Genomic DNA, 57,671 nt, shown 5'->3' with positions numbered 1-57,671 from the left:
GTAAAGCGGAAATCGTCATAAGGCGATATAGGGGGGGAGTCTGTGGATCGCCGCATATGGGCTAATGCGGCAAATTGCCTGTTTATCTTTCTATAATGATGTTTTATATATCACTTCTGCCATAATAACTGTAATATGGGTGTGAAATGATAACATCGGCGCAGATGCGGGCCGCGCGGGCTTTGTTGGGTATTGACCAAAAAGAACTGGCGGTGCGGGCCGGGCTTTCCGTGCCCACCATCCAACGGATGGAGGCCAGCGAAGGCTTGGTGCGCGGCGTTGTGGATTCTCTGAGCAAAGTTGTGGAAGCCCTTGAAGCATCGGGCATCGAACTGATCGCCGAAGGCATGGTCAGTGCATCGGGAGGGCGGGGCGTTCGCCTGAATTCAAGAGAAGGAGACGCCTGATGACCACAGAATCGACCGCTCAAAAATCGGGGCAGCCCAGCTTCATTCCGCAATTCACACCCAAGCTGGTTACGGTTTTGAAAGATGGCTATAGCCTGTCCCATTTGCGGGCCGATGCCATTGCAGGGTTGACGGTGGCCGTTGTCGCCTTGCCTTTGTCCATGGCCATCGCCATTGCTTCCGGCGCAACGCCGGCCCAAGGCTTGTATACCGCCATTGTGGGGGGCTTTCTGGTGTCGCTTTTGGGGGGAAGCCGCTTTCAAATCGGCGGTCCTGCCGGGGCGTTCATCGTATTGGTGGCGGCCACGGCCCATACTCACGGGATGGAGGGCTTGTTGCTGGCCACCATGATGTCTGGTGCCATGCTGATGCTGGCCGGGTTCTTTCGCCTTGGAACCTATGTCAAATTTGTGCCCTATCCGGTTACTGTCGGCTTTACGGCGGGCATTGCGGTGATCATTTTCGCAAGCCAGATCAAGGATATTTTCGGGCTGAGCCTATCAATGCCCGAGCCGGGGCCTTTATTGGAGAAACTGCCGGTTCTGGTTGAGGCTTTGCCCAGCGCCAGCCCGGCATCGATGGTTCTGGCGGGGGCGACCATCCTTGCGATCCAGGGGTTGAAACGCCTGAACCCGCATCTGCCGGGCATGTTGATCGCTGTGGCCAGCGCCGCCATCATCGCTGCAGTGGCCGGATTGCCGGTGGAAACCATTGGCTCGAAATTTGGCGGGATTCCGACCAGCTTTCCCATGCCGCATCTGCCCGGTTTCAGCATGGAGAAAGTCCAGGCTGTTTTTCCCAGCGCTGTGGCTTTTACCCTTTTGGGAGCGATTGAATCGCTGCTGTCTGCCGTTGTGGCCGATGGCATGACAGGGCGGCGGCATCGTTCTAATTGTGAACTGGTGGCGCAGGGCGTTGCGAATATGGGGTCGGCTTTGTTCGGCGGTATTTGCGTAACGGGCACCATTGCACGCACCGCAACCAATGTGCGGGCAGGGGCGCATGGTCCGGTTGCCGGCATGCTGCATGCGGTGTTTTTGCTTGGCTTTATTTTGGTTGCCGCGCCCTTGGCTGCGTTTATTCCATTGGCCAGCCTTGCGGGCGTGTTGGCCGTTGTCGCGTGGAATATGGTGGAAAAACCAGCCTTTGCGACATTGCTTCGGGCTTCGCGCGGGGATGCATTGGTGCTTTTGGCCACATTTGGGCTGACCATTTTCCGCGACCTGACCGAGGCGATCATAGTGGGCTTTGCTTTGGGGTCTGTGCTGTTCATCCACCGCATGTCGCAAATCACCAAGGTGGAAACCGCCGTTCCCTTCGTTGCCGAAGACAGGGCAGATGATGATGAAGGTGCGCGACAGCCCTATGATGAAAAACGGATGAATGTCCCCGATATTGTGATTTACCGCATATCCGGCGCGTTTTTCTTTGGGGCTGCGGCCTCGGTTGGTTCGGTTCTCGACCGTATCAATGACCAGCATAAAGCCTTGATCATTGATTTTTCCGCCGTTCCCTTTGCCGATGCAACAGCGGCCAATGTTATCGAGCTATTGGCGCATAAAGCGCAAAAGCGCAATATCGCGGTGTTTCTTGCGGGCGCGGCACCAGAGGTGCGGCGAGAGCTTTCCCATCATGGCTTGAGGCCCCCGCATGTGCGCTATGAGGCATCCATTGAAAGTGCCGTGGCACACGCAAAACAGAACTGATAACGGCAGTCGAGGGACAAAAGGATATGTTAGCAATCCGCTTGGCCACCATGGTCGATTTGGAGCCTCTGACAGATCTGATGGACCGGGCCATTAACGAACTGCAAAAGGGCTTTCTCGACGCACAGCAGATCGCCGCCAGCCGCGCCATTATGGGGATCGATACCCAGCTTATCCGGGATGAAACCTATTTTGTCGTGCTGTGGAACGGAGCTTTGGCGGGCTGTGGCGGCTGGAGCTTTCGTAAAACCCTTTATGGTGGCGACCACAGCACAGACTTGCGCGATCGTGGCAGGCTTGATCCATCCTGTGACGCGGCAAAAATCCGCGCCATGTACACCCATCCCGATTTCACGCGGCGCGGGGTGGGACGGGCGATTTTGAAGGTGTCGGAAGATGCCGCACGGGCGGCAGGGTTCAAAAGGGCGGAAATGATGGCCACCCTTGCGGGGGTGCCGCTATACGAACGCTGCGGCTATCAGGTGATCGAGAAAGTCCAGTGCACCCCCGCGGGCGGTGTTGATGGCATATCAGTACCGCTTTTGCGTATGGGTAAAGCCTTATAAGGGGCCAATCCCAAGCAGAGCGGCCTCAAAAGCCGATGGTGATGCCGGCTGTCAATTCAAACTGATGCATTTCCAGCCGGATCTGTTGCGCGGGGTTCAACGGATTGGCCCCGCTGACAGATGATTCCGGCGCATACATCCCCCCCAGATGCCCGGTGACAGAGCCGAACAATGTGCGTGATAGCCCTGCGGTTATATGATGGCGGACAACACCGGGGGCGAGGATATTGAACAGCACTTCCGAAGGCTGAACAGGCTGGTCATTATAGGCATAGCCTGCACGCAAGGCCCATTGGTCGTTTATGGCCCATTCCGCGCCAAAGCGGGCCACGTCCACATCGCGCCAGCCAAATCCCGGTCCGTCTTGTGCGCCAAGGGGCCGGGTGCTGGCAAACGGATTGCCGATGGACCGGATATTGGAATACCAGATGCGCTGATAATCCCCATAGAGCGTTAGATGGTCGCTCGCTTTAAAGGCAAGACCTGCCGTCAAGGCCGGAGGGATATCAAATCCTCCTTGATCCGCAAACAAGCCGCTGAATTTTTCGAATTTGTCCATATAAATGCGGCTGACATAGGAAATGCCAAACTCCAGCCTGTCGGTCAGCGCCATTTGCGCCCCAAGTCGAAAGCCCGCGCCAAAGGCATAATCGGCGCTTTGATTGGACAACCGGTCCGGTGCGCTGGAAAGGGCGGCAAATGATCCGATGCCCTCTGCTTCAAAGCGCTGGACGGAAAAAATCGGGCTGATGCCAATGGAAATCCGGTCGGTCACTTGATGGGCATAGCCGGGGGCAAAGAAAAGCTGGATCAGATCCACGCCGGCGGCTCCGGCGCAAAACAATCCCGAGCCCGGCCCGACAGCGCCGGAGGCGGGGTCCGGGCATTGTCGATCAAAGGCAGGAAATTCCGTGTTCATGCCGCCATTGCCGTAGATGGCAAAGCCCACGCTGTTTTTATCATCCAACCGGTAAGAGACGCCAAAATGCGGGATGACGAACAGTTCATTGCCGCTTTCTACCCGTCCGTCCGGGGGAAAGCCGAAATCGCCGCCGCCTGAGGCTGTCACCGCGCGTTGGGGGCTGAACATGGAAAATCCAAGATCCAAACCATTGTCGAGCTTTGTCAGCTGCGGGATTGAGGGCCAAGGTGAGGGCATCTTGCCCCGCGGCCACACCGGCTCCGCCCAGCGCTTTGGTTTTGGCTCCATATCCATTTTGGAAATATCCATTGGTGGCCAAGGCGGGGCTTATGGAAAGAAACCCGCAGCCAAGGGCAAAAAGACATGTCAATTGTTTGGTACGCATAAAACCGCCTGCTTGTAAAACCTCGTGTATCGCGGACTGGACATATCAGCGAGAGGCGAAACATAAGCAGTGGCGTATGGGCGGCAAACGACCTCTTCTGATGTGGCGCGTTAGCAGGGCTTGTTCATCGCCGGATTTTGATATGCGAAGGATGCTTTTGAATGTTGATCGTTGTAAACTTCTGACCGATTTATAAAAGATCAGGAACGATTTGCCCTTTAACAAACAAGCGGGAGGACGCGGTGGTTCACTTCACGGTCAATGGACAATCTGTCACGGTGGATGCGCCGGGCGACACGCCGCTTTTGTGGGTTTTGCGTGACAAGCTTGGCCTTATGGGCACCAAATTCGGCTGCGGCATCGCCCAATGCGGCGCTTGCACCGTTCATCAAGATGGCATTGCCATTCGATCTTGCGTGACACAGTTGTCCGATCTTGAAGGGGCCGAGATCACCACCATCGAGGGCTTGTCGGAAACGGGCGAGCACCCCTTGCAGCAGGCCTGGGTGGAAGAACAGGTGCCGCAGTGCGGTTATTGTCAATCTGGGCAGATCATGCAGGCCGCTCAATTGCTTGATGAGGTGAAAAACCCCACCGACGATGACATCGACAATTATATGAGCGGAAATCTATGTCGCTGTATGGCCTATATCCGGATCAGAAAAGCCATCAAACGCGCTGCCCAAATCCAGACCGGGGGCCAAAACCATGACTAAAACAAAAAGCACCTCCGATGCTGTGATGGCCGCCACCCGACGGCAATTTCTGGTGGGCTCCGTTGCCGGTGGTTTGATGATGGCTTTTGCCGCCAACCACACTGCTTTGGGGGCTGCGCGGACATTGGGGGCAGGGGCTTATGAGCCGAGCATCTGGTTCCAGATTGGCCCTGATGGTCGTATTCTTGTGAATATCGCCAAGGCGGAAATGGGGCAGCATGTGGGAACCGCTTTGGCCCGTGTGGTGGCCGAGGAACTGGAAGCGGATTGGGTCGATATCGAGATCGTTCATGTGGATAGCGATCCCAAATGGGGCTATATGGTTACCGGCGGGTCATGGTCCGTTCATACCAGTTTCGATCAATTGTCGCGTGCAGGGGCCGCCGGTCGCATCGCCCTTTTGGAAGCCGGTGCACATATGCTTGGTGTGGCACCGGATCAGTGCCGTGCCCGTAATAGCATGGTGATGTGTGGCGATGCTTCTGTCAGCTATGGCGAGATTGTCGCTGCAGGGAAAATAGACCGGACATTCACTGACAAGGAGCTGTCGGCCCTCAGCCTGAAGCCGACCTCTGAGCGGCGGGTATTGGGCGGCGCTGTGAAGGCGCTGGACATCCCCACAAAAACCACGGGCGCGGCGCGCTATGGGTTGGATGCGCAGGTAGAAGGCATGCTGTATGCCCGTCCTGTCTTGCCGCCGACCCGCTATGGTTCAAAGGTTCTTTCGGTAGATGAACGCGCCGCCAAAGCGGTGAAGGGATACCGCCAGACCGTAGCTTTGGAGGACCCGTCCGGTGTTTGCCAAGGCTGGCTTGCCGTGGTGGCCGACAGCACGCATGCCGCCATTAAAGCCGCCGATGCCTTGAAGGTGGATTGGCAGGCCGGGCCGCGGGCCGCTATGGATGAGGCCGGGATTTTGGCAGAAGGCGAACGCCTTGTGAATGATGTCCGGGCCGGGGCCTTGTGGGTGCAGGAAGGCGATGTGGATGCCGCCTTTCAATCTGCCGATAAAATTGTTGAAACCACCTACCGGACCCATTCGGTTTTGCATTTTCAATTGGAACCGGTGAATGCGCTGGCTTTTGAAAAAGACGGCCATTGGCACATTCATTCGGGCAATCAGTGGCAATCCCTGATCCTGCCGGTTCTGGCACAGGCATTGGAGGTGGAGGAAAGCCGCATCACCCTTCACCAATATTATCTGGGCGGCGGGTTTGGCCGGCGGCTTTATGGGGATTATATGATTCCCGCCGCCCTTACGGCGAAAGCCATCGGGAAACCGGTGAAAATGATCTTCACCCGATCCGATGATACGGGCTTTGATTGTGTGCGCTCGCCTTCGGTGCAGAAAGTCAGAAGTGCGCTGGATGCCAATGGTACGCCGGTTGCTTATGATCATGCGGCGGCGGCGGGATGGCCGACAGCCTCTATGGCTCCGGGATTTTTGGCGGAAAAAGTGGACGGCGGCGGAAAGGCGGACAGCTTTTCCATCAGTGGGTCCGACCATTGGTATTCCATCCCCAATCAACGGGTGCGCGCCATCAAAAATACGGTGGCGCAGGAAACCTTTTTGCCCGGTTGGCTGCGCTCTGTGGGGCCGGGATGGATCGGTTGGGCCGTTGAGCAGCATATGGATGAACTGGCCCATGCGGCCGGGAAAGATCCGGTGGCCTTCCGGCTTGCCTTGCTTGATGGCAAGGGCCGCAATGCGGGCGAAGCACCAGCCAGTACAGGCGGGGCTTTGCGGTTGAAGGCTGTGTTGGCGCGGGCGGCGGAAAAAGCCGGATGGGCGAAGCGCGATGCGCTGCCCAAAGGCGAGGGCATGGGCGTTGCCACCTGTTTCGGGCAGGAGCGGGGCATGCCCACATGGGTTGCCTGTATCGCCCATGTGGCGGTGGATCAAGACAAAGGGGATGTGCGTGTGAAACGGCTCACATCTGTTGTGGATGTGGGGACCGTGGTGCATCCCGACGGGGCTTTGGCGCAGATGGAAGGCTCGACCCTTTGGGGCCTGTCTATGGCGCTTTATGAAAGCACGGCCATTGAAAATGGCATGGTTTCAGATCGCAATCTGGATACATATTCTCCGCTGCGTATGGATCAGGTGCCCGAATTGGATATCGAGTTCATACAGAATGATCACATGCCTTCGGGCTTGGGGGAGCCGGGTGTAATCGTGGTTGCTCCGGCCATTGCGAATGCCGTTTTCCATGCAACGGGTCTTCGCGTGCGGGATTTGCCGATCAAACTCAAGGCTTAGGATATGAGGGGTGTTTTGGGCATGGCGCCTGCCTTGCTATCCAGACTGTGATCGGTTTTTTCTTGCTGTAAAAGGCAAGGATCATGATCCAGCATAAACCGGCCGCGGTGCGATTCTTCCAATGTGAAATCGATGAAGGATCGCACCCGTAAAGGCAGGTTTTTCCGCCCCGGATAACAAAGATAAAGCGTGTGGATGGTTGCCCGGTAATCGACCAGAACGGGGACAAGAGACCCATCTTGCAATTGTTGCTGCACGAAATGGATGGGCGCTTGAAAAAGCCCCAATCCCGCAAGACCCGCAGCAATCACCGCATCCGCTTCGTTGGCGATGAAATGGGCATGGGGGGTGATGCGGCGAACGGTATCGTTTATCCGAAAGGCCCAGGCATAAAGCGCGCGGCTGTCCATTAGCCGGTAATTGATACATTGATGATGCTCTAGATCATTGGGCGTTTGTGGCACACCATGGGCTTCAAAATAGCTGGGCGCCGCCAGAGTGACCAAAGTCATATCCAGAAGCGGACGAGCCACCATGGATGTATCGCTCAGCTCTGTTGCCAGCCGGAAGGCACATCCACCTGATCGTCAATGAAGCTGCGGATACTGTCGGAAATATCCAGTTCGATGGTCACAAGCGGATGGCGCTTGTTGAAGTCGGCAACCAGCGGCACAAGTTTTTTGCGGCCAAATTCCGTGGGGGCTGCAATGCGCAAGGCCCCGGATGCAATGCCCCGGCTTTCCTTGATGACATGGCCCACTTGTTCCAACTCGGCCAAGGGTTGCCGCACACGGTCCAGAAGCAATTCACCTTCCAGGGTGAGGGCCATTTTTCTCGTGGTGCGTGTGAATAATTTGACCCCGTAATCGTCTTCCAATCTCCGGATGGCTTGTCCAACGGCGGCAGGGGAAACACCGATGGCCCGTGCGGCTGCAGCAAAGCTTCCCAAACGGGCCGTATAAACAAAAGCATGGAGTGCCGTGGACAGATGCGGTAACATTATAAATCCATTCTTCATTCTTTGCTGGGCATTGTCGTTGGAAAAGCCCGGCCATACCCCATTATAAGGGGGAATGGGATGGCTGTGAATGTGTACGAATTCTGCGATTGTATTTCACTTTTCTGTGAATTGGCGTCTGTAATCGCGTGGCTGTGAATGTCCTTGGCCCTTTTTTCCTTGGGAATGGGGTATGCGGCCCATTCGAAAATTTATGTTTTGAATGTAACAAGCTGCCGCGGTCTAATGCTGCGGCGCAAAAGACGCCAGATAGTGGGCTCTCAAAAAAGAGGGCCATGCGCTTTGCCATGCTCCGAATTCCAATATTGCCCGCCATCAAGGTCGTCGGGCGGTCTTGGTCTGTATATTAAAGAGGAAAGAATGTCTTTTAATCCGACTGAGCCTTTGTCGCGCCTTCGTTCGCATAAGCGTCGTCGTTTTCCGATGATTGCTGTTTCTGCCATTGCCTTTTTGGCGCTGGGCGGCGTGTTTTATAAGGGCTGGCATTCTGAAAGCGCCGTGGCACAGGCCCAGAACGGGGCGGCCCAACCTGCGCTTACCGTAACGGTCAGTCATCCGGCGGTGCGTGATCTGGTGGAGTGGGATGAATATACAGGCCGGTTTGAAGCTATCGACTCCGTGGAAATCCGGGCGCGTGTCTCGGGCTATCTGACAGAGATTGCGTTTGAAGACGGGGCGCGGGTGGAAAAAGGCGATCTGTTGTTTCGCGTTGATCCCCGGCCTTTTGACGCGGCGCTTGATCGGGCGAAGGCAGATCTGGCCTCGGCCAAGGCGACCCTTGCCAATGCCACTCGCGATGTAGAACGCGGTGAGGAATTGGTGAAAACAGCCGCCCTGAGCCGTGAGGTTCTGGATCGCCGAAAGCGCGATGAAGATGTGGCCCGTGCACAAGTGGCGGCGGCGCAAGCCTCTTTGTTATCGGCCCAGATCAATCTGGATTACACATCCATCCGGGCTCCCATTACCGGTCGTGTGAGCGATGAACGGGTGTCTTTGGGCAATTTGGTGACGGGGGATCAAACGATCCTCACCACGCTGGTCTCGGAAGATCCCATCTATTTCGAGTTCACCATCTCTGAAGCGGATTATCTGGATTATGCGCGGATGATGGCTGAGCGCGGTCCTGATCAGGTGATCCCGGTTCAGGTGCGCTTGATGGATGAAGATGAATTTGCCCATGAAGGCCGCTTGAGCTTTGTGGACAACCAGCTGGACCGGTCCACCGGCACCATGCGCGTGCGCGCCACTTTGGACAATCCCCAAGGGCTTCTTTTGCCGCAAATGTTCGGGCGGGTGCGCCTTGCTGCTTCTGAAAGCCGTGAAACCCTTTTGATTACCGATAGCGCCATTCAAAGCGATCAGGGGTCGAAATATGTCTGGGCGGTGGATGCCAATGATGTGATTGTGCAAAAGCGCGTGGTTCTGGGCCCCTTGATGGGGGATTGGCGTGTTGTGCGTGCCGGTGTGACTTCGCAAGACCGTATCGTGACCCAAGGCGTACAGTTCGTTAATTCGGGCATGAAAGTGCGCCCTGATCTTCATCAGGTCGATCCACAGATCGTGCAGGCCTTTGAAGCGCCGATGCCTGTTGATGAAAGGGGCTGATCGGTGAGATTTGCACATTTCTTTATTAACCGCCCAATTTTTGCCAGCGCAATTTGGGTGCTCACCATATTGGTGGGGCTGATCGCCTATCTGAATTTGCCGGTTGCGCAATATCCCGATGTGGCGCCGCCCACCATTCAGGTTACGGCAAGCTTCCCCGGTGCATCGGCTCAAACGGTATCGGAAACGGTGGCATCCGTCATTGAAGAAGAAATCAATGGCGTCGAGAATATGCTGTATATCAGCTCGCAATCCACCAATGCGGGCACGGCAACCATTCAGGTGGTGTTCAATCAGGGGACTGATCTCGATATTGCGCAGGTTTTGGTGCAAAACCGTGTTGCTTTGGCTGAACCGCGCTTGCCGGCAGAGGTGCGCCAGCTTGGCGTGAGCACTGTCAAATCCAATCCCGATGCGCTGATGGTGGTGCATCTTTATTCCCCCGATCAAAGCCGCAATCAGCTTTATATCTCCAACTATTACCGCTTACAGATGCGCGATGAATTGCAGCGTCTCAATGGGGTGGGGCAGGTGCAGGCTTTCGGTCTGCGCGAATATGCCATGCGTGTGTGGATCGACCCTGATCGGGCTGCGCGTTTTGACCTGAATGCGGGGGATATTGTTGCCGCACTTCGGGGCCAAAATCTTGAGGTTGCCAGTGGCACCCTGGGCCAGCAACCCATGGATAATCCCGGTGCGTTTGAAATCTCGGTACAAACGCAGGGGCGGTTGCGCACAGCAGATGAATTTGGCGATGTGGTGCTGAAATCCAGCCCCACTGGCGCTCTTGTGCGGCTCAAGGATGTGGCGCGTTTGGAGCTGGGCGCACAGGATTATGCCACCAATGCTTCTTTGGATGGCAAGCCGGCCCTGGCTTTGCTGTTCAATCAAGAACCCGGTGCCAATGCTTTGGAAACAGCGGAAACCATTCTGGAAACGGTGGCGGCCATGTCCAAGCGTTTTCCCGAAGGCTTATCCTATGATGTGGTGTTCAACCCCACACAATATGTGGCGAAATCCGTTGAAAAAGTTCAGGAAACCATTTTTGAAGCGGTGATTTTGGTCGCACTTGTGGTGTTTGTGTTCTTGCAAAGCGTGCGCGCCGCCATCATTCCCATCGTGGCCATTCCGATCTCGCTGATCGGGACCTTTGCAATGATGCAGGCCTTTGGCTTTTCGCTTAACAATTTGTCCTTGTTCGGATTGGTTTTATCCATCGGGATCGTGGTGGATGATGCCATTGTTGTGGTGGAAAATGTCGAACGCAATATGAAGGAAGGGATGTCGGCACGGGACGCCGCGCACAGAACCATGGATGAAGTGGGCGGGGCATTGATTGCCATCGCGCTTGTGCTGTCGGCCGTGTTTATCCCGACGGCATTCCTGACGGGTATTTCCGGTGAATTCTATCGCCAGTTCGCCATCACCATTGCCAGCGCGACGATCATTTCTGCGGGTGTGTCGCTTACCTTGTCGCCTGCTTTATCGGCAATCTTGCTAAAACCGCACAGCACGAAAGATCATAGCGTGCGGTGGTGGCAGCGCCCGATAAATGGGTTCTTTTCCCGGTTCGAGCGGCTTTTCGATCGGGTATCCCACGGCTATTCCGCCCTGACCGGAAAGCTGATCCGCATGAGTGTTCTTGTATTGGCGGTTTATGTGGGCCTTATGGCTTTGACGGGGGTGCAGTTCGGGCGGGCCCCTACGGGCTTTATTCCTGCCTCGGACCAATCCTATCTGATTACCGTTGTGCAAATGCCTGCGGGTACGTCTTTGAAGCGCACGGAAGATATGCTGCAACGGGTTGTAACAACGGCGCTGGATCATCCCGATGTGGCCCATGCCGCAGCCTTTGCCGGGCTTGACGGGGCAACCTTTACCACCGCATCCAATTCGGGGACCGTGTTTTTGCCCTTGAAGAATATCGGGGACAGAATGGATCGCGGGCGCACGCTTGATATGACCCTTTCCGATCTGCGGCAAACCTTCGGGCAATGGCGCGAGGCACGCATTCTGGTCATTCCGCCGCCACCGGTACGCGGCATTGGCAATTCCGGCGGTTTCAAGATGTATGTGCAAGACCGGTCTGGCGCTGGATATCCGGCACTGGAAGGGGCCACTTGGTCTGTTGCCGGCCCGGCCAATCAACTGGCACCTACGGAATCCGTTTTCACGGTATTCAATACGGCTTCGCCGGAGATTTATGCGGATATCGACCGCATCAAGGCCGAACAATTGGGCATTCCTGTGGAAGATGTGCTGGATACTTTGGCCGTTTATATGGGATCGAGCTATGTGAACGACTTTACCCTGTTTGGCCGTTCTTATCGGGTGACGGCGCAAGCCGATGCTCCTTTTCGGAAAACGCCGGATGATATTGCACGGCTGCGGGTGCGCAATGCAGATGGCAATATGACCCCCATCGGGTCGGTTGCCACCTTTGAAGATCGCATCGGGCCATACCGTGTGGCGCGCTATAATCTTTATCCGGCAGCGGCGGTGCAGGGGGATGTGACCGCAGGTTATTCGACCGGTGAAGCGCTTGATGCCATGGAGCGTCTGGCTTCGGAAAAGCTGGGGGAAGATTTCAGCTTTGAATGGACGGAACTGGCGCTTCAGCAAAAGCTGGCGGGCAATACAGCGGCCATCGCCTTCTCTTTGGCTGTTGTGTTCGTGTTTATTTTGCTGGCTGCACAATATGAAAGCGTGACCCTGCCTTTGGCGGTGATCCTGATCGTTCCCATGTCGCTTTTATCGGCTGTATCGGGTGTTTTGATGCGGGGAATGGATGTGAATATTCTGGTCCAGATCGGCTTTATCGTGCTGATTGGTCTGGCTGCCAAGAATGCCATCCTGATCGTTGAATTCGCCAAACAGGCGCAGGACAAGGGCATGTCGGCTGAGGATGCTGCCGTGGAAGCCGCGCATTTGCGCTTGCGGCCCATCATCATGACCTCTTTTGCCTTCATTCTTGGGGTTCTGCCTTTGGTGATCGCCAGCGGGGCGGGCTTTGAAATGCGCCAATCTCTTGGAACGGCGGTGTTTTTTGGAATGTTGGGGGTGACGGGCTTTGGCTTGTTGTTCACGCCGGTGTTTTATGTCACCACCCGAAAGGCTGCCGACTGGATGGCGCATCGGCTTTTAAAACGTCCCATATCCGCCCCCGCATCTGCGAAATAGGGCGGTCAAGAAACGGAACGGCGGCAGGGTTTTGAAAGACCTTGTCGCCGTTTCAATTGGTGATGCACTCCTTGAGGGGGATGTCAGGATCGGCCAGCGCTTCTTTATTTGGTCGGGTGCCTGATGCAATCAGCCTTTTTGCCTGCACAAAATCCTTCATGCGGTTGATGGCTTCCACCGCCACAAGCTGGCCATTGCGCAGATGCACAACACTGATGGCTGTGCCATCCTTGGCGATGCGGGGGATTGCTTCATCACCGGGGGCAAACAGTCCGGCGCTTTGCAGTTTCAGATCATATTGATCGGACCAAAACCACGGCACGGCATCATAGGCCTTCGGGCTGCCAAGGATTGCACTGGCCACGGCTTTTGCTTGATCGATGGCATTTTGAACCGATTCCAGCCGGATCGCTTCCGAGGCCGCGGGGTGGTGAAAGCGGGTGCAATCGCCCGCCGCATAAATGCCTTTGGCGGATGTTTCTCCATAAGCGTTCACCATGATGCCGTGATCGGTTTGAAGGCCAATGGCTTGGGCAAGGGCGGTTTCCGGTTCCACCCCGATGCCCACCAGCAATAGATCGGCCTTTATGCGGCGTCCATCGGCCAATGTTACGGCTACGAGACGCCCATTGTCCCCTTCGATGGAAACAAGCGCCGACCGGGTAAGGATTTCCACCCCTTCTTTTTCATGCCTGCGGCGAAAAAAATTCGCAATCGGGGCCGAAGCCGTGCGCGGCATCAAACGGGGCGCCTGTTCTAAAACGCAGACATCTTTGCCCATTTGCCGGGCCGCGGCCGCCACCTCCAGCCCGATATAACCGCCACCGACAATGACAAGCTGCTGCATATGCTCAAGGGCTGTGCGCAGTTGGAGGCTGTCGTCCAGACTGCGCAGGCTGTAAATGCCTTGCAGATCTGCGCCGGGGCAGGCAAGGGTTCTGACTCGCGCCCCTGTTGCCAGGACCAGATGGTCATAGGGATAACGTGCGTTGTCCGATGTTGTGACGGTTTTTCTGTCGGGATCAATATGGGTGGCGGTTATGTCTGTTTTCAGATCAATCTGCTTTTGCGCATAAAATTGTTCGGCGCGCAGCAAAAGCTGGTCTTTTGAAATGGCCCCCATCAAATATCCCTTGGATAAGGGGGGGCGTTCATAAGGCGGCGTGCGTTCCGATCCAAGAAGGGTGATCGCCCCGTCAAATCCACCATTGGCAAGGCTTGAGGCGACCTGACAGCCAGCCTGACCCGCACCGATGATCACGACATGTTGTGCCATTGATATATCCGGCTCCCCGTATGTTTGAACTGTGGCTCTATGAACCCTCTTTCAGAAGGGTTAGCATAGCAAATGCTGGGGCAACCATAACAATCATCGGATGAAATGGACCAACGCACAGAAAACACGGCGAGCATGGACGATCCGCAGGTTAAAGCGAAGAGCGCAACACACCGGGAACGGGAATTGCGGCTGGCGCTGGTGTGTTATGGCGGTGTGTCTTTGGCCGTTTATATGCACGGCATCACCAAGGAAATCCTGAAACTGGTGCGCGCGTCCCGGGCTTGTCAGGATGCCTCGATGCGGTCTGACGGCACGGCATGCAGCTATGAAGAAGCGGGCGCGAAAAAACCCGATGAAGTGGATAGCGAACGCATCTATTTCGATATGCTGTGCCATATTAAAGAACAGGTGGATTTGCGCGTGGTGGTGGATGTGCTGGCCGGTGCTTCGGCTGGCGGGATCAATGCCGTGATGCTGGCCCGCGCTTTGGCATATGATCTTTCTTTGGATGAACACCGGGATTTATGGCTCAATCTTGCGGATGTTTCGGAATTGTTGGAACCCAAAGGCCGCGCCAAGCTGTGGTCGAAACCCTATATGCGCTGGTTTTTCTGGGGCTTGACCCAATGGCACAAAAACCGGGAAGAAGCCTTGGGAGCTTTAGGCCGGAACCGCGAGGTTCTGGAAAAACTGTCTTTGTTTACCCGATCCAAATGGTTTGAGCCGCCGTTTTCCGGAACCCGCATGAGCGAAATGATGCTGGATGCGGTGACAAAGATGGGGAAAGTCGGCAACAACCCTTCTTCTTTATTGCCAAAAGGACAAGTGCTTGATCTGTTGGTGACAGCCACCGATTTTTGGGGACACCGGGAAGCCATTATGTTGCATGATCCGCCCATTATTGATGAGCGTGAACACCGGCATATCCTGCAGTTTTCTTATGTGCAAAAGGCCGATGGCAGCATCAAAAGCCAGTTGGGCGATGACGATCAGGCGTCTTTGGCTTTTGCGGCACGGGCCACAAGTTGTTTTCCCGGTGCTTTTCCTCCGGCGCGTTTGGCGGAAATGGACGAAGTGGTGGCGCGGCGCAAGGTGGATTGGCAAGGCCGGTCGGCTTTTGTGAGCGAAAATTTCGCCGCACTTATCGATGCGGGGGAAGATCCCGAAGAGGCTGCCTTCATTGACGGCAGCGTGTTAATGAACAAGCCCATTTCCTTGGCCATTGAAGCCGTACAAAGCAAAGCCGCCCATCGCGAAGTGGATCGCAGGCTTGTGTATATCGAGCCGAACCCGGAGGTGAAGCGCAGTTTCGAACGCGAGGTGCCGGGCTTTTTCAAAACCGTCAAAGGGGCGATGTCCGATATCCCGCGCAATCAACCGATCCGTGACGATCTGGAATTTCTCGCGGATTTCAATAGCCATGTGCGGACCCAAAGACAGGTTATTCATGCCGTGCGGCCCACGGTGATGCGCATGATTACCGAATTGATGGGCGATCGGCTGGATGCGGCACCCGATGTTGGCCGTTTGATCACATGGCGTGGCACGGCCAATGAATGTGCCGCCCGTGATGCCTCTTATGCTTATGATGGCTATGCGCGGATCAAGGTTTTATCGGTGCTGTCCGATGTAGCGGGACGGTTGCAGCAATGCGCGCGCTTGCGGGATCGATTGGAATCGGAAGCTGCGGTGGATGCATGGGCATGGCGTGTGGGCGTTCGCCCTGTGGGGAATGCCTCTGACCAGGCTATGCGTAGCGAAGGGGTGGCGTGGATTCATTTCCTACGCCGCTTTGATATTCGCTATCGGGTGCGGCGCTTGCGCTTTGTGATCCGCCGCATAAACGAGCTTTATGGTGAGCTGACTGCCGATAGCAAGGGAGGCATTCGCTTGTCGCGGGCATGGCTGAACAGCTTGAAATCCAGCCTGTATCAGCAGATCGACGATCTCCGCAACCGCGCCACATGGCCGCGGTGCCCTGACCGGGTAAAAGAGGAGGCCATCGAAGAGCTTTTGGAAAGCATGGCCTTGAAAATGGGTCTGGTGGATGCCGATATCGGTGTGGATCAATTGCTGGCCCATGCGGGGGAACATTGCCCCGATAAAACCTTATGGCGCGAGATTGTCATCGCTTATCTGGGCTTTGCCTATTATGACGTTTTGATCTTTCCCATGACCCAGTGGAAAACCTTGGATGAACTGGATGAAATCAAGGTGGATCGCATTTCCGTCAATGATGCCAATACCTTACGAAAAGGCAGCTCGCGAGAGATTTTGAAAGGCGTGGAACTGGGCAATTTCGGTGCGTTTTTCTCGCGGCAATTCCGTGAAAATGATTATCTGTGGGGGCGCTTGACCGGTGCGGAACGGCTGGTGGATATTCTGGCCAGCGCTGCACCGGAAGCGGTTCAATCCGGGGATTTCAATGTTTTGGAATCGAAAAAACGCCTGTTTTTGGCGATTTTGGATGCCGAAGCCCCGCATCTCACCAAATTACGCGCCCAGATCAAATCCTTGAAGGCCGAGGCCGAGCCCTTTAGCCATCGGCTTTTTATGGCACGAAATCCTTTCGGCCCAGCCCTGCCCTGCCGGCCTTCTGGATTGAGTGGCACGAGGGATGCTTGGCCTTACCAGCTTCCACGACGATTTTGCCCTTTGCCTTGCCTGTTTCGATCAACGCATGGGCGGCGCGGATATTTTCGGCATTGATGGGAGAAAATACCGTGTCGAGCGTGGTGCGGATATGTCCGGCATTGATTTCATCTGCCGCATAATTCAGCAGATTATGCTGTTCGATCATGTCTGGCGTTTGGTGCATGGCGCGGGCGAACATGAATTCCCAATGCAGGCTGGCGGCTTCATCTTCATACCATCCATGGGCATTGGCAGATCGGTATCATCGATGGAAACAATCCCGCCTTGCGGGCGGATCAGTTCCACCGCCGTCTCCCAATGGCGCATGTCGTTGAATATGGCGATATGGTCCATATGTTGAAAGCCCAAAGCGCGCACTTGTTCCACCATGGGTTTGCGGTGGTTGACCACATGATCGGCCCCCAATTCCCGAACCCAGCTTTCGGTTTCCGGTCGCGAGGCCGTGGCAATCACAACAAGACCGGCGGCTTTCGCCAGTTGGATGCCGATAGAGCCAACACCGCCGCCAGCGCCGATGATAAGGATCGACTGGCCTTTGTCTGCGCCGTCGCGGTCGATGCGCAGCTTGTCGAAAAGCGCTTCGTAGGCGGTGAGCGTGGTCAAAGGCAGGGCTGCGGCTTCGGCAAAGCCGAGGCTTTTTGGCTTTGCCCCTACAATGCGTTCGTCGATCAACTGGAATTCTGCATTGGAGCCGGACCGGGTGATGTCGCCCGCATAATAAACCGCGTCACCGGGCTTGAACAAGGACACATCCGGGCCGACGGCTTCGACAATTCCGCTGGCATCCCAGCCAAGAACGCGGGGTGTTTTTTCGATGATGTCTTTGGGGGCGCGTATTTTGGTATCCACCGGATTTACGGAGATAGCCTTCACAGAAACCAGAAGGTCATGGCCATCAGGCGTAGGGCGGGGCAGGTCCACATCAAGAAAGGCTGAGGGGTTTTCAATCGGCAAATAATGGGTAAGGGCAACAGCTTTCATTTTGAAGTCTCCGCATGTTCAGGGAAGGGGGGCAAAACAGGATGTCGGGGCAGGGGAACAGGTTTAGCATGGATAGGGGCAATGTTGGTCAGGTGGATCGGCGTTCAAGCAAATTGATTATGCCGGATGAACGAGAATTTCTTGTCCATGCGGGCCATCATCGGATGGAAGAAGGGGCGTGCTGGCTGGCAAAGGGCGCGTGGCGTGCTAAGCAGGGGCGGATTTATATGATGTCTTGCCCTTTAGATGGTGATCTATGCCGGAATTAAGCGCTGATTTGTTGAGTATGATTGCCATGTTGGCGGCGGCGGCGGCCATCGCGGGCTTATTGGCGGGGTTATTGGGCATTGGTGGCGGGATCATCATGACGCCGGTGCTGTTTCAGGTATTTGTTTGGCAAGATGCCGCCCAGGATTGGCGTATGCATATGGCGGTGGCCACATCCTTGGCGATCATTGCGCCCACCACTTTATCTTCTGCACGGGCTCATGCCCGTCTTGGCTCGGTCGATAAAAAGCTGGCACGGCTTTGGGTGCCCGCGGTGGCTATTGGTGCCGTTATGGGGGCTATTTTGGCGCGGTTTTTGTCGAGCGAGGTCTTGATGATCGTCTTTGCCGGATTTGCGCTTTTGATGGCCGTGAAAATGCTGCTTCCTCTTGATCAATACCGCATTGGCGGGGATGTGCCGCGCGGAAGTCTCGGCACCATTGCGCCGGTGCTGATCGGTGGACTGGCCAGCCTGATGGGCATTGGCGGCTCCACCTTTACGGTGCCTTATCTGACACTTTTCGGCATGCCGGTGCATCGGGCTCTGGGCACGGCGGCGCTGGTGGGATCGCTTGTCAGCATTGTGGGGGCCATAGGATTTATGCTGAGTGGCTGGTCGGTGGAAACCAATCTGCCCATGATGCTGGGATTTGTGAATGTGCCTGCGGTGTTGCTTGTGGCGCCCATTGCGGTGTTTGTGGCCCCTTTTGGCGCAAAGCTGGCCCATAAAATGAAACGGCGGACTTTATCGGTGTTGTTTGGCGGGTTTTTGATCCTGACAGCGGCCCGCCTGATTTCCAGCCTGATTTAACAAGGATAGCAAACACAAAGCCTTGTGGTGTTGTGACCTGTCTTGACCCTTGCCTTGGCCCCGGAATAGGGCCTAAATCCCTCCTGATGTTTTACTGATCCAAGGGGTCCGGAATGCCTGATAGCACGCTCAATCTAGCCGCAGGGTTTGATACCCCCAGCTATGAAGACTGGAAAACGCTGGTTGAAAGCGGTTTGAAAGGCCGGTCATTTGATCGTGCCATGATGTCTGATGCGCCGGATGGCTTTCGCATCAAGCCTCTTTATACCAGTGCGGATTTATCTCCGGTCCCCGATGCCGCCGGCTTTCCCGGTTTTTCGCCTTTTGTCCGCGGGATGACGGTGGATGGGCGGGGCTGGCAGGTGCATCAACGCCATGATCACCCCGATCCAAAGCGTGCCAATTCGCAAATTTTGAAAGATCTGGAACGGGGGGCAAGCGGGATCACGCTGGTGATTGACCCGACGGCCCAAAAGGGCGTGGCCATCCATGATCTGGAGGATCTGGATCAGGCGCTTCTGGATATGGATCTTGCCATTGCGCCCCTGCATCTGGAAGCAGGCCGTTTCGGTATTCCGGCGGCAGCGCTGTTGATGGCGCTTTGGGATAAGCGGGGCTTGGCTTTCGATGCGGTGTCCGGCCATTTCGGCGTGGACCCCTTGGGGGCTTTGGCGGCTGAAGGATCATTATTGTCGCCTTTGCCTGATGCCTTGCGCGAAGCCGGGGCTTTGGCTGCCCAATGCCATGACCGTTTTCCCAAGATGACAGCGCTTTCTGTATCCAGTGAAGCGGCCCATTCCGCGGGCGCGACCGAGGCGCAGGAACTGGCCATCGCCTTGGCCACCGGACTTGCATATTTGCGGGCATCGGAACAGGCGGGATTGGCTTTGGACGATGCGGCCAGACAGATCCGTTTTTGCTTGATGGCGGATACGGATGTAACCTTGACCATTGCCAAATTCCGCGCCATGCGGTGCCTTTGGAGCCGCGTGCTCATGGCGTGCGGGGTAGCGCAGCCGATTATGGCTTTGGACGCGCAAACGGCACCGCGCATGATGAGCCGGCGCGATCCCATGGTGAATGTGCTGCGGGCCACGATGGCCTGTTTCGGCGCGTCTATTGGTGGGGCGGATGCCTCATGATTAGTCCTCATACGGATGCCATCGGCATAGCAGATGATTTTGCCCGCAGGATCGCCCGCAATGTGCAGATCATTTTGGCTGAAGAAAGCCATTTGGGGCGGGTGATGGATCCGGCAGGGGGGTCTTTTACCATGGAAGCCCAAAGCAATCAGTTGGCGGAAAAGGCATGGGATATTTTCCAGTCCATTGAAGCGAATGGCGGGATGGAAGCCGCTTTGATGGATGGTAAAATCGCTGCCATGTTGGAAAAAAGCTGGTCGAACCTGCAAAAAGATGTGGCAACCCGGCGTGTTCCGCTGATTGGCGTGTCGGAATTTCCCAATATCCATGAAACGGCAGTGGCGGTGGAAAGCGTGGACCGGGCAGCCTTGGCAAAAGAGTCCATGAAGGGCGTGGAAATTGCCGCCAATGCCGCAACGCTTCCGCCTTTGCCGCGGTATCGGCTGGGGCAGGATTTTGAAGCGCTGCGCGATCGGGCCGATGCCCATGCGGTGCGCCCAAAGGTGTTTTTGGCAACCGTGGGACGCGTGGCCGATTTTACCGCACGGGCCACATGGACGCGGCATGTGTTTGAAACCGGTGGCTTTGATGTGGTGATTGGCGAGGGCGGCTTTGATGCCGGGTGCATTGCCGACCAGTGGCAATCCCTTGGCGCATCAGAGGTGGTGCTCTGCGGTGCGGACAAGGATTATGCCGACCATGGTATGGACATCGCCAAGGCTCTGAAAGCGGCGGGTGCACCGCATCTGATGCTGGCAGGAAAAGGGGGCGATCAGGAAAGCGCATGGCGCCATGCGGGCGTGGACGGTTTTCTCCATATGGGCATTGATATCGTTGCCCTGTTAGGCGCGGCCCATGATCGGGCAGATGCAGCACAAGGAGCAGGCCAATGAGCCATATTCCCGATTTTACAAAAATTGGCTTCAAAAGCGATAGCAAGGCCGCCAACCGTGCCGCATGGGACAAGGCCTTTGCCCAAACCACCGGCAAGCCGGTAAACAAGGCTGATTGGACAACGCCCGAAGGCATTGATGTGCCGCCGCTTTATAGCCAAAGTGATGTGGCCGGACTGGATTTTATGGATGGCAAGCCGGGTTTTGCGCCTTTTTTGCGCGGGCCTTATCCGTCCATGTATGTGGAACGCCCCTGGACCATTCGTCAATATGCGGGGTTTTCTACGGCAGAAGAGTCCAATGCCTTTTACCGGCGCAATCTGGCGGCCGGGCAAAAAGGGCTTTCGGTGGCGTTCGATCTGCCCACCCATCGCGGCTATGACAGTGATGATGAACGGGTGGCGGCGGATGTGGGCATGGCCGGTGTTGCCATCGATTCCATCTATGATATGCGGCAATTATTCGATGGAATCCCGCTTGATAAAATGAGCGTATCCATGACCATGAATGGTGCGGTGCTGCCTGTTTTGGCGCTGTATATCGTGGCGGGTGAGGAACAAGGCGTGTCGCCGGAACAGCTTTCCGGCACCATTCAAAACGATATTCTCAAAGAGTTCATGGTCCGCAACACCTATATCTATCCGCCGGCCCCTTCCATGCGGATTATCTCCGATATTTTCGCCTATACGTCCCAGCATATGCCGCGCTTCAATTCCATTTCCATCAGCGGCTATCATATGCAGGAAGCTGGTGCGACGGCGGATCTGGAACTGGCCTATACGCTGGCCGATGGCATTGATTATGCCCGCGCCGGGATCAAGGCCGGGCTGGAGATCGACCGCTTTGCGCCGCGCTTGTCGTTCTTTTGGGCCATTGGCATGAACTTCTTTATGGAAGTGGCCAAAATGCGGGCCGCCCGGTTGCTGTGGGCCAAGCTGATCCGCGACAATTTCCAACCAAAAAATCCGAAATCCCTTTCCTTGCGCACCCATTGCCAAACCTCTGGCTGGTCGCTTACGGCGCAAGATGTCTATAATAATGTGACCCGCACTTGCATCGAGGCAATGGCCGCCACCATGGGCCATACCCAGTCTTTGCATACCAACAGTTTTGATGAAGCCTTGGCCCTTCCCACGGATTTTTCCGCACGCATTGCCCGGAATACCCAGCTTGTGATCGCCCATGAATCCGGTATTACCCGCAGCATCGATCCTTGGGGCGGCAGCTATTATGTGGAACGGCTGACCCATGATCTGGCGGCCAAAGCGCTGGCCCATATTGAAGAAGTGGAAGCCGAAGGCGGCATGGCCAAGGCCATTGAAGCGGGTATTCCCAAAATGCGGATCGAAGAAGCTGCCGCGCGCACCCAGGCGCGGATAGACGGAGGCCGTCAAGCGGTGATCGGCGTCAATAAATATCCTTTGGATGAAACCGAAGAGGTGGATGTTCTGAAGGTGGACAATGCCGCCGTGCGCCGTGGCCAGATCGAGAAACTGCAAAAATTGCGGGCCGAACGAAGCGAGGACGGGGTGAATGAAGCGCTTGCAGCCCTTACCCATGCGGCGCACTCTGGGTCTGGCAATCTTTTGGAACTGGCGGTAAATGCCGCACGGGCCAAGGCCACGGTGGGGGAAATCTCGCTGGCTTTGGAAAAGGAATTCGGGCGCCATAAAGCGCAGATCCGGGCCATCGAAGGGGTGTATAAAAGCGAAGTGGGTAAAAACAGCGAAATATTGTCCAAAGTGCATGAAAAGGTTGAAGCCTTTGAGGCACGCGAAGGACGCAGACCGCGTATTTTGATCGCCAAGATGGGTCAGGATGGCCATGATCGCGGCCAAAAGGTGATTGCCACGGCCTTTGCCGATCTGGGCTTCGATGTGGATATCGGCCCGTTGTTCCAGACACCGAAGGAAGCTGCCCGTCAGGCTGTGGAAAATGATGTGCATATCGTCGGCGCAAGTTCGCTCGCGGCGGGGCATTTAAGCCTTGTGCCGGCCTTGCGAAAAGCGCTTCAGGATTTGGGGCGCGAGGATATCATGATCGTGGTGGGGGGCGTGGTGCCGCCACAGGATTATGATGAACTGAAAGCCGCCGGGGCCAAGGCCATTTTCGGCCCCGGTACGGTGATTGCCGATGCCGCTTTGAAGCTTTTGGACGATCTCGCCCCAGCGGATCAAGGCGCGGATTGAAGGTAGATTAGCGTCCGCCGACGACCGGCAGGGCATTGGACGATAGAACAGGCCGAGACGAAAGCTATCCGCGATCGTTTCGGCCTTTTCAATGAACAGCTCCGCAATATCCTTGGGACATACCTGATGGGCTGTTTGGCGAAACAAGCCCAGCCAGATATCAAAATCCGGCTCGGTGATGCCGGTGATGCGGGCATGGGTGGCCATGGGCCGTCCTTTGAACCGTGCCGTTTTCAGCATCACCGATGACCAGAAATCGCACATTTTCTCAAGATGCACCGGCCAAGGCTCGCTTATGGCTCCGTCGAACAAAGGGCCAAGCCGATCATCGGCGCGCACTTTGTCGTAAAATCCATGCACAAGCCTTTTGATCATCACCTCATCAATATCGGGATGAAGCGCAAGGCGTGGAGAGCGGGTATCTGGCGAATGGGCCATGGACGTGATCCTGAAGGGCTGTTTTTGTGCATATGGCTGGGTTAGTGTTGATATGCCAGTCTATCAGGCCGGTTTGTTGCTTTCCATCTTCCTGTCAGAAGGAAAGCCGCAAAGGATCAACGCATTGCTTTTGCGCTTCTATGCGGTGCGTCTGGATTGAAAAAGGTGAACAAATTCGTGCGTATTATTGGTTTTCTGGGTTTGTTGTTTTGGTTTTCCATTGGTGCGGGTGAAGCACAAGAAGCAGGTGAACAAGAACAGAACGGACAAGATCAGGAACAAACGAACCCGGATGCGCCGCAAACCGCCGAAACAACCGATTTCGTTGAGGCATATGCGGCAGGGAAATTCGATCTGGCTGCCCGATTGGCGCAGCAAGGCATCGATGGTGGCGATCTGCCGCGGGACAGGCGTGGACGGGCTTATCTGGCTGTGGGGAAAGCCCATGTTCTGGCCAATCGTTTCGATCATGCCCGTGAGGCACTGGATCAGGCGCTGGCTTTGCTGGATGCGCCCGCAGAGGCCCATTATGAGCGGTTCAAGCTGGCTTATATGGACCGGGATTGGGTAACGGCAGCGCGGGATCTCAAGGCCCTGGCCGAACAGCGTCCGGATCTGGCACGTCCGGTGCATTTGTCTGCGGTGCAGGCCATCCAATATGGGGCCCTTGGCATGGGCGAAGATGCGCTGGTGTTCGATCTGCTGATTGCCTTGCGCAATGCCCGCTATTCCGGTGCGCCAAATGATGCCCGGCCAGATAGATTATACCGCGATCTGGTGCAAATGCTGGGGGAGCGGGGGCGGCTGTTTGAAGCGGAAGCGCTGATTGATCTGATCCATGATGTGGATCTGATGGCCGGGATGATGGTGGACCGTCGTTTTGCGCCGCTTTGGCGGGTTCTGGATACGAAATTCGGTACGTCGGCTTCTTCGCTTACCATACGGGAATTGGAATTTATCAACCGGACGCGCCAAAATAATCGCAGTTCTTTGGGGATGGTGCGTCAACATATGAAGGATTTGCGTCGCCACGGCTTGCCGCAACAGGCCGCACAACTTGGCGGTGCGGTGATGAACAGCGTTGAAAGCGGCGCCATTGGTCAGGTGGGGGGCAGCGATCTTCTATGGGTGGCCAATGAACTGGCCTATGCGCTTTTGGATATGGAAGAAGTGGATGCCGCCATCAGCCTTTTGGGGCAATTGGCGGGGCTTGACCCCAAACAGGTGCCGGGGCTGGTCAATCAGCAGATCAATTATGCGGGAATTTTGATGGGGCTGGGGCGCTTTGAAAGTGCGCTCAATGCGGCACCCTTGGCGGAAATGGGGGCTGTGTCACGCTATGGGCAGTTTTTTATTCGCCAGATTGCGGTGTGTTCCTATGAAGCACTGGGCGAACATGAAAAAGCGCTGGCCGCCTTGGGGCCTTTGCAAGACCAGCCTTTGATCAATCCACGGGCCACGCAAATTGCGCTTTTGTGCCTTGATCGGACCGATGAAGGGGCGGATCAGCTGGTACGCCGATTGGAAAACGAGCGGACCCGTGAAGATGCATTATTGGCACTTTTGAAGCCGGATCTGTCTTTCGTACAGGAGCCGTTTTTCCTTGTCTTGCAAGACCGTTTTGATGCTTTGCGGAAAAATCCCAAGGTGATTTCCGCACGGGATAAGGTTGGCCGGGATTTGTCGCTGTCCTTGCGCCCCATCTATTGGGCAGCCTTCTAAGGCTTGTCTATGTCCATACTGCATGCACAAGATGTGAACAGGGGAGGCCATATGCCTGATATTGCGGCATTGGAGACGGGGATAAAAAAGGGTGATCGCGCCATGCTGGGGCGGGCCATTACATTGGTGGAAAGCCGCCGGTCTGACCATCTGGCACAAGCCCAGGAACTGCTGAGCCGCCTTTTACCATTCACCGGAAAAGCCCGCAGGTCGGTATCACCGGCGTTCCGGGAGTGGGGAAGTCTACCTTTATCGACGCCTTCGGCAGCAATCTGACAAAGCTTGGAAATCGAGTGGCGGTGCTGGCGGTGGACCCGTCATCGGGGCGTAGCGGTGGGTCTATTCTGGGGGATAAAACCCGTATGGAACGGCTGGCCGTTGATGAGCAGGCATTTATCCGCCCGTCCCCATCGGCCGGGGTTTTGGGCGGTGTGGGCCGCGCCACCCGCGAAACCATGCTGCTATGCGAAGCGGCGGGCTATGATGTTATTCTGGTGGAAACAGTCGGGGCCGGGCAATCGGAATATATGGTTGCCGATATGGTGGATGTGTTTCTGGTTCTGATGCTGCCGGGTGCGGGGGATGAACTTCAGGGGATCAAGAAAGGCATTCTGGAAATCGCGGATATCCTTGCCGTCAACAAAGCGGATCAGGATGCAGGAAAAGCGCGCCGCGCTGCCCGCGACTATGCCTCGGCCCTGCATATCATGACGGCGGGGGATGCTGCGTGGAAACCGCCGGTTCTCACGGTTTCCGGTCTGCAAAACCAGGGGCTTGATGCACTTTGGGAGACAATGGAGAAACACCGTCATGTGATGGTCGAGGCCGGATTGTTCGATCAGCGCCGGCAAGACCAGCGGGTGAAGTGGATGTGGGCGATGGTGGAAGACCGGCTGCTTACGCGCTTTCGCAATCATGAAGAGGTGCGCCGTTTATTGCTGGGGTTGGAAAGCGATGTGCGCAACGATCGCAAAACGGCCACCCAGGCGGCGGAAGATCTGTTATCGGCTTTTGGTATGGGGGATCTGGGGTAGAATTTTCGTTCAGGGTTTATGACGTTCTATCACAGTAAATATCTTTGGTTTTATCCGGACTATATTCTTGGGTTTAAGCCGGGGCTGTGCTGAGCTTGTCTTGACAAGAAAAAGGAAGAGGGCTGCCATGAGCATTCTTATGACTATTTTGCTGGTTAATCTGGTAGGCGTGGTGCTGTTGGCGCTTTATGTGGCCAGCGCCTATAATAGCTTCATTCGTCTGCGGACCCATGCCTCGGAAGCATGGAGCGATATCGATGTGCAGATGAAACGGCGCTACAATCTGATTCCCAATCTGGTGGAAACGGTCAAAGGCTATGCCAGCCATGAAAAAGACACGCTGGAACGGGTGATCGCGGCGCGTAATTCCGCCATGGGCAATCAGGGATCGCCGGGGGAGCAGGCGGCTTCGGAAAATATGCTCAGCGGTGCGTTGAAATCGCTCTTTTCTCTTTCGGAAGCCTATCCGGACTTGAAAGCCAACACCAACTTCATGCGTTTGGCTGAAGAATTGTCGGAAGTGGAAGACCATATCCAGAAAGCACGGCGCTATTACAATGGCAATGTGCGGGAACTGAACACGAAAATAGAGTCTTTTCCGTCCAATCTTGTGGCGCGCGCCTTTGATATCAAACAGCGCGACTTTTTCGAACTGGATGAAGCATCACCGGCGCGCGAAGCTGTGAAGGTCAGCTTTTAAAGGAAAAGACATATGCGTAACGCGCTCTTCGCCTTTGGTGTTTTTTTCGGCCTTTTTAATATGGCCGCCTCGGCACTGTCTCAAGAACAGATCGTCCGCTATGACAGTCAGATCACGGTCCTTCCTTCGGGGCGTCTGGATGTGGTGGAAACCATTATTGTGGATGCGGAAGGCAAGCGGATCAAGCGGGGGATTTTTCGGGATTTTCAAACGGATTATCAGGGCGACCATGGCCGTTCCACTGTCGATTTCGATATAGGCGAGGTGTTGCTTGATGGTGCCCCCGTTCCGTGGAAAATGATCAAGGCCGGGGCTGGAAAGCGCCTGCGGATCGGTGGTGGGGAAAAGACCCTGGATCCGGGGCGCTACCGCTATGAGATCCATTTCCAGACAGACCGGCAATTGATCTTTTTCCCCGAGCGCGATGAACTGGTTTACCAGCCTATTTCCTATGGCTGGAAATTTCCCATTCAATCCGCCCGTGCCACTGTGATCCTGCCCGAAAACGCAGTGCCCACGGCCTTGCGTGTTTCCGCCGGAGCTTCAGGGGCGGCAGAAGGCGGGGCAAAAATCACGCAACCGCAGCCCAATAGGGTGGTGTTTGAAGCCGATGGTCCACTGGCTGCGCGACACGGAATGACGGTGGCGCTTACTTGGCCGGCAGGTTTTGTGGCGCGCCCAACAGAGCTGGAGAATGCGATCCATTATCTGGGCGATAATATCGGTGTGCTTTTGGCCCTTGCGGGCGTGTTTGTGGTGCTTTGCTATTATCTTTGGGCTTGGCATCGGGTGGGGCGCGACCCCAAGGGCGGAGTGATTATCGCGCAATATGGCCCGCCAAAGAGTTTATCCCCTGCAGCGGCGCGTTATTTGGTGAAGCAGGGTTGGGATGATGCAGGCTTTTCTGCAGCCATTGTCAGTCTGGCGGTGAAGGGGGCCTTGGATATTAATGAAGACCAGAAGAAGGTTTTCACCTTGAGCCGCCGCCACGGGGCGTGGCGTCCGAACAATTTGTCGGCGGGCGAGGTGGCCATTCTTGATGCGCTCTTTGCGCAATTTGATCATATTCTGGTGGACAAGAAAAACCACAAACGCTTGGCAACAGCACGCACAGCCCATCGCCGGGCCTTGGCGCGGGAACATCTGGGCACGCATTTCAAGCGCAATCTGGGGCATTTTGTGCTGGGTGCGGGCTTAAGCCTCGGCTTTGCGATCCCATCCCTGATGCTGGCCAAAAGCACAGCATTGTTGATGATTATCGCTTTGGTGGTGCTTTTTGTGCTCAATCCATTGTTTTTCTGGCTTTTGCACGCTCCCACTTTGAAGGGTCGGAAATTGCTGGACGAAATCGAAGGCTTCAAACGCTATTTGTCTGTGGCGGAAAAAGACCGGCTGAATTTCCATAATCCGCCAGAGAAAACCCCGGAATTGTTTGAAGCCTATCTGCCCTATGCCATGGCTTTGGGCGTGGGGCAGGAATGGGGGGATCAATTCGATGATGTTCTAAAAGCAGCAAAAGATCCCGAGACTGGCCAGCCATGGCATCCGGCCTGGTATCATGGGCAGGTTATTTATCTGCAGCACGGTGGTTTTCAGGCTGGCAATTTTTCCTCTGCCCTTGGCCGTAGCATGGCCAGTTCATTTGCGGCGGCGGCAAGCCCGCCATCTTCCGCATCCGGCTCGGCTTTTGGTGGTGGTGGATTTTCCGGCGGCATGGGTGGCGGTGGCGGCGGTGGTGGCGGCTGGTAAATGAACGGGGCTTGCCAAGCCTTTTGACGCGATGCATTGTAACGCGACATTAAAACAGAAAATGGGGACCGTTATGCGCAGTGCTATTTTTGCTGCCGGCATTTTATTGGCGGCTGGCACATCACATGCTGAAGATTTGACCATCGAGCGGTTGGTAGGAAGCCCTTCTCTGGATGGTCCCAGAGTGGCGGGCCTGAAACTCGCCCCCGATGGCAGCCGCGTGACCTTTTTGAAAGGCAAAGACCGGGATTTCCGCATTCTGGATCTGTGGGAATATCATATTCCCAGCGGTGAAACGCGGATGCTGGTGGATAGCGACGATATTCTCGGCGGTGAAGAAGAAGAACTGAGCGAAGTGGAAAAGGCTCGCCGTGAACGCCAGCGGATTAGATCCAGCGGCATTGTGGAATATCACTATTCCAAAGACGGCAAGCGCCTTCTGTTCCCCCTTGGCGGTGATCTTTATGTGCTGGAAATCGGTGCAGATGAAGCCAAAAGGCTAACGGAAACCGATGCTTTTGAAACCGACGCAAAATTCTCGCCCAAGGGAAATTATGTGTCGTTCATCCGCGATCAGAACTTGTTTGTGGTCGATGTGGAAACCGGTACGGAAATTCAGCTCAGCAGTGAAGGCGGTGATACGATCCTGATCGGCATGGCGGAATTTGTGGCGCAAGAAGAAATGGGCCGGGACACCGGCTATTGGTGGGCGCCAGATGAAAGCCGCATTGCTTTTACCCGTGTGGATGAAAGCCCGGTGAAGCTGGTCAATCGTTATGAGCTGTCCGGCGATGGCGGTGTGACCACCATTGAGCAGCGTTATCCCTTTGCCGGAACGCCCAATGTCACCGTGGATCTGGGTGTTGTGACACTTGAAGATCAAAAGACCCAATGGATTGATTTGGGCGATGAGGACGATATCTATTTAGCCCGGGTGAATTGGCTTCCCGATAGCCGTCATGTGGCCTTTCAGCGCGAAAGCCGCGATCAAAAGCAACTGGATCTGGTATTTGCCGATCTGGAAAGCGGCACAAACCGCACTATCCTGACCGAAAGGGCAGAAACATGGTTGAATCTGCACAATAATCTGCGGTTTTTGAAAAACAGCGACCAGTTCATCTGGTCATCGGAAAAAAGCGGCTATCGCCATCTTTATCTTTATGACCTATCGGGCAAGGAAATTGCGCCCCTAACCGCCGGCGATTGGGTGGTTTCCGGTATCAAGCAAGTGGATGAAGAGGGCGGGAAGCTCTATTTCACCGGCTTTCATGAAACGCCCATCGAAAGCCATCTTTATTCCGTGTCTTTGACACCTGATCCAAAGTCTCTCACACGCCTGACGGTGGAAAAGGGCTCGCACAATGTGAGTGTAAGCCGGGATGCCTCGGTATTCGTGGATAATTATTCCGCGCCTAATGTGCCGCCCCGTGCTGCGCTCAAGAAAATAGATGGCACGCGCATTACATGGATTGAAGAAAATCCGTTGGATGACGACCATCCCTACGCCCCTTATCTGGACAAGCATGTGGAGCCGGAATTCGGGACATTAAAAGCGGAAGATGGCACAATTCTTCATTATTCGCTGATGAAGCCTGCCGATTTCGATGCGAAAAAAACCTATCCGGCGGTGGTGAATGTTTATGGCGGCCCCGGTGTGCAAAGGGTGCGCAATAGCTGGTCCATCGATTTCGACCAGATCCTTGCACGTAATGGCTATGTGGTGTTCAAGCTGGACAATCGCGGCTCTACCAATCGGGGCAAAGCCTTTGAAGATGTGATTTATCACAATATGGGGTCGGCGGAAGTCAGCGATCAGGTGGCAGGGGCTGCGTTTTTGGCGAGCTTGATTATGTGGATGCGGACCGGATCGGCGTTTATGGCTGGTCCTATGGCGGCTATATGACCATCGAACTGCTGTCGAAAGCGCCGGAGATTTTCAAGGCGGGCATGTCGGTGGCGCCGGTGACCGATTGGCGGCTTTATGACACCCATTATACCGAACGGTTCCTTGGCATGCCCGATGAGGGCGATGCTTATGAAATTTCTTCGGTCTTTCCATATATCGAAGGCATCAAGCCCAACAGCCTACGGCTTGTGCATGGTATGGCCGATGATAATGTGTTCTTTGATAATGCGGTGAAGCTGATGAGCCATTTGCAAGAAAAAGGCGTGCCTTTCGAGCTGATGACTTATCCGGGCAAACGCCACGGCATTAGCGGACAGGCAACGCGGAAGCATCTGTGGACTGACACACTAGACTTCTTTGATCGGAAGCTGAACGCAGATTAAAGCCTTCTGGCGAAAGAGCGATTAAAAAACGGCGCGGGATATTTCATCTCGCGCCGTTTTTGTGGTTACAGATGTTCAGGTCTGGCCGTTAAAGCGCCTTCACCTTCACATAGCGACCCGGTGCGTCTTCAATGGCCGGAAAGTCATCGGACCCCGCTGTGCGGGCGGGGACTTTTTTCCCGCTGTGTTTTTCAATCCATTTTATCCAGTCCGGCCACCAGGATCCGGGTGTTTCTTTGGCTTTCGAGACAAAGCTTTCCAGAGTATTTGGCAACCGTCCGCTGCGTGTCCAATATTGATATTTCTTGGCGGCAGGCGGATTTACCACGCCAGCGATATGGCCCGATCCTGCCAGCACGAAGCGTTTGGGGCCTGAGAGAATTTTGGTCATTTTATAGACCGATTCCGGTGGCGCGATATGGTCTTCTTTCCCTGCCTGAATATAGGCCGGTGTTTTGATGGATGTGAGGTCGATTTTTTCACCGGCAAGGGTCATCTGATTGGGTTTGACCAGCGCATTTTCATGATACATGCAGCGCAGATATTGCTCATGCACGCCTGCAGGCAGATTGGTGCTGTCGGAATTCCAATAGAGCAGGTCAAAGGGGAAGGGTTCTTTCCCCAAAAGATAATTGTTTACGGCAAAGGACCAGATCAGATCGTTGGAGCGCAACAGATTAAAGGTGCTGAACATGGACCGTGCATCCAGATACCCTTTTTCTTGCATCCGCTTGGACAGGACTTCCAGCTGATCTTCATCCACAAAGACCTTCAATTCACCGGCATCTTCAAAATCCACCTGTGCGGTGAAAAAGGTAACGGATTTCACTCTGTCCTCTTCGCCCTTTGCATGAAGCCATGCAAGGGTGGCCGCCAGCAGGGTTCCGGCCACGCAATAGCCGATCACATTGGCCCCGCGCACACCGGTGATCTTTTCCACCACCTCCAAAGCGCGCACCTGACCGTCCTTGAGATAATCGTCCAGGGTTTTGTCGCGCAGATTGGGGCCGGGATTGACCCAGGATACGATGAATACGGTCAGTCCTTGATCCACGCACCATTTGACGAAGCTTTTTTCTGCCGTCAGATCAAGAATATAGAATTTGTTGATCCATGGCGGGAAGATCAGCAAGGGCGTTTCATAAACCTGCTCCGTGCTGGGGCTATATTGCAAAAGCTGGAACAGCTCACATTCATAGACCACCTTGCCCGGTGTTATGGCCACATTGCGTCCCACTTCGAAGGCGTCTTTGTCGGTCATGGAAATGTTGAGTTCGCCTTCACCGTGCTCCAGATCGCGCAGCAGATTTTCCATGCCCTTCACCAGATTCTCGCCGCGGCTTTCCACGGTGGCTTTCAAAACATCCGGATTGGTCATGGCGAAATTGGTGGGTGAGAGCGCATCCACGAACTGACGGGTGTAAAATTCCGTTTTTCGTTCGTCTTCGGGGTCCAGCCCTTCGGTTTCACTGACAATCTTGTTCACATGGCGTGAGGCCAAAAGGTAGGACTGCTTGATGAAATCGAACAATTGGTTGTCCGACCATTCCGGGCTTTTAAAGCGCTTGTCGCCTTTTTCAGGCGCGATCACAGGGGCGGTCTTTTCGCCCATCATGTTCAGGGTCGTATTATGCCAAAGCTGCATATAATCCTGGAACAAAGCCATTTGCTGTTCGGCAAGGCGTGCTGGATCGCTCATCATTTTTGATGTCAGCTCGAAGAAAGAGTCGCCGATATTGAGCGGATCCAGATCGGGATTCTGCGTGTGTTGCTTTTCCAGCCAATCCTGAACCAGTTTTTGGGTTTGTGCCGCGACCTTGGCCATATTGTCAGAATAAGCCTGCCAGTCGGCGGGAGAGAAGATGTCTTCCTGCGGGGATTCTTCGCCATTATCCGGTTTGGTCATGATCGTCTCCTGACAGGCTTGCGGCTGCATTCTATAACGACATCAAGATGTAAGATAAGTTGGTGCCTTCTGCAATCATGCGGTCATTTTTGCCGCTTGATTTGCATCCACAAGGGCGTTTGATTAAGGGAAGTGACGCGGGAGCAAGATTGCGGTTTAAAGTGGGGATCAAGATGGTGCTATAGCTGGGCGTGGGCTTCGATTTTTCAAAATGTCTTCGGCGAAAGGAACGGGAATGGAACGAAAGAGCACGCTTGATCGCATGCTGGTGCTGGAAATGGTGCGGGTCACGGAAGCCGCGGCCATTGCAGCCTCTAAATGGTGTGGCCTTGGCCGGGAAAAAGAAGCGGATCACGCAGCGGTGGAATCCATGCGGACAGCGTTCAATCGCCTGCATATTGATGGCACGGTGGTGATTGGCGAAGGCGAGCGTGATGAAGCGCCCATGTTGTTTATCGGCGAAAAAGTGGGATTGGGCGGCCCGGCGGTGGACATTGCTCTTGATCCCCTTGAAGGCACCGGATTAACGGCGCGCTTTGCTCCCGATTCCATGGCGGTTTTGGCAATTGCCGAAGAAGGCAAGCTGTTGAATGCCCCGGATGTCTATATGGACAAGATTGCCATTGGCGGCGGTTATCCCGATGCTTTGGTGGATCTGGATAAAAGTCCGACAGAAAATGTCATGGCCCTTGCCAAGGCAAAAGGCGTCACGCCGCAAGACATTACCGTCTGTGTTCTGGATCGGGTTCGCCATGAAAAATTGATCGGGGAATTGCGTGATATCGGGGCGCGGATCAAGCTGATCCCCGATGGCGATATCGCAGGTATCATTGCCACCACGGACCCGGAAACCGGTGTCGATATGTATATGGGCGAAGGCGGCGCTCCCGAAGGGGTTTTGGCGGCCGCAGCGCTCAATTGCGTGGGTGGCCAAATGCAAGGCCGTCTGGTTTTCCGCAATGATGATGAACGCAGCCGCGCCCAACGCTGGGGCATTACGGATCTGAACCGCAAATATGCACTGCACGATCTGGCCAGCGGTGATACCATTTTCGCAGCGACCGGTGTGACAGACGGCTCCATGCTGAAAGGCGTGTTCCGTTCTCGTACAGGATGGCGCACGGATTCTTTGGTGATGCGCGCCTCCACCCGCACCGTGCGTCATGTTCGTACCGACCATCTTTTAGAGGACCCACCCCGCTCTTGACGGATCATCCCATTACCGACGATTTCGCTTTGGATGTGCAGCACTCTTTGGGCGGCAGGGCATGGCGCTTGCGCCCCTGCGATGAACGATTGGCTGTGCATCTGAGCCAGCAATTCGAGCTGGAGGATATGGTGGGCCGGGTCTTGGCCGGGCGGGGTGTCACCCCTGAAGACGCGCCCGTCTTCCTCAGTCCGTCCTTGCGTTCCAGCTTGCCAGACCCGTCTGTTCTCAAGGATATGGATGCGGCGGCGGACCGCATCGCCGCAGCCATTGCGGGCGGTGAACAATTGGCAGTTTTCGGGGATTATGATGTGGATGGGGCGACCTCGTCCGCATTGCTGAAAAAGTTTATGGATGCGGTGGGGGGTCGCCTGCGCATCTATATCCCCGATCGCATCACCGAAGGGTATGGCCCCAACAGCACAGCGCTGGCCCAGCTTGCCTCGGAAGGGGTTGGCCTTGTCATCACGGTGGATTGCGGCACCTTGTCTTATGAGCCGTTGGCGGCCGCCGCCAAGATGGGGCTGGAGGTGATCGTGGTGGATCACCATAAGGCGGAATCAGAGCTGCCAACCGCTTTTGCCGTGGTCAATCCCAATCGGCTGGATGAAGACGGCAATCTGGGGCAGTTGGCGGCTGTTGGGGTGACATTCTTACTGGTGGTGGCCGTCAATCGCGCTTTGCGTCGGGCCGGATGGTATAATGCCGACCGTCCAGAGCCTGATTTGCTGGCATGGCTGGATGTGGTGGCGCTGGGAACCGTATGCGACGTGGTACCGCTTACCGGCCCCAATCGGGCGCTGGTGGCGCAAGGGCTGAAGGTGATGGCCCGCCGTGATAATATAGGGCTGGCAGCGCTGGCCGATGTGGCTCGCATGGATGCCGCTCCGGCTGTGTATCATTTGGGGTTTTTATTGGGGCCACGGGTGAATGCAGGGGGCCGCGTGGGGGAGGCGGACCTTGGGGCGCGTTTGCTTACCACCCATGATCCGGCATTGGCCCGTAGTCTGGCAGAACAACTGGATCTTTATAATTCCGAGCGCCAAGTCCTTGAAGCCGATGTGCAGGCACAGGCTATGGCTTCGGTTTTGTCGGAAAAAGACGGGGAAGACCCGCATCCCATCGTCTTTGCCTCTGGTGAGGGATGGCATCCCGGCGTAATCGGCATTGTCGCATCAAGGCTGACGGACCGGTTCGGCAGGCCCAGCGTGGTGATTGCCATTGATGAAGCGGGGGATGCCAAGGGATCTGCCCGGTCTATTCCCGGAGTGGATATCGGGGCTGCCATTATCGAAGCGGCGCGGCGCGGGCATATCACGAAAGGTGGCGGCCATGCCATGGCGGCTGGGTTGAGCGCCCGTGCCGATCAATTGCCAGCCTTGCGGTCCTTTTTGGAAGAGTGGCTGGAGGCCAGAGTGGAAAAGGCGCGCGCCGGACGCGTGCTGGATCTGGACGGGGTTTTAAGCCTGAAGGGCTGTACACTCGATCTTGTAAAGGCGCTGGAGGCGTTGGCCCCCTTCGGCATGGGTAATCCCGCCCCGCGCTTTGCCTTGCCGTCTGTGGAGCTTGTGCGCTGCGATATGGTGGGGCGTGGCCATGTGCGGTGTATTTTTGCCGGCAGTGGCGGTGGACGATTGAAGGCTGTGGCCTTTCGCGTCGCGGATCAGGAGTTGGGCGAAGCGCTTTTGAAAGGAATTGGAAAGCGGTTTCATGTGGCCGGGCGTTTGAAGATCGATGATTGGGGGGCAAAACCCCGCGTGGAAATGACCATTGACGACGCCGTTTTGGCTTAAAACAGGGGCTTTCAAATATTTTCGTGATTTTTCTACAAAGTGTGCTTGACGGGGCCGCCATCCATTGGCTAAACACCCCTCCACGCGAGCAGCACGGCCCCTTCGTCTAGCGGTCTAGGACGTCGCCCTTTCACGGCGAAAACACGGGTTCGAGTCCCGTAGGGGTCACCAGCCTTTTGTATCAAAGGCTTGGCAGTGATCAGAACAATCTGAAAATCAAATGAAACATCCACTTCGGGGGGCAATGATGGTTTCTATCGCCCTTCGGGGATATCCCGATCATGTTTTGCGCAGTTCACGATATTCATCATTTCAACATGATGGTTGGCCCGCTCGATTTGGTTCGGGCCATATGGGGAATACGGATATATCAGCGGCGGCAGACGACCCGCACGATGCCTTCATGGGATATTTCCTGCCCCTGTGCCTCTTGCAGCTTATTTCTTTCTGGCCCGTCTCCAGCCCTCTCTCTATCGCTTTCACGGCCTGGATATGTATCCAGATGGAGGCCGCTTTCTTTCAGGAAACGGTCAAGGCTTTCATTGGCGATGGCAAAGGCCATATTTCGTACGCGTGAGCCAGAGGCTTGAAAAATCGCCACGCTATTGGCTTTGGCAATCACCATCCCCACCAGCGCCCCCTGATTGTCGAAAAGCGGGCCACCGCTATTGCCGCCGCGAACTGGCGCTTTGAAGGCAAGAAAGCGCGCGGCACCATTATCGAAGCTGATATCTTGCAAGACCCCGTCAATGCTGCCGGGGCGGATGCGCGGCAAGCCCTGTTCGGGATATCCGATGGCCGTCACGCTATCGCCGCGTGCGGGATGATCCGGTCGTGCCAAAAGGGGCGGAAGCTGAAGTGCAGGGGCATAAAGCAGGGCAATATCTTGATCGGGGGATTGCAAAAGGATCGTGGCTTCAAAGCCTGTACCATCGGCAAGATTCAGATTGGGTGTATCGCATTGATCCACCACATGCCGGGCGGTCAGGAAATATCCCCGTTCATCGATGGAAAAGGCGGTTCCGAAGGTGACAATTTTAGCGCGGGACGGGGCTTTTTCCGCAGCGCTTTTATCGTCATTCCCGATATGAGACGTAGCAGGAAGAATCCGCGACAGCCGTTCGCGTTTTATGCGGTCGCGGATTATTTGCGCTTCTTCGGCGGTTACCACGTCGCCTTCACAGGTGCCGCTCAAAACCGATTGAACGATGTCGCGCTCTTTATCGTAGCAGAGTGTTATGGGAGAAAAAGACCGGGCTGCACCGCTGAACAAGAGCGCCAGCAGCCCCGCAAAGATCATGGGATAGAATTGTAATTTTGCGGGGCTTTTGGTCATGGTCTAACCTGCGGTTCCGGCCTTAAGACCGCTGGGAATAGGGCTGGGTCATATTGTTTTTGGAGACCACCATCATGCCGACAGGGAACAAGGTGATGGGCACCAGCTTGAAATGGATATAGGCAAAGGGCAGACCGATAATGGTGATGGCCAAAAACAAGCCGATAAGAATATGGCCTAAAGCCAGCCACCAACCGGCCAGCAAGACCCAGATGATATTGCCCAACAATCCCAAAGCGCCGGTGCCGATATCTTCTTGGCCCAAAGCCGTATCCCGCCGCACTGCGTCAGAGCCAAAAGGCCATAATGTATAAAGCCCGATATTAAAAGCAGCCCGCGCCCAAGGGATACCGATGATGGAAATGGCGAAAATCAGGGCGATAAACCACCAGGCAAGGGCCAGCTCCAATCCGCCAAGGATAACCCATAACACATTGAAAATAAGCCGAAACATTGCATGTCCCCTCATGGATGGATGCTGACAGCATCAAATTGATATATCTCAGTTATATATACCTACGATCATGTCATGCAAGCACCTATGGCTGGCCTATCCGGCATTTTTGAGGGTCGTTTTTTATCGGGCGGTCATTTGCCTGTTGATTACCAGCCTTTGAATGTCTGACGTTCCTTCGTAAATTTGACAGACTCTGACATCCCGGTAAATACGTTCAACTGGGTAATCCTGTAAATATCCATATCCACCCAATGTCTGGATCGCGGCGGAGCACACCTTTTCCGCCGCTTCCGAGGCGAACAGCTTGGCCATAGAGGCTTCTTTGAGGCACGGCTCGTCTGCATCTTTCAGGCTGGCTGCGTGCAGCACAAGCTGACGGGCGGCTTCCAGCTGTGTTGCCATATCGGCCAACCGGAACCCGACAGCCTGATGGGCTATGATCGGTTTCCCGAAGCTTTCCCGTTCGGTGGCATAGGCCGTGGCATAATCAAGGGCGGCCTGTGCCATGCCCACGGATTGCGCGGCAATGCCAATGCGGCCTGCTTCCAGATTCATCAGGGCCAACCGGTAACCATCGCCTTCCTTGCCCAACAGGCAGCTTGCGGGAATGGCCATATCCTCGAACACGATCTGCGCTGTGTCCGATGATTTTTGCCCCAGCTTTTCTTCAATGCGGGCCACTTTATAGCCCGCTGTATCGGTGGGCACCAGAAAGGCGGAAATGCCGCGTTTTCCCGCATCGGGGTCGGTTACGGCAAATACGATGGCCACGCTGGCAATGCGGCCCGATGTGATGAATTGTTTGGTGCCATTCAGCACCCAGCCGGCGTTGTTTTTTCGGGCGCGGGTCTTGATTGCCGAGGCATCGGACCCTGCTTGCGGTTCGGTCAAGCAAAAGGCTCCGATGGCTTTTCCTGTGGCAAGCTGCGTAAGCCATTGCGCTTTCTGCTCTTCGTTTCCAGCCCCTTCAATGGCGGCGCAAACCGGGGAGTTATTGACGCTCATCAGGGTGGACAAGCCCCCGTCTCCGGCGGCGATTTCCATCAGAGCCAAGGCATAAGACACATAATCGGTGGCCGCCCCTTGATAGTCTTCGCTGACGGTCATTCCCAAAAGGCCAAGAGCGCCCATTTCGCGCAAGACGCTTTCGGGAATGGCGCCATCGCGTTCCCATTGGGCGGCAAAGGGGGCCACTTGATTGGTGGCAAAGGCCTTTGCCATGTCGCGGATCATGCGTTGTTCTTCACTAAGAATCATGGGTGATCGTCTCTTGTCTTTGGTTGAAAAGCGGACAGTAGGAAAAATATCACAGAAGGCCGTCATCTTGGCAAAAGATCAGGCGGGCAGAAGATACGCCTCCATCACGCCAAGCGGGGATAATGCTTTGCTCACGATCTTCTGGTCTTCCGGGCTCAGGCTGTGAAAGTCCTTGGCGGTTTCTATGCGGGTTTTCTCCGTATAGGGCCGGGCGATGATCGTGCGCGGGCCGTATCCCAGATCAACATCCACCATGGTGCGGCCTGCCTTCAAAGCCTTTTGATTGCCTGCCAGATAGGCATGAAAGCCCATGGCGATATGCTGCAAAACCGGGGCCAGCGTTTCGGGAACGGTGGTCATCATTGGCCAGTCTTCTCCCAGTCGGGAGGCTTTTGCAGCCTTCATGCGCTGCTGATAGGCTACAACGGCGGGGGCAATTTTCTCGGTAAGCATGCGCGGTGTGGGATCGAACAGAAAATGCGCCGTCAAGGCACCCTGAAGGGCAAAATCCGCAAGGCAGGGCTTGGACCCCAGCAGAAAATCAGAAACGGCAAAATGCTGGTCGAGCAAGGTCATAAGCCGGCTATATTCGCCAATGATTTCCCCATGTGCATTATTATGCGCATCCAGCTTTTCAATGGTCTTGCGGGCCCATGTTTCAATCATATCCCGCGCTTGGCGCACCAGCTTTTGGCCCGTGGCATCAAGGGGGATGTTCTGCGGAATGCCGACGGCATCGCGGGCAAGGCTATCGCCGGAATGGGCAATATCTTCAGGGCTGTTCCAGCGGAAAAATATGGCCGCCCTCGTGGTCCATTCATCGAAGAAATCTTCCAAAATACGGGCGATGATGCGGGCAAGGGGGGCAGGGGGAAGAATGGCGCTTTTTGGAAAACGCTTGTCCAGCTCGAAAGCGATGGGCGTTGTGTCCCACATCCATTCGTCTTGCGGGGTCACCATTACCGGCATCATATGCGTGCCGGATTTTTGCTCTACCTCGGCACGAACGGCGATGGATTTCTTGCGGAAATCGGTGGGGATTTCCTTGTAAGAAAGCAGACTTAGCGCTTTTTGCGTGAAATAGGAAGCGTCCATGCCATAGATAATATAAGGCGCGCTCATAAAGATGCTCTCCGGGACTGTATCAACCCCAAACAGCGGGGCGGGAGGGTGAAACTGCGCCACAGCAACAGATGCGTCAAGCCACCGGTTGCGGTGTCTATGGATACGGCGCTAGGGTGCGGCCCATCTTTGATGAACGAGGCCCCTTATGTCCCAAACACGTCGTCCTGCCGCCCCGCCGCTTCAACAAGCGCCCGATACAATCGAGCGGTTGCTGGAAATTATGAGCCGCTTGCGCGCCCCTGAAGGTGGCTGCCCATGGGATATTGCGCAAAATTTTGAAACGGTGGCTCCTTATACCATCGAAGAAGCCTATGAAGTGGCTGATGCTATTGCCCGCAAGGATATGGACGATCTGTGCGATGAATTGGGTGATCTGCTGTTTCAGGTGGTGTTTCATGCCCAAATGGGCAAAGAGCGCGGGGCCTTCGATTTTTCAAAGGTGGTGACGGCCATTTGCGACAAGATGGAGCGCCGTCATCCCCATGTCTTTGGGGATGTAACACTTGCCGATGCCGATGCGCAGGTCCGCGCATGGGAAGAGCAAAAAGCCAGGGAACGCGCTGCCCGCGCACAATCCGAAGGCCGCACACCCAGCGCGCTGGAGGGGGTGGCACGGGGGCTGCCTGCCTTGATGCGGGCGGTGAAATTGCAAAAGCGGGCCGCACGCGTTGGGTTTGACTGGGACAATCCCAAAGATGTGATCGCCAAAATCCGTGAAGAACTGGACGAGGTGGAAGAGGTGCTTGAGAAAAAAGAAGCACCGGAACGCCGCTTGGAAGAAATGGGCGACCTGCTGTTCAGTTGCGCCAATCTGGCACGGTTCATGGAGAGCGATCCCGAAGATGCACTTGTTGCCGCCAATGCGAAATTTGAGCGCCGTTTCAAATATATAGAAGAATCTCTGGCGGCAAAGGGCCGCAGCATCGACGGAGCAGATCTTGCGGACATGGAAGCCCTTTGGGTGCAGGCAAAATCCACAGGCTTGTGACGGCGGCTGCGCAAATCAACACAGGGGCTTCTTGAAATCCCGGCCTCAATCTCGCTGGATCTATGGGTTTTATGATCGATATGATCTCGATGCGTTTGGTAAATAGAGATCTGAACTTTTTCCTCTATTGCATTGATAAAAGGCGATTCGTATCATTCGGGCTATGGTTGGGTTAAGGGAATTCGCTGGACGATGGATGCTGCCGGCTTTGCTGTCGGTGGCTGTGTCTGGCTGTTATGCGGGTGCGAACCGCCCCTATTGGGCTATTGCGCCGGTTTATGATGTGCGAAATTCGCCCATTCCCGTACCGCGTCCGGCCTTTCGCCCTAAGCCACCAAGCCGCTATGCGTCTGTTGCTCCCCCCACACGCACCGTTCGTGCAAGCCCCAAAGCGGCCTCGCGGGCCTCGTCCAAAGCCACATCAACAGCCCGAACCGTAACGGTGCAGCGCGGCGATACGGTTTATGGCATCGCCAGAAAACGCGGGGTGCCGCTTCCTCAGTTGGTGGCGTTGAATAATCTGGAGCCGCCCTATTTGTTGGCCGTGGGCCAGCGCTTGAAAATACCCGGACAACGCACCCATGTGGTGCGGCGCGGCGATACGGTTTTCTCCATCGCCCAGCGCCATGATCTGGAGGTCAGCCAGCTTGCACAGGTCAATCGTCTGGCACCGCCTTATATGCTGAAAGTGGGGCAAACCCTTGTGGTGCCTTCGGGCCGGACAGAGGAAATGACCGTAGCCGCGCGACCATCGCGCAGCCTGGCTGCCCCGCCGCCGCGCACCGGCAATGGCTTTGATTGGCCGGTTGCTGGCACGGTGATTTCCAAATTCGGCCCCAAACAGGGCGGCTTACGCAATGATGGCATCAATATCCGTGCGCCAAAAGGTGCCCCTGTGCGGGTGGCGGAAAGTGGAATTGTCGCCTATGCCGGATCGGGGCTGCGCGGGTTCGGGAATTTGGTTCTGGTGCGTCATTCCGATGATTGGGTGACTGCCTATGCCCATAATGAGGATGTGCTGGTGAAACGGGGAGAGGCGGTCAAGCGCGGACAGATGATCGCCCGGATTGGCTCTTCGGGCGGGGTAACCGACCCGCAATTGCATTTTGAAGTGCGGCGGGGCACCAAGGCCGTGGACCCGCTGAGCGTGCTTCCGCGCCTATCGGCAAATGCGCGATAAGACGGTGTAAGGGACCTATAAAGAGCAAGGATATGGTCGTATCTCGACCAACGATGTTGCAATCACCCCATGGGCCATTATATTCCGCCTCAATACGGTCATGATCCCTCAGGGTTTGGTTTAATCAAAAAAGAATTGAGAATTTTATGCTGATTTCTCCCGCATATGCACAAGCAGCCGGTGGCGGTGCCGCAGGTGGTGGCCTTTTGGAGATGCTCTTGCCGCTCGCCTTGATCATGCTGATCTTTTATTTTTTGCTGATCCGTCCCCAGCAAAAACGGATGAAAGAGCATCGGGCCCTGATCGAAGCCATCCGCCGGGGCGATACGGTGGTGACATCGGGGGGCTTGATTGGCAAGGTTACGAAAGTGGCCGATGATGAACTTCAGGTGGAACTGGCCGATGGCATGCGGGTGCGTGTGGTACGCGGCACCATTGCCGAAGTGCGCGGCAAAAGCGAACCTGCCGATAGCTGATCTGCAAAGCTTTGGGTGTGCCAACCGGGCGCACCCATTTTTTCTTTTCGTGCCCGCTGGCTGAACGGCCCGCTGTCTCAATGGAATTGATCTCCCATGCTTGACTTTCCTCCGTGGAAAATTGCCGTCGTCCTTCTTCTCAGTTTTGTGGGACTGGTGGCGGCCGTTCCGAATTTTCTGTCCGATGACCAGATAGAGTCTTTGCCGGGCTTCCTTCCCGATAATCGCATCACCTTGGGGCTGGATCTGCAAGGCGGGGCGCATATGCTTTTGGAAGTGGATGCAGACGCCATTGTGTCCGAGCGTTTGGCCAATCTGGAGGCGGAAATCCGCGAGGCATTGCGCGACAAACGCATCCTTGGCACCATCGAAACCCGCGGTGAACGCGTATATGTGCGGGTGCGCGATGAATCGCAGCGCAGTGCCGCTTTGGAAGCCGTGCGCGATCTGGCAACGCCTGTCACCGATGGTGTCGGGCTTGGTGGGGCCTTGTCTCGCAATATCGAAGTTGCAAGTCAGGGGGACGGCCAGATTGTGGTCGCCATGACCGAAGCGGCGATCCGGGCACGGATTTCCGGTGCTGTGGATCAATCGCTGGAAATCGTGCGGCGACGCATTGATGAAATGGGCACCCGCGAGCCGACCATCCAGCGTCAGGGCGCAGATCGTATTCTGGTGCAGGTGCCGGGGCTGCAAGATAGTCAACAATTGCGGTCCCTGCTGGAAACCACTGCCAAATTGACCTTTCATATGGTCAATGCGGCGGCGGATCCCAATCGTCCGCCGCCCGGCTTTATGGCGCTTCCTTCTGTGGATACGGGGGAAATGCTTGTGCTGGAGCGTCGGGCGCGGCTGACCGGTGAAAATCTTGTGGATGCGTCTGTCGGATTTGATGAATCCAGTCGTCCGGTGGTGAATTTCCGCTTTGATTCCACGGGCGGACGGCGCTTTGCCGATATTACCCGGGAAAATGTCAATCGTCGCTTTGCCATTGTTCTGGATGACGAGATCATCTCTGCCCCCAATATTCAGGAACCGATTCTGGGTGGTGCCGGGCGGATTTTTGGCAATTTCACCATGGAAGGCGCCAATAATCTGGCCATTTTGCTTCGGGCCGGGGCCTTGCCCGCACCCTTGACCATCATGGAAGAGCGTACAGTGGGCCCTGATCTTGGTCAGGATTCCATTGAAGCCGGCGAAATTGCCGGAATTCTGGGTCTGGCTGCGGTGGTTGTGTTCATGCTGTTGGTCTATGGCCTGTTTGGCGCTGTGGCCAATATCGCCCTTTTGGTGAATATCGGCCTGTTGATGGGGGCATTGTCCGTTCTCGGGGCCACGCTAACCCTTCCGGGGATCGCCGGGATCGTGCTCACCGTGGGCATGGCGGTGGATGCCAATGTGCTGGTGTTTGAACGCATCAAAGAAGAAGTGGCTGATGGGCGTGGTCCCTTGCGGGCTATCGAGGCAGGATATCAGCAGGCGCTGAGCACCATTCTTGATGCCAATATCACCACCTTCATCGCCGCTTTCTTGCTGTTCCAGTTCGGCTCTGGTCCGGTGCGCGGCTTTGCCGTGACATTGGGGATCGGCATTCTTACATCCATGTTCACCGCATTGATGCTCACACGACTTATCCTCGTTTTGTGGCTTCGCCGTCGGCGTCCGCAGCGTTTGCCCATTTGATCGGGGAAGGAATTTACTATGCTTTTGCGGCTTATACCGAAAGATACCCACATCCCTTTCATGAAAGTGCGCAATGTGGCCTATGCCATTTCGCTGGTGATGGTGGTGGCGTCTGTGGCCCTGTTCTTCATGCGGGGGCTTAATCTGGGCATTGATTTTGTTGGTGGCTCTACCATCGAGATTCAAACGCCGGAAGCGGCCGATGTCGGCAAGATCCGTACGATGCTGGAAGGGCTGGATCTGGGTGATGTCAGCGTGCAGGAATTTGGCGCCGATACGGAAGTTCTGATCCGCTTTGAAGAACAAGAAGGGGGCGAGGAAGCGCAAAAGGCGGCGCAAATCCGGGTGGAACAGAAGCTCCAGGCGGATATTCCCGGTGTGTCTATCCGCTCTACCAGCTTTATCGGGCCAAAGGTGTCTTCGGAACTGGCGCGGGATGGTTTCCTGGCCGTCAGCCTGTCCGTTGTGGCGGTGCTGATTTATATCTGGTTCCGCTTTGAATGGCAGTTCGGGCTGGGCGCTGTGGTGGCGCTGGTTCATGATGTGTTCTTGACGGTCGGGTTCTTCTCGATCACCCAGCTGGATTTCAATCTGTCGATCATCGCCGCCATTCTCACCATCGTTGGCTATTCTCTGAATGATACGGTGGTGGTGTATGATCGGGTGCGCGAAAATATGCGTAAATTCCGGAAGATGCCTTTGCCGGAGCTGATTGACCAATCGGTGAACGACACGCTGTCGCGTACGATCATGACATCGCTGACCACTTTGTTGGCCTTGGCGGCGTTGTTTTTCTTTGGCGGGACTGTGATTCGCGGGTTCACGGCGGCGATGATCTGGGGGATCGTGGTGGGGACCTATTCCTCGATCTTTATCGCTTCGCCGGTATTGTTGTTGCTGAATTTGCGCAGCACGACCTTTGATAAAACCGATGGCGATAATCCCAATGTGGAAAGCACCTCTTTGTCTTGAGGGCGTGATCTTTTCTCTTGGAAACACATCGGATGGTTGCCCATGGAAATCAGAGAAATAAGTGGCGCCGGGAAGCCTTTTATCGAAGCCTATGGCCCGGGTCGTTTTACCATTGGCGACCGGGTGATCAATGGCGCTTTATTGGTGCTTCCCGACCGTTGGATTCCTTTGGATGTGGCCAAGTTCGATCATCTTGATGAAGATATATTGACCGCGATCAAACCGCTGATGGATGGGCTTGATATCTTGTTGATCGGTACCGGGGCCAGCATGGCGCTGATTCCGGGCTATGTGCGGGAATGGGCGCTGGCGGCTCATATGTCTATGGACCCCATGGACAGCGGAGCCGCTGCGCGGACATTTAATGTGCTGTTATCGGAAGAACGGCGCGTGGCTGCTCTTTTATTTCCCGTTTGATCGCAGGTCAGGCGCGATATAGGCGTTATCTTTTTGAACCGATGGGTGCGTCCCTTCCTGTTTGGGACGTTGAAAGACCTTGAAAGATTTGGGAGTTGGGCATGTTAACGAATACTGTCGTCTTGAAAAACCGCGGGCTTTTGCGTCAGCAAGCGTTTGTTAATGGCCAATGGATCGATGCCTCCAATAAAGACACCTATGAGGTCTTGAACCCCGCCACCGGGGCGGTGATCGCAACGGTGCCCAGCCTGTCTGCGGATGAGGTGGAGTTGGCCATTCACGGAGCCGCTAAAGCGCAGAAAGACTGGGCGGCCAAAACGGCTCAGGAACGGTCCAGAATTCTGCGGCGCTGGTTCGAACTGATGCATGAAAATGCCGAAGACCTGGCGCTTTTGATGACCACAGAGCAGGGCAAGCCCTTAGCCGAAGCGCGTGGTGAGGTGGCTTATGCGGCCAGTTTCATTGAATGGTTTTCTGAAGAAGCGCGGCGGGTTTATGGCCGGATCATTCCACAGCCAAGCAATGACCGGCGCCTGATGGTTATGAAACAGCCAATCGGGGTTGTGGGGGCGATCACGCCGTGGAACTTCCCTGCAGCGATGTTGACCCGCAAGGCTGGTCCGGCTTTAGCCGCTGGCTGTGCGATGGTGGCAAAACCGGCAGAGGATACGCCGCTTACCGCCCTTGCCCTTGGGGTTCTGGCTGCCGAAGCCGGGGTGCCCGACGGCGTTTTGAATATCGTGACCGGCAAGCCCGAGGTGGTCGGTCCGGCCTTGATGGGCAGCTCCATTGTACGCAAAGTCAGCTTCACCGGTTCGACAGCGGTGGGGAAACTGCTGATGCGCCAAGCCGCCGACACGGTGAAAAAACTCAGCCTGGAATTGGGCGGAAATGCGCCCTTCATCGTGTTTGACGATGCGGATGTGGATGCCGCCGTGGATGGGGTTATGGCCTCGAAATACCGCAATACCGGTCAGACTTGCGTCTGCGCCAACCGTATTTTCGTGCAATCCGGCATTTATGACAGCTTCACTCAAAAATTGGCGGAAAAGGTTTCGACCATGAAAGTGGGCGCCGGCACCGAAGATGGCGTGGTGCAAGGCCCGTTGATCAACAAAGCCGCCCTTGAAAAGGTGAAGCGCCATGTGGCCGATGCAAAAGCCAAGGGCGGTCGGGTTCTTACCGGCGGTGATGTGCATGAGCGGGGAGGCTCTTTCTTTCAGCCGACCGTGATTGCCGATGCAACGCCGGACATGCAGGTTTTTGTGGAAGAAACCTTTGGCCCCGTTGCGCCGATTTTCCGTTTTGAAACGGAAGATGAAGCGGTGGCGCTGGCCAACGACACGCCTTTTGGTTTGGCGTCTTATTTTTTCAGCCGCGATCTTGCACGAATATTCCGCGCGGCAGAGGCGCTGGAAAGCGGCATTGTTGCGGTGAATAGCGGGGTATTCTCTACGGAAGTGGCTCCCTTTGGCGGCGTCAAGGAATCTGGCTTGGGCCGGGAAGGCGGACAGGAAGGGATTGAAGAATATCTTGAAACCAAATTCCTGTGTCTTGGCCTTTAAAAACGCTGGGGCCTTTTGGCCCAGCGTTCGCTTTAGGCTGGATTCGTGAGGGTTTTCAGTTTTTCTGGTTTTTTGTGTGATTATTTTGTGCGGCGCACAAAAAGTGCCTTGACAAATCTCTGGGTGATCGTCATATAGGCTGTGTTGTTGCAGTGCAGCAATTTAGATTTTTATGATTGGAGCAGAGAAAATGGCAACCACCAGCAAAACTGACACCGTCGAGAACGGCATTGCCGCTCTCTTCAAGACCCCGAATTTCGACATGAGCGCCGTTATGGATGCGCAACGCAAAAATGTTGAAGCCTTTATCGAAGCCAATCGCGTGGCTTTTGAAGGTTACAAAACGGTTTCTGAAAAGAATGCCGCTTTGGTGCGCACCATGTTTGAAGATGCCTCCGGCGTCGCCACTGATGTCCTGAACGGCAAAACCCCTGAAGCCAATGCCGGCAAACAAGCCGAATTTGCTCAGGACGTTGCCCGCAAGAGTTTGGAAAGCTTCCGCGAAGTGTCCGAACTGGCTTTGAATGTGAACCGCGATGCCTTTGGTGTGATCCAAAAGCGCTTCACACAAAGCATGGACGAATTGAAGGCTGTCAAAGCCAAATAAGACGGTCCCAAATCCTGTCTATATAAAAGAACCCGGTCCGCATCATGCAGGCCGGGTTTTTCTATTTATGTGTTGATAAAACGGCTTATCGCCCTTCGCGGCGGTTGAGAAAAGCAAGGCGTTCGAACAGGGCAATATCTTGTTCGTTTTTCAAAAGAGCGCCATGCAGCGGTGGGATTGCGGTTTTGTTATCTTTACTGCGCAAGGCCTGGGGCGGCATATCTTCGGCCATCAACAGTTTCAGCCAATCCAGCAATTCCGAAGTGGATGGTTTCTTTTTCAGCCCCGGCACATCACGCAATTCGTAAAAAACGGTCAGCGCTTCATGCACCAACCGTTTTTGAAGGTCGGGGAAATGCACATTGATGATGTCCAACATCGTCTCCCGATCCGGGAATTTGATATAATGAAAGAAGCAACGCCGCAAAAAAGCATCGGGCAATTCTTTTTCATTATTCGAGGTGATGATTACGATGGGGCGTTGCTCGGCGCGGATGGTTTCGCCGGTTTCATAAACAAAGAACTCCATCCGGTCCAATTCCAACAGCAGGTCATTGGGGAATTCGATATCCGCTTTGTCGATCTCGTCGATCAGCAGAATAGGCGGCACATCGGCAACAAATGCCTCCCATAATTTTCCGCGTTTGATGTAATTGCCGATATCATGCACCCGTTCATCACCGAGCTGGCTATCCCGAAGGCGGGACACGGCATCATATTCATAAAGACCCTGTTGCGCCTTTGTGGTGGATTTGACATGCCATTCGATCAAGGGGCGGTCGAAGGCGCGGGCTACTTCCTGGGCCAGCACCGTTTTCCCTGTTCCCGGTTCGCCTTTTATCAGCAAGGGGCGGCGCAAGGTGGCGGCTGCATTGACTGCAATGGTCAAATCATCGGTGGCCACATAGCGATCGGTTCCGGAAAATTTCATGGAGGATGCCTTCTTTTGTCTCGAATTCTTGGGGGCACGCTAATGGGCGCGCTTCTTTGTGGCAAGCCCTCGTGCTTTATTGATGTATCGGCTGGGCGGGCTGTCGATTGTGTTCTTGGCCAGCTTTTGGCATGGTGATTGCTTATATTCTGAATGGTATGTGCATATATTTGCAATTCGGTGATGGCCATGCTTGACGAATAAGAGGGAATTTGACCGGCCTTTGGAAAAAAAACCACGGACCCGGTGCAAACCTTAAGAGACGGGAAACAACTTACGCCTAGCTTGAGAATCGAGCGGGCCGGATCTGGAGAGACTCTTATGGCGCTCAAGCTGTCGCTAAAGCCGGGTGAAAAATTCGTGGTCAATGGAGCGGTGATTGCCAATGGTGATCGACGGTCCAGTTTGGTAATTCAAAACAAGGTGTCGATCCTGCGGGAAAAAGACATCATGCGTCAGGAAGATGTGAACACACCGGCTCGCCGGATCTATTTTCCGATCATGCTGTGCTATCTCGATCCCGACAGCCGATCGAAATATATTGAGGAATTCATGACCCGTATGACGGAGTTCATGTCGGTTGTCGAAGACCCGGAGGCAAAGGCCCGCTGTATCGAAATCAGTGCGGATGTGATGAACAGCAATTATTACCGGGCTTTGATGACCTGTAAAAAGCTGTTCGATTATGAGAAGAAAAGGCTTGAATATGTCCCTTGATGCCTATCATCAGCGTCAGGTGGCGGCAGAGTCGCCCAGACAAACCGAGTATCGCCTGTTTGGCCGGGTAACCGGTGCTTTGATCGATGCAAAAGAGCAAGCGCTTAAAGGGGCTGCCTTGATGAAGGCACTGGATTGGAATCGCAGGCTTTGGTCCACCTTGGCCGCCGATTGCTCGGTGGATGATAATGACTTGCCGCAAGCCACCCGGGCGCAGATTATTTCCCTGTCGATCTATGTGTCGAAAAGCACAAGCAAGGTGATGCGCGGCGAAGCATCGATCGACGATCTGATCGGTATCAACAAAATTATCATGGAAGGGCTGGCGTTGCAGGTGCGCAATGAACGCGAGGCCGCTGAACGCGCGGAAAATCAGCAAGCAGCGCCGCCGCCGTCTTTACCCCTTGGCGGGCTGGTGGGATAGGGCGAGAAAATCTGGCCATCCCAATCAATAGATTATCAGAATACAATCTTGTTATGCGCGCAATCATATGGGGTTTGCGCGCATTTTTATATTTTAGTTGTGTTTCTCGAAAGCTGTGCGGCAAATTTTGCCGGATTTTGGAGAGTGAAACAGGAAAATATTGCCCACTAGGCAAAATATGCCGTGCCCTTAAAAGCAATGAGAATGGCGCACTATTTTATAATTTGTGTTTAATATCATGTAGTTAAATTGATTTTCTCGTAAAAATCAAAACTTGGCATCTGTGTTGCATAGGCTGGTGCGAGGCAAAACGCCTCGAGAGCAAAATGCTCGGTAAAACCCCAGAATGGAGATGCCAAAATGGCTTTTTCTGTGAATACGAACCAAGGTGCCTTCCTGGCCCTTCAATCCCTTTCCAACACCAACAGCCAGCTTGCTACCACGCAGAACCGGATTTCTACCGGTCTTGAAGTGGCCAGTGTGCGTGATGATTCCGCTACCTTCCTGATTGCGCAAAATCAGCGTTCCGATTTGGCCGGCATCAATGCTGCCCGGTCGAGCCTGGATCGTGCGCAAAGCACGTTGGATGTGGCGACCGATGCTGCTGAAGCCATTGATGACCTTCTGATTGAAGCGCGTGAAATTGCAGTTCAGGTGCAAGATAGTGGTCTTGACAGTGCCTCTGTTTCATCTTTGAACAACGACTTTGGCGCGATCGTTTCCCAGATCGATTCCATCGTTGGTCAGGCTGAATTTAACGGCACCAATCTGATCAATGGTAGTGGCCAAAATCTTGATGCTATCACTGGCGTTGATCGGGCTGGAACTATTAGCCGGATTTCCGTGGGTGGTCAGGATCTAACCACTGCAGGGGCCACAGCAACTGCGGCCAGCGTGACTGTGGATGGTGATGTCACCATCAATTCAGGCGGTGGCGCAACGGACATCGTTGATGAAACCAGTGCCGGTACGGCGGTTGCCAGCTTCGATGCCAATGTCCGCAATAACACCGACTTCTTGCAAGCTATTGTGGATAACGGGCTTGATACCGATGGTGTGATCGCGGTCGACGCCAATGGCAATGCCACAGGTCTCGACTTTGCCAATTCCGGGGCAACCTTCAACGATGGTGGCGCGGGTGTCAATGATACGATTGCCTTTAACTTCGGTACGACCACCTTCACCCTGACGACCAACGATACGACTGTAGCTCCGAGTGGTGGTCTTGCTGATGCCGATACTGCCGGCAATATCACCAATGTTGCCGTGACCGGTACGGCGCAGGTGGTTGCGGATGTAACCAATGGTGTCACGCTGACGGATGTCACCTTGAACTCCATTGATTTCAACACCGCTGATAGCCGGAATGCCGCGGTGCAGGTTGTGGATAATTTCCGCAGTCAGCTTTCCACGGTTCTGAGTACGCTGGGATCTTCCTCGCAGCAGATTTCGTTGCAATCTGAATTTGCATCCAATCTGTCTGACTCGATCGAGGTTGGGATTGGGAACTTGGTGGATGCGGATCTGTCGCGCGAAGCGGCAAGCCTGCAGGCCCTTCAGGTGCAGCAGCAGCTTGGTCTTCAGGCCGCTGGTATCGCCAATCAGGCTCCGGGCTCGATCCTCGCCCTGTTCCGTTAAAAATATCCTTGAAGGGCGGCTCTCAGAAAGAGCGCTGCCCTTCTTCCTCTTTCCGCATCGGCTTGCCCAGCCAAGCCCATGAAGGCGGGAATTGAATGATGATTAGGTTTGAAACACAGAATATACTGCCACAATCTGCCGATGGAACACCGCGTGTGATCCAGCGGGCTGATGTTGTTCCAACGGACAACACTGGCTTGGCTGGCGATCGCCAGACTGTCGGGCTGGCGCAATCCGGGGCCGTTTTTTCCGGCCCGCTTGATGATAGAAGCCTTGATGCGCAGGTGGAAGCGGCCATTTCCCAATTGATTGGGGAAGATATTGGATCTGCCCGATTGCGTATCGAGCAAGATGAAGAGTCCGGGCGTGTGGTTTTTCAATCGGTGGACCGCGATAGCGGCGAAGTGATCAACCAGTTTCCGCCGGAAACCATTTTGAAATTGATCGCATCTATCCGTGAAACGGAAGGGATTATGCTGGATACCAGCGTTTGACCGGTTTCGCGCGGATCGCTTTTTAAAAATATTTTCCAGATTGGGCCGAACCTTGCCGTTCGGTCCTTTTTTATGACGCAGGCTATATCAATGCACCGCAGCGGAAAAGGTCCGGCGAAAAGAATCCGGGAAGATAGGTGATTGGTCCATATAACCCGGCAAGTCTGCCATAAGGGGATATGGAAACTTCTGCCGCTTTGGGGGACAGTTGTTACCCTGTTGGGAGGCCATTTTTTCTTTTTGAAGAGCGTTTTTTCTGAAATTTTTAAAAATATATTATTAATATCAATGCTTTAATTGGAAAAATAAAAACTGGCACGGTTCTCGCATTGTGCTGTTCGATTGCAGGAACATTTGGCGGCATTCGTCGCCTTCACAAAGCGAGGGAGGGGCAGCATGGCCTTTTCAGTAAATACGAATGCTGGCGCATTAGAAGCCTTGCGTCAGCTGGTTGGTACAAATCAAAGTCTGGATGTCACCCAAAGCCGGATCAATACCGGCCTGAAGGTGCAGTCCGCTGCCGATGATCCGGCGAATTTTTCCATCGCACAGAATTTGCGTGGCCAGGTGAAAGGGTTCGATGCCGTTCGTTCGAGCCTTGATCGGGCAACCAGCACGGTGGATGTGGCCATTGCCGCAGCGGAAACCATTTCGGATCTGCTGATCGATATGCGGGAAACCACGATTGCCGCGGCAGATTCAGGCATTGACAGTGCCTCTCGGCGCGCCCTGAGTGATGAATTCAGCCGATTGCTGGAACAGATCAATTCGGTGGTTAGTCAAGCCAATTTCAATGGCACAAATATCGTCGATCCGTCACTTACCCGCATCACGGCGCTTACTGGCACGGAAGTCACCGTTAATGATCTGAATGCCGACAGCGTTGTCGATCCGGGCGAGGCCAGCCTGTCCAATGTGATCGCCATCAATGGTCGCGATCTGACCACCTCCGGTCTTGGTATCCAGGTGAACAGCTTCGAGATCGATCCGGCTGTGGGTTATGATATCGATGTGGATAGCCTTGATGTTATTGCGGAAAATCTTGGCGACCGGGATTTCGTGAATGCTCTTGTGGCGTCGGGAAATCCGGCCGGGATTGTGGATGTCACTACAAATCCCGCCTCTTTCGATTTTTCTGGTGCCACCTTCAATTCGGGGGCTGCGGGGCCCAGCACTGGCGATGAAACCCTCAGTTTTTCTTTGGGTGGGCAAACCTTTACCGTTACAGGTAATTTTGCCGATCAAGCCGCAGCCACGGCGGCGCTGGAAGCCGACTTTTCTTTGGCCACACCGGCGGCACCTTTTACAGTAACGTCCACACCGGCGGATAATTTCAGCTCGAACATTCGTGCCGAACAGGCCTTGGTGGATGTGGATAATGCGCTGGATACGGTAAACAGTGTTTTGGCAGAATTCGGGGCGGCGGCTCGTCAGCTTGAATTGTCTTCCAACTTCACCACAAGATTGTCTGATGAACTGCAAGTTGGCATCGGCAATCTTGTGGATGCGGACTTGGCGCGGGAATCTGCCAGTCTTCAGGCTTTGCAGGTGAAGCAGCAGCTTGGTCTTCAGGCGCTCAGTATCGCCAATAGCAACCCGCAGTCCATCCTTGCTCTATTCGGGAACTGATCCCGCAAAGCTCTATGTTTTCCTCGCTTTTGGGAAAGGGTCGGCAAAATGCCGGCCCTTTTTTATTGGATCTTTTGAAGGGCGGTTCCATAGGCCACCACTTCAACCCCCAAAGAGCGGCCACTGCTGGTGCCTAGATTATGGCTTGTGAAGCGTAAATTGACCAAAAGGTCTGCATGGCGGGCGGTAATTTCTTCTTCCAGTCTCAAAATCGCTTCGCGGCGGGCGCGGTTGACCATCCGTTCCAGAATGGGAACATTGCCGCCGATCATGCGCCGCCACAAAATGGCAAATACGCGGGTTTTTGAATGGGAAATGACCACATTGGCGCTAACGATCACCGGATTGCCATATCCTTCGGGCGGGTGCTTCAAGGTGGTGAGACGGGGGCGCGGTGTCATGGCCTCACGGGCAGCCAAAGACTGTGCGTGGCGGTAAGACATCACCCGTGCAATGATCCAAAAGATAAAGGCGGGCAAAAGTGTCAGAAAAAGCCAGTTCTGGAGGATGGACCACAGATTGATCTTGTCCAATGTCCAGGGCATGAAGTTGTCTGGATAAACTCCCACCAACCGGATTGGAAAAACTTACCGTCCATCAAGACGAACGGCCGTGCCATAGGCAAGAATTTCCGCGGCCCCTCCCGTGACAGACGCGGTTGCCAAACGCACATTCAAAACGGCATCCGCTCCCAGCTTTTCTGCTTCCTTTGCCATTCGGTTGATGGCTTCTTCACGGGCTTCTTGCATCAATTCCGTATAACCGCGCAGTTCACCGCCCACAATATTTTTGAGGCCCGCCATGATATCGCGCCCCAGATGTTTGGCCCGCACGGTGGAGCCTTGTACAACGCCCAAAATTTCGCGCACCTCTTGGCCGGGAACTGTATCTGTGGTGATGATGATCATAGTGCTGTGCTGCCTTTGAAAATCTCGACAATAGGATTAGCGGGACTGTTTCCAGTGGGAAAACAGGGCATAGCCAAGACCAATGCTGGCACCGATCAAAGCGCCGGGCACCGGGGCGTAAAAGATAAAGCCGCCAATGGAGGCTCCAATCATCAACCCGGCAAATAACAAAACCCCGATCAGTGTAAAATCGCCACCTTGAGGGCTGTTATCATGCATTTTTGATGGCTCATCAGGGTCGGGGGAGGCCATGTGTCACAGTCCTTTAGAATAGGTGGATAGGGGAAAATCGGTGCTTATATGATTTACTCTTCCTGTTTGTCTGGCACAAGAGGCCTTGCGCAGGGCAGGGAGGGGCGCCTATTTGATGGTTCAAGCGCGGTGGCCCATTTGCGCATCAAGGACCCAAGGGCCTTACAAGAAAGAAGGAGTGTTTTTCATGGCAACATCAGATCCCGTTGTTATCGTTTCCATGGCGCGGACCCCCATGGGGGGATTTCAGGGCGATTTGTCGCCGCTAACGGCGTCAGAGCTTGGCGCCGCTGCAATCAAAGCCGCGCTGGAACGGGGCGGCGTGTCGCCCGATGATGTGGATGAAACCATCATGGGATGTGTGTTGCCCGCAGGGCAAGGGCAGGCTCCCGCCCGTCAGGCATCCAAAAAAGCAGGAATTCCCAATAAAACCGGGGCGGTGACGCTGAACAAGATGTGCGGTTCGGGCATGAAGGCCATGATGGTGGGGCATGATTCCTTACTGGCCGGAACCAATGATATCGTTGTGGCAGGCGGCATGGAAAGCATGACCAATGCGCCCTATCTTTTGCCCAAGGCCCGGGGCGGTATGCGCCTTGGCCATGGTGATGTGAAAGATCACATGTTCCTTGACGGGCTGGAAGATGCCTATGATCCGGGCCGTTTGATGGGCACCTTTGCCGAAGAAACCGCACAGCATTATCAGTTCACACGCGATGCACAGGATGCTTATGCCATTGAAAGCCTGAAACGGGCGCAAAAGGCGAGCGAGGATGGATCTTTTGCTGATGAGATCGCGCCGATCCACATCACCACGCGCAAAGGTGAGACGACCATTTCCATCGACGAGCAGCCCGGTAAAGCGCGTTTTGATAAAATTCCCCAGCTGAAACCTGCCTTCGCCAAAGACGGCACGGTAACCGCTGCCAATTCTTCCTCTATTTCCGATGGCGCCGCCGCGCTTATCCTGATGCGCCGGTCCGAAGCGGAAAAGCGCGGGCTGCCTGTTTTGGCGGAAATCAAGGGCCATGCCACCCATGCGCAAGAGCCGCAATGGTTCACCACCGCTCCCATCGGAGCCATCAAATCTGTTTTGGATAAATGTGGCTGGACCACGCAAGATGTGGATTTGTGGGAAGTGAATGAAGCCTTCGCCGTTGTCTCCATGGCGGCCATGCGCGATCTGGATCTTCCCCATGATGCGGTGAATGTTTATGGCGGGGCTTGCGCCTTGGGCCACCCCATCGGGGCATCCGGCGCACGCATTGTGGTGACCTTGATCAATGCGCTTCAAAAGCGCGGCAAAAAGCGCGGCGTTGCCACCTTGTGTATCGGTGGAGGAGAGGCTACGGCGTTGGCCCTGGAACTTGCAAGCTAATTTAAAAGACTGTTCAGGCGGCTCCGTCCTCGTCTTTGGAGGTGCGGGCGGGGTCGCCGAATGTTTCCAGCGACAAGCCTTCCAGCCGGTCCAGCAATCGGTTCAGTTCGGCTGTTTCCTGTTTGCCGAGATGGCTTAATAATTCCGTCTCATAAGACAAAGCCAAGGGCATGATCTCGGCATAGATTCTGACGCCTTCCAGGGACAAGGCCAGCACCGAACGCCGCCGATCCTGCGGCGAAAAATGCCGTTCCAGCCGTTTTTTCGCCAATAGGCGCGAAACCGCCCGGCTTACCGCCACTTTATCCATCGCTGTGCGGTGGGCCACTTCACTGGCACTCAGATCGCTTTCATCCCCCAAAACCGCCATCACCCGCCATTCCGGAATGGTAAGATCATAGCGATCCGAATAAAGCCGCGAAATGGTGCGGGATATCCGGTTCGAGATCGTTGCCAGCCGATAGGGCAGAAAATGGGGCAATTTCAGGCGATTTGGCACTGTGTTTTCGGTCATGGACTACTCGTTTGCTGTCTGTCGGGCCCATCATGCCAAGCCTTGTTCAAAAGTGCCATGGCGCTGTGGGATGCGCGAGGATTCTTGTAAACGCGGCAAAGTGTATCTTGCAAAGAGCCGGACGACCGCTTATTTGGTTACATATGAAACCATTTTGCAGCCATCCTGATATTGTGGGGATGGACAGGCGTGTTTTGTCATCGATAGCTAGGCACAGGTGCATGAATGTTGGGCTTCAATATTGATAGCAAACCGGAAAACCCGATGGGGACAGACGGGTTTGAATTTGTCGAATATGCGGCTCCCGATCCGGTTCTGTTACGGGATTTGTTTGAAAAACTGGGCTTTCCCGCCATTGGAAAGCACAAAAGCCGCGACATCAGCTTGCACCGTCAGGGTGATATAAATTTCGTTATCAATGCGGAAAAAACAGGCTTCGCTGCCGATTTCGTTAAAAAACATGGCCCTTGTGCGTGTTCCATGGGGTTTCGCGTAAAAGATGCCAAAGCGGCCCTTGATCGCGCCAAAAGCCTTGATACGGTTTCCATTGACGATGAAGACCGGATTTTATCGAAACCGGCCATTGAAGGTATTGGCGGATCGCGGCTTTATCTGGTGGATGGCTATGGCGGGGTCAATGCGTGGGAAAGCGATTATGAACTTTTCCCCGACGCGGAAGAGCGCATGGACCGTTGGGGCGCTGGGCTTTCCTATATCGACCATCTGACCCATAATGTATATTGGGGCAATATGGATAAATGGCGCGATTTTTATGGCCGCCTGTTCAATTTTGGCCAGATCCGCTATTTCGATATCAAGGGCAAGCTTACCGGCCTTGTAAGCCGTGCTTTGGCCAGCCCATGCGGCAAAATTCGTATTCCTTTGAACGAATCGGAAGACGAA

At 54.9% G+C, this 57,671-nt stretch carries 47 protein-coding genes, 1 tRNA gene and 3 pseudogenes (1 of these 51 running past the window's edge); 36 read left to right on the top strand and 15 right to left on the bottom strand.

Going from position 1 to position 57,671, the window contains the following annotated elements:
* Window positions 1–146: 146 nt before the first annotated feature.
* Genes JCM17844_RS02850 through JCM17844_RS02840 form a run of 3 tightly spaced genes read left to right on the top strand, consistent with a single transcriptional unit; the run spans window position 147 to window position 2,679 of the window.
* Window positions 147–407, top strand: coding sequence for a helix-turn-helix domain-containing protein (locus tag JCM17844_RS02850; protein WP_149999546.1), 261 nt, complete (start codon window positions 147–149; stop codon window positions 405–407).
* A complete protein-coding gene (locus tag JCM17844_RS02845) occupies window positions 407–2,113 on the top strand; it encodes a SulP family inorganic anion transporter (protein WP_149999545.1) in 1,707 nt (568 codons plus the stop codon). The genes JCM17844_RS02850 and JCM17844_RS02845 overlap by 1 nt, the downstream gene beginning before the upstream one ends.
* A 26-nt stretch (window positions 2,114–2,139) precedes the next feature.
* A complete protein-coding gene (locus JCM17844_RS02840) occupies window positions 2,140–2,679 on the top strand; it encodes a GNAT family N-acetyltransferase (RefSeq protein WP_149999544.1) in 540 nt (179 codons plus the stop codon).
* Window positions 2,680–2,704: 25 nt separating this feature from the next.
* On the opposite strand, the gene JCM17844_RS02835 is transcribed toward JCM17844_RS02840, so the two are convergent.
* Complete coding sequence (locus tag JCM17844_RS02835) at window positions 2,705–3,769, bottom strand: OmpP1/FadL family transporter (RefSeq protein ID WP_210431226.1); 1,065 nt, start codon at window positions 3,767–3,769, stop codon at window positions 2,705–2,707.
* A gap of 459 nt (window positions 3,770–4,228) precedes the next feature.
* On the opposite strand from JCM17844_RS02835, the gene JCM17844_RS02830 reads away from it, so the two are divergent.
* Both JCM17844_RS02830 and JCM17844_RS02825 read left to right on the top strand, forming a co-directional pair.
* Window positions 4,229–4,702 (top strand): (2Fe-2S)-binding protein, encoded by a 474-nt coding sequence (locus JCM17844_RS02830; RefSeq protein WP_149999542.1) that lies wholly within the window; start codon window positions 4,229–4,231, stop codon window positions 4,700–4,702.
* Complete coding sequence (locus tag JCM17844_RS02825; RefSeq protein ID WP_149999541.1) at window positions 4,695–6,962, top strand: xanthine dehydrogenase family protein molybdopterin-binding subunit; 2,268 nt, start codon at window positions 4,695–4,697, stop codon at window positions 6,960–6,962. Before JCM17844_RS02830 ends, JCM17844_RS02825 begins: the two co-directional genes overlap by 8 nt.
* Here JCM17844_RS02825 and JCM17844_RS16325 read toward each other — a convergent pair.
* Both JCM17844_RS16325 and JCM17844_RS16320 read right to left on the bottom strand, forming a co-directional pair.
* Entirely contained in the window at window positions 6,959–7,498 is a 540-nt protein-coding gene (locus JCM17844_RS16325; protein WP_149999540.1) for a substrate binding domain-containing protein, read from the bottom strand. The genes JCM17844_RS02825 and JCM17844_RS16325 overlap by 4 nt on opposite strands.
* Before the next feature lie 11 nt (window positions 7,499–7,509).
* Window positions 7,510–7,962, bottom strand: a complete 453-nt coding sequence (locus tag JCM17844_RS16320; RefSeq protein ID WP_210431225.1) for a LysR family transcriptional regulator — start codon at window positions 7,960–7,962, stop codon at window positions 7,510–7,512.
* Between the two features lie 378 nt (window positions 7,963–8,340).
* Here JCM17844_RS16320 and JCM17844_RS02810 point away from each other — a divergent pair, with 378 nt between their 5' ends.
* Together JCM17844_RS02810 and JCM17844_RS02805 are read left to right on the top strand one after the other, a co-directional pair.
* Window positions 8,341–9,585 carry an efflux RND transporter periplasmic adaptor subunit gene (locus tag JCM17844_RS02810; RefSeq protein WP_210431224.1) on the top strand — a complete coding sequence of 415 codons (1,245 nt, stop codon included), beginning with the start codon at window positions 8,341–8,343 and terminating at the stop codon, window positions 9,583–9,585.
* A 3-nt stretch (window positions 9,586–9,588) separates the two neighbouring features.
* Window positions 9,589–12,765: an efflux RND transporter permease subunit gene (locus JCM17844_RS02805; protein WP_149999537.1), complete on the top strand. Its 3,177-nt coding sequence runs from the start codon at window positions 9,589–9,591 to the stop codon at window positions 12,763–12,765.
* Window positions 12,766–12,817: 52 nt separating this feature from the next.
* Here JCM17844_RS02805 and JCM17844_RS02800 read toward each other — a convergent pair whose 3' ends face one another.
* On the bottom strand, window positions 12,818–14,041 hold the full coding sequence (locus JCM17844_RS02800) for an NAD(P)/FAD-dependent oxidoreductase (protein WP_149999536.1): 1,224 nt from the start codon (window positions 14,039–14,041) through the stop codon (window positions 12,818–12,820).
* Between the two features lie 105 nt (window positions 14,042–14,146).
* On the opposite strand from JCM17844_RS02800, the gene JCM17844_RS02795 reads away from it, so the two are divergent.
* Window positions 14,147–16,753, top strand: coding sequence for a patatin-like protein (locus tag JCM17844_RS02795; RefSeq protein WP_149999535.1), 2,607 nt, complete (start codon window positions 14,147–14,149; stop codon window positions 16,751–16,753).
* On the opposite strand, the pseudogene JCM17844_RS02790 reads toward JCM17844_RS02795, so the two are convergent.
* Window positions 16,680–17,680, bottom strand: a pseudogene (locus JCM17844_RS02790) (zinc-binding alcohol dehydrogenase family protein); the annotation flags it as partial. The gene JCM17844_RS02795 and the pseudogene JCM17844_RS02790 sit on opposite strands and share 74 nt — an antisense overlap.
* Before the next feature lie 256 nt (window positions 17,681–17,936).
* Here JCM17844_RS02790 and JCM17844_RS02785 point away from each other — a divergent pair.
* The 10 genes and pseudogenes from JCM17844_RS02785 to JCM17844_RS02740 all read left to right on the top strand — a co-directional run bounded on the left by JCM17844_RS02785 (window position 17,937) and on the right by JCM17844_RS02740 (window position 30,914).
* Window positions 17,937–18,758, top strand: a complete 822-nt coding sequence (locus JCM17844_RS02785; RefSeq protein ID WP_149999534.1) for a sulfite exporter TauE/SafE family protein — start codon at window positions 17,937–17,939, stop codon at window positions 18,756–18,758.
* Between the two features lie 113 nt (window positions 18,759–18,871).
* On the top strand, window positions 18,872–19,900 hold the full coding sequence (locus JCM17844_RS17505) for a methylmalonyl-CoA mutase family protein (RefSeq protein ID WP_149999533.1): 1,029 nt from the start codon (window positions 18,872–18,874) through the stop codon (window positions 19,898–19,900).
* Complete coding sequence (locus tag JCM17844_RS17500) at window positions 19,897–20,793, top strand: methylmalonyl-CoA mutase family protein (RefSeq protein WP_149999532.1); 897 nt, start codon at window positions 19,897–19,899, stop codon at window positions 20,791–20,793. The genes JCM17844_RS17505 and JCM17844_RS17500 overlap by 4 nt, the downstream gene beginning before the upstream one ends.
* Window positions 20,790–22,982: a methylmalonyl-CoA mutase gene (scpA, locus tag JCM17844_RS02770; RefSeq protein ID WP_149999531.1), complete on the top strand. Its 2,193-nt coding sequence runs from the start codon at window positions 20,790–20,792 to the stop codon at window positions 22,980–22,982. Before JCM17844_RS17500 ends, scpA begins: the two co-directional genes overlap by 4 nt.
* A 436-nt stretch (window positions 22,983–23,418) precedes the next feature.
* Window positions 23,419–23,580, top strand: coding sequence for a hypothetical protein (locus JCM17844_RS14190; RefSeq protein WP_210431222.1), 162 nt, complete (start codon window positions 23,419–23,421; stop codon window positions 23,578–23,580).
* 5 nt (window positions 23,581–23,585) lie between these two features.
* The gene (locus JCM17844_RS02760) at window positions 23,586–25,142 is read left to right on the top strand and encodes a tetratricopeptide repeat protein (protein WP_149999530.1); all 1,557 of its coding nucleotides are present in this window, start codon (window positions 23,586–23,588) and stop codon (window positions 25,140–25,142) included.
* 51 nt (window positions 25,143–25,193) lie between these two features.
* A pseudogene (gene meaB / locus JCM17844_RS02755) lies at window positions 25,194–26,176 on the top strand (methylmalonyl Co-A mutase-associated GTPase MeaB).
* Between the two features lie 127 nt (window positions 26,177–26,303).
* A complete protein-coding gene (locus tag JCM17844_RS02750) occupies window positions 26,304–26,876 on the top strand; it encodes a LemA family protein (protein ID WP_210431219.1) in 573 nt (190 codons plus the stop codon).
* Window positions 26,877–26,888: 12 nt separating this feature from the next.
* On the top strand, window positions 26,889–28,625 hold the full coding sequence (locus JCM17844_RS02745) for a DUF2207 domain-containing protein (protein ID WP_149999529.1): 1,737 nt from the start codon (window positions 26,889–26,891) through the stop codon (window positions 28,623–28,625).
* A 61-nt stretch (window positions 28,626–28,686) separates the two neighbouring features.
* A pseudogene (locus JCM17844_RS02740) lies at window positions 28,687–30,914 on the top strand (S9 family peptidase).
* 88 nt (window positions 30,915–31,002) lie between these two features.
* Here the strand turns inward: JCM17844_RS02740 and JCM17844_RS02735 are convergent.
* Complete coding sequence (locus JCM17844_RS02735) at window positions 31,003–32,820, bottom strand: PHA/PHB synthase family protein (protein WP_210431216.1); 1,818 nt, start codon at window positions 32,818–32,820, stop codon at window positions 31,003–31,005.
* Window positions 32,821–33,055: 235 nt separating this feature from the next.
* On the opposite strand from JCM17844_RS02735, the gene glpX reads away from it, so the two are divergent.
* The 3 genes from glpX (at window position 33,056) to JCM17844_RS02720 (ending at window position 35,991) form a co-directional block, all read left to right on the top strand.
* Window positions 33,056–34,027 carry a class II fructose-bisphosphatase gene (glpX, locus tag JCM17844_RS02730; protein WP_149999528.1) on the top strand — a complete coding sequence of 324 codons (972 nt, stop codon included), beginning with the start codon at window positions 33,056–33,058 and terminating at the stop codon, window positions 34,025–34,027.
* Window positions 34,024–35,820, top strand: a complete 1,797-nt coding sequence (gene recJ / locus JCM17844_RS02725; protein ID WP_210431215.1) for a single-stranded-DNA-specific exonuclease RecJ — start codon at window positions 34,024–34,026, stop codon at window positions 35,818–35,820. Before glpX ends, recJ begins: the two co-directional genes overlap by 4 nt.
* A gap of 95 nt (window positions 35,821–35,915) precedes the next feature.
* Window positions 35,916–35,991, top strand: a tRNA-Glu gene (locus tag JCM17844_RS02720).
* Window positions 35,992–36,190: 199 nt separating this feature from the next.
* Here JCM17844_RS02720 and JCM17844_RS02715 read toward each other — a convergent pair.
* The 4 genes from JCM17844_RS02715 to JCM17844_RS02700 form a co-directional block, all read right to left on the bottom strand.
* Window positions 36,191–37,156, bottom strand: coding sequence for a S1C family serine protease (locus tag JCM17844_RS02715; RefSeq protein ID WP_149999526.1), 966 nt, complete (start codon window positions 37,154–37,156; stop codon window positions 36,191–36,193).
* 22 nt (window positions 37,157–37,178) lie between these two features.
* On the bottom strand, window positions 37,179–37,610 hold the full coding sequence (locus tag JCM17844_RS02710; RefSeq protein WP_149999525.1) for a YccF domain-containing protein: 432 nt from the start codon (window positions 37,608–37,610) through the stop codon (window positions 37,179–37,181).
* Between the two features lie 123 nt (window positions 37,611–37,733).
* Window positions 37,734–38,870 (bottom strand): acyl-CoA dehydrogenase family protein, encoded by a 1,137-nt coding sequence (locus tag JCM17844_RS02705; RefSeq protein WP_149999524.1) that lies wholly within the window; start codon window positions 38,868–38,870, stop codon window positions 37,734–37,736.
* A gap of 78 nt (window positions 38,871–38,948) precedes the next feature.
* Window positions 38,949–39,992, bottom strand: coding sequence for a glutathione S-transferase family protein (locus tag JCM17844_RS02700; protein WP_149999523.1), 1,044 nt, complete (start codon window positions 39,990–39,992; stop codon window positions 38,949–38,951).
* A gap of 148 nt (window positions 39,993–40,140) precedes the next feature.
* Between JCM17844_RS02700 and mazG the strand changes: the two genes are divergently transcribed.
* The 8 genes from mazG (at window position 40,141) to JCM17844_RS02660 (ending at window position 47,883) form a co-directional block, all read left to right on the top strand.
* Window positions 40,141–40,983 carry a nucleoside triphosphate pyrophosphohydrolase gene (mazG, locus tag JCM17844_RS02695; RefSeq protein ID WP_149999522.1) on the top strand — a complete coding sequence of 281 codons (843 nt, stop codon included), beginning with the start codon at window positions 40,141–40,143 and terminating at the stop codon, window positions 40,981–40,983.
* 196 nt (window positions 40,984–41,179) lie between these two features.
* A complete protein-coding gene (locus tag JCM17844_RS02690; protein WP_210431214.1) occupies window positions 41,180–42,163 on the top strand; it encodes a LysM peptidoglycan-binding domain-containing protein in 984 nt (327 codons plus the stop codon).
* Between the two features lie 146 nt (window positions 42,164–42,309).
* Window positions 42,310–42,639: a preprotein translocase subunit YajC gene (gene yajC, locus JCM17844_RS02685; RefSeq protein WP_149999520.1), complete on the top strand. Its 330-nt coding sequence runs from the start codon at window positions 42,310–42,312 to the stop codon at window positions 42,637–42,639.
* Window positions 42,640–42,735: 96 nt separating this feature from the next.
* Window positions 42,736–44,322 carry a protein translocase subunit SecD gene (secD, locus tag JCM17844_RS02680; RefSeq protein ID WP_149999519.1) on the top strand — a complete coding sequence of 529 codons (1,587 nt, stop codon included), beginning with the start codon at window positions 42,736–42,738 and terminating at the stop codon, window positions 44,320–44,322.
* An 18-nt stretch (window positions 44,323–44,340) separates the two neighbouring features.
* A complete protein-coding gene (gene secF / locus JCM17844_RS02675; protein ID WP_149999518.1) occupies window positions 44,341–45,294 on the top strand; it encodes a protein translocase subunit SecF in 954 nt (317 codons plus the stop codon).
* A gap of 42 nt (window positions 45,295–45,336) precedes the next feature.
* Window positions 45,337–45,711, top strand: coding sequence for an Mth938-like domain-containing protein (locus tag JCM17844_RS02670; RefSeq protein ID WP_149999517.1), 375 nt, complete (start codon window positions 45,337–45,339; stop codon window positions 45,709–45,711).
* 101 nt (window positions 45,712–45,812) lie between these two features.
* Complete coding sequence (locus tag JCM17844_RS02665; protein WP_149999516.1) at window positions 45,813–47,276, top strand: NAD-dependent succinate-semialdehyde dehydrogenase; 1,464 nt, start codon at window positions 45,813–45,815, stop codon at window positions 47,274–47,276.
* 190 nt (window positions 47,277–47,466) lie between these two features.
* The gene (locus JCM17844_RS02660) at window positions 47,467–47,883 is read left to right on the top strand and encodes a phasin family protein (RefSeq protein WP_210431213.1); all 417 of its coding nucleotides are present in this window, start codon (window positions 47,467–47,469) and stop codon (window positions 47,881–47,883) included.
* 85 nt (window positions 47,884–47,968) lie between these two features.
* Here JCM17844_RS02660 and JCM17844_RS02655 read toward each other — a convergent pair whose 3' ends face one another.
* Window positions 47,969–48,814 (bottom strand): AAA family ATPase, encoded by an 846-nt coding sequence (locus JCM17844_RS02655; protein WP_149999514.1) that lies wholly within the window; start codon window positions 48,812–48,814, stop codon window positions 47,969–47,971.
* 321 nt (window positions 48,815–49,135) lie between these two features.
* Between JCM17844_RS02655 and flbT the strand changes: the two genes are divergently transcribed.
* The 5 genes from flbT to JCM17844_RS16830 all read left to right on the top strand — a co-directional run bounded on the left by flbT (window position 49,136) and on the right by JCM17844_RS16830 (window position 53,716).
* Window positions 49,136–49,531, top strand: coding sequence for a flagellar biosynthesis repressor FlbT (gene flbT, locus JCM17844_RS02650; protein WP_149999513.1), 396 nt, complete (start codon window positions 49,136–49,138; stop codon window positions 49,529–49,531).
* Window positions 49,521–49,955 carry a flagellar biosynthesis regulator FlaF gene (gene flaF / locus JCM17844_RS02645; RefSeq protein WP_149999512.1) on the top strand — a complete coding sequence of 145 codons (435 nt, stop codon included), beginning with the start codon at window positions 49,521–49,523 and terminating at the stop codon, window positions 49,953–49,955. The genes flbT and flaF overlap by 11 nt, the downstream gene beginning before the upstream one ends.
* Before the next feature lie 360 nt (window positions 49,956–50,315).
* Window positions 50,316–51,593 (top strand): flagellin family protein, encoded by a 1,278-nt coding sequence (locus JCM17844_RS02640; RefSeq protein WP_149999511.1) that lies wholly within the window; start codon window positions 50,316–50,318, stop codon window positions 51,591–51,593.
* A 95-nt stretch (window positions 51,594–51,688) separates the two neighbouring features.
* Entirely contained in the window at window positions 51,689–52,087 is a 399-nt protein-coding gene (locus JCM17844_RS02635; protein WP_149999510.1) for a flagellar protein FlaG, read from the top strand.
* 396 nt (window positions 52,088–52,483) lie between these two features.
* Window positions 52,484–53,716 carry a flagellin gene (locus tag JCM17844_RS16830; protein ID WP_149999509.1) on the top strand — a complete coding sequence of 411 codons (1,233 nt, stop codon included), beginning with the start codon at window positions 52,484–52,486 and terminating at the stop codon, window positions 53,714–53,716.
* 62 nt (window positions 53,717–53,778) lie between these two features.
* Here the strand turns inward: JCM17844_RS16830 and JCM17844_RS02625 are convergent, their stop codons facing one another.
* The 3 genes from JCM17844_RS02625 to JCM17844_RS02615 are packed head-to-tail and all read right to left on the bottom strand — an operon-like array spanning window position 53,779 to window position 54,876.
* Complete coding sequence (locus JCM17844_RS02625; protein WP_149999507.1) at window positions 53,779–54,261, bottom strand: YbjQ family protein; 483 nt, start codon at window positions 54,259–54,261, stop codon at window positions 53,779–53,781.
* 42 nt (window positions 54,262–54,303) lie between these two features.
* A complete protein-coding gene (locus JCM17844_RS02620) occupies window positions 54,304–54,624 on the bottom strand; it encodes a YbjQ family protein (RefSeq protein ID WP_149999506.1) in 321 nt (106 codons plus the stop codon).
* 36 nt (window positions 54,625–54,660) lie between these two features.
* Entirely contained in the window at window positions 54,661–54,876 is a 216-nt protein-coding gene (locus JCM17844_RS02615) for a hypothetical protein (protein ID WP_149999504.1), read from the bottom strand.
* Window positions 54,877–55,063: 187 nt separating this feature from the next.
* Here JCM17844_RS02615 and JCM17844_RS02610 point away from each other — a divergent pair, with 187 nt between their 5' ends.
* Window positions 55,064–56,254 (top strand): acetyl-CoA C-acyltransferase, encoded by a 1,191-nt coding sequence (locus JCM17844_RS02610; RefSeq protein WP_149999503.1) that lies wholly within the window; start codon window positions 55,064–55,066, stop codon window positions 56,252–56,254.
* Window positions 56,255–56,267: 13 nt separating this feature from the next.
* Here JCM17844_RS02610 and JCM17844_RS02605 read toward each other — a convergent pair whose 3' ends face one another.
* The gene (locus JCM17844_RS02605) at window positions 56,268–56,768 is read right to left on the bottom strand and encodes a MarR family winged helix-turn-helix transcriptional regulator (RefSeq protein WP_149999501.1); all 501 of its coding nucleotides are present in this window, start codon (window positions 56,766–56,768) and stop codon (window positions 56,268–56,270) included.
* A gap of 225 nt (window positions 56,769–56,993) precedes the next feature.
* Here JCM17844_RS02605 and hppD point away from each other — a divergent pair, with 225 nt between their 5' ends.
* Window positions 56,994–57,671: the 5' portion of a 4-hydroxyphenylpyruvate dioxygenase gene (gene hppD / locus JCM17844_RS02600; protein ID WP_149999500.1), read on the top strand. It continues 414 nt past the right edge of the window; only the first 678 of its 1,092 coding nucleotides appear in the window; its start codon is at window positions 56,994–56,996; its stop codon lies off the right edge, out of view.

Source organism: Iodidimonas gelatinilytica (assembly GCF_008579125.1).
In the GTDB taxonomy this organism is placed as follows: domain Bacteria; phylum Pseudomonadota; class Alphaproteobacteria; order Sphingomonadales; family Rhodothalassiaceae; genus Iodidimonas; species Iodidimonas muriae.
Note: the sequence above shows the minus strand (reverse complement) of the source record. Positions and strands in the feature narration are given on the sequence as shown.

Excerpts from the sequence above, each read along its gene's own strand:
- JCM17844_RS02850 (WP_149999546.1), top strand. The coding sequence starts at position 147 with ATGATAACATCGGCGCAGATGCGGGCCGCGCGGGCTTTGTTGGGTATT.
- JCM17844_RS02845 (WP_149999545.1), top strand. The coding sequence starts at position 407 with ATGACCACAGAATCGACCGCTCAAAAATCGGGGCAGCCCAGCTTCATT.
- JCM17844_RS02840 (WP_149999544.1), top strand. The coding sequence starts at position 2,140 with ATGTTAGCAATCCGCTTGGCCACCATGGTCGATTTGGAGCCTCTGACA.
- JCM17844_RS02835 (WP_210431226.1), bottom strand. The coding sequence starts at position 3,769 with ATGTTCAGCCCCCAACGCGCGGTGACAGCCTCAGGCGGCGGCGATTTC.
- JCM17844_RS02825 (WP_149999541.1), top strand. The coding sequence starts at position 4,695 with ATGACTAAAACAAAAAGCACCTCCGATGCTGTGATGGCCGCCACCCGA.
- JCM17844_RS16325 (WP_149999540.1), bottom strand. The coding sequence starts at position 7,498 with ATGGTGGCTCGTCCGCTTCTGGATATGACTTTGGTCACTCTGGCGGCG.
- JCM17844_RS16320 (WP_210431225.1), bottom strand. The coding sequence starts at position 7,962 with ATGTTACCGCATCTGTCCACGGCACTCCATGCTTTTGTTTATACGGCC.
- JCM17844_RS02810 (WP_210431224.1), top strand. The coding sequence starts at position 8,341 with ATGTCTTTTAATCCGACTGAGCCTTTGTCGCGCCTTCGTTCGCATAAG.
- JCM17844_RS02800 (WP_149999536.1), bottom strand. The coding sequence starts at position 14,041 with ATGGCACAACATGTCGTGATCATCGGTGCGGGTCAGGCTGGCTGTCAG.
- JCM17844_RS02795 (WP_149999535.1), top strand. The coding sequence starts at position 14,147 with ATGGACCAACGCACAGAAAACACGGCGAGCATGGACGATCCGCAGGTT.
- JCM17844_RS02785 (WP_149999534.1), top strand. The coding sequence starts at position 17,937 with ATGCCGGAATTAAGCGCTGATTTGTTGAGTATGATTGCCATGTTGGCG.
- JCM17844_RS17505 (WP_149999533.1), top strand. The coding sequence starts at position 18,872 with ATGCCTGATAGCACGCTCAATCTAGCCGCAGGGTTTGATACCCCCAGC.
- JCM17844_RS17500 (WP_149999532.1), top strand. The coding sequence starts at position 19,897 with ATGATTAGTCCTCATACGGATGCCATCGGCATAGCAGATGATTTTGCC.
- scpA (WP_149999531.1), top strand. The coding sequence starts at position 20,790 with ATGAGCCATATTCCCGATTTTACAAAAATTGGCTTCAAAAGCGATAGC.
- JCM17844_RS14190 (WP_210431222.1), top strand. The coding sequence starts at position 23,419 with ATGGACGTGATCCTGAAGGGCTGTTTTTGTGCATATGGCTGGGTTAGT.
- JCM17844_RS02750 (WP_210431219.1), top strand. The coding sequence starts at position 26,304 with ATGAGCATTCTTATGACTATTTTGCTGGTTAATCTGGTAGGCGTGGTG.
- JCM17844_RS02745 (WP_149999529.1), top strand. The coding sequence starts at position 26,889 with ATGCGTAACGCGCTCTTCGCCTTTGGTGTTTTTTTCGGCCTTTTTAAT.
- JCM17844_RS02735 (WP_210431216.1), bottom strand. The coding sequence starts at position 32,820 with ATGACCAAACCGGATAATGGCGAAGAATCCCCGCAGGAAGACATCTTC.
- glpX (WP_149999528.1), top strand. The coding sequence starts at position 33,056 with ATGGAACGAAAGAGCACGCTTGATCGCATGCTGGTGCTGGAAATGGTG.
- JCM17844_RS02715 (WP_149999526.1), bottom strand. The coding sequence starts at position 37,156 with ATGACCAAAAGCCCCGCAAAATTACAATTCTATCCCATGATCTTTGCG.
- JCM17844_RS02710 (WP_149999525.1), bottom strand. The coding sequence starts at position 37,610 with ATGTTTCGGCTTATTTTCAATGTGTTATGGGTTATCCTTGGCGGATTG.
- JCM17844_RS02705 (WP_149999524.1), bottom strand. The coding sequence starts at position 38,870 with ATGATTCTTAGTGAAGAACAACGCATGATCCGCGACATGGCAAAGGCC.
- JCM17844_RS02700 (WP_149999523.1), bottom strand. The coding sequence starts at position 39,992 with ATGAGCGCGCCTTATATTATCTATGGCATGGACGCTTCCTATTTCACG.
- mazG (WP_149999522.1), top strand. The coding sequence starts at position 40,141 with ATGTCCCAAACACGTCGTCCTGCCGCCCCGCCGCTTCAACAAGCGCCC.
- JCM17844_RS02690 (WP_210431214.1), top strand. The coding sequence starts at position 41,180 with ATGCTGCCGGCTTTGCTGTCGGTGGCTGTGTCTGGCTGTTATGCGGGT.
- yajC (WP_149999520.1), top strand. The coding sequence starts at position 42,310 with ATGCTGATTTCTCCCGCATATGCACAAGCAGCCGGTGGCGGTGCCGCA.
- secD (WP_149999519.1), top strand. The coding sequence starts at position 42,736 with ATGCTTGACTTTCCTCCGTGGAAAATTGCCGTCGTCCTTCTTCTCAGT.
- secF (WP_149999518.1), top strand. The coding sequence starts at position 44,341 with ATGCTTTTGCGGCTTATACCGAAAGATACCCACATCCCTTTCATGAAA.
- JCM17844_RS02670 (WP_149999517.1), top strand. The coding sequence starts at position 45,337 with ATGGAAATCAGAGAAATAAGTGGCGCCGGGAAGCCTTTTATCGAAGCC.
- JCM17844_RS02665 (WP_149999516.1), top strand. The coding sequence starts at position 45,813 with ATGTTAACGAATACTGTCGTCTTGAAAAACCGCGGGCTTTTGCGTCAG.
- JCM17844_RS02660 (WP_210431213.1), top strand. The coding sequence starts at position 47,467 with ATGGCAACCACCAGCAAAACTGACACCGTCGAGAACGGCATTGCCGCT.
- JCM17844_RS02655 (WP_149999514.1), bottom strand. The coding sequence starts at position 48,814 with ATGAAATTTTCCGGAACCGATCGCTATGTGGCCACCGATGATTTGACC.
- flbT (WP_149999513.1), top strand. The coding sequence starts at position 49,136 with ATGGCGCTCAAGCTGTCGCTAAAGCCGGGTGAAAAATTCGTGGTCAAT.
- flaF (WP_149999512.1), top strand. The coding sequence starts at position 49,521 with ATGTCCCTTGATGCCTATCATCAGCGTCAGGTGGCGGCAGAGTCGCCC.
- JCM17844_RS02640 (WP_149999511.1), top strand. The coding sequence starts at position 50,316 with ATGGCTTTTTCTGTGAATACGAACCAAGGTGCCTTCCTGGCCCTTCAA.
- JCM17844_RS02635 (WP_149999510.1), top strand. The coding sequence starts at position 51,689 with ATGATGATTAGGTTTGAAACACAGAATATACTGCCACAATCTGCCGAT.
- JCM17844_RS16830 (WP_149999509.1), top strand. The coding sequence starts at position 52,484 with ATGGCCTTTTCAGTAAATACGAATGCTGGCGCATTAGAAGCCTTGCGT.
- JCM17844_RS02625 (WP_149999507.1), bottom strand. The coding sequence starts at position 54,261 with ATGCCCTGGACATTGGACAAGATCAATCTGTGGTCCATCCTCCAGAAC.
- JCM17844_RS02620 (WP_149999506.1), bottom strand. The coding sequence starts at position 54,624 with ATGATCATCATCACCACAGATACAGTTCCCGGCCAAGAGGTGCGCGAA.
- JCM17844_RS02615 (WP_149999504.1), bottom strand. The coding sequence starts at position 54,876 with ATGGCCTCCCCCGACCCTGATGAGCCATCAAAAATGCATGATAACAGC.
- JCM17844_RS02610 (WP_149999503.1), top strand. The coding sequence starts at position 55,064 with ATGGCAACATCAGATCCCGTTGTTATCGTTTCCATGGCGCGGACCCCC.
- JCM17844_RS02605 (WP_149999501.1), bottom strand. The coding sequence starts at position 56,768 with ATGACCGAAAACACAGTGCCAAATCGCCTGAAATTGCCCCATTTTCTG.